The 57,671-nt window shown below is 39.3% G+C and carries 52 protein-coding genes and 1 other annotated feature (2 of these 53 running past the window's edge); of the genes, 11 read left to right on the top strand and 41 right to left on the bottom strand.

Features of this window, described 5'->3' with window-relative positions:
- The 9 genes from rsmI to dnaX all read right to left on the bottom strand — a co-directional run.
- Nucleotides 1-482, bottom strand: the 5' portion of a protein-coding gene (rsmI, locus tag IGI79_RS03845; RefSeq protein WP_065096084.1) for a 16S rRNA (cytidine(1402)-2'-O)-methyltransferase. Its footprint begins 388 nt before the window's first position; only the first 482 of its 870 coding nucleotides appear in the window; the start codon lies at nt 480-482; its stop codon lies off the left edge, out of view.
- 139 nt (nt 483-621) lie between these two features.
- Nucleotides 622-969: a DNA replication initiation control protein YabA gene (locus IGI79_RS03840; RefSeq protein ID WP_010736045.1), complete on the bottom strand. Its 348-nt coding sequence runs from the start codon at nt 967-969 to the stop codon at nt 622-624.
- Entirely contained in the window at nt 962-1,786 is an 825-nt protein-coding gene (locus IGI79_RS03835) for a PSP1 domain-containing protein (RefSeq protein WP_065096085.1), read from the bottom strand. Before IGI79_RS03835 ends, IGI79_RS03840 begins: the two co-directional genes overlap by 8 nt.
- A 39-nt stretch (nt 1,787-1,825) precedes the next feature.
- Entirely contained in the window at nt 1,826-2,764 is a 939-nt protein-coding gene (gene holB / locus IGI79_RS03830; protein WP_066026213.1) for a DNA polymerase III subunit delta', read from the bottom strand.
- 8 nt (nt 2,765-2,772) lie between these two features.
- Nucleotides 2,773-3,102 carry a cyclic-di-AMP receptor gene (locus IGI79_RS03825; protein WP_010736048.1) on the bottom strand — a complete coding sequence of 110 codons (330 nt, stop codon included), beginning with the start codon at nt 3,100-3,102 and terminating at the stop codon, nt 2,773-2,775.
- Nucleotides 3,099-3,761, bottom strand: a complete 663-nt coding sequence (gene tmk, locus IGI79_RS03820) for a dTMP kinase (protein WP_029594255.1) — start codon at nt 3,759-3,761, stop codon at nt 3,099-3,101. The genes IGI79_RS03825 and tmk overlap by 4 nt, the downstream gene beginning before the upstream one ends.
- Nucleotides 3,762-3,850: 89 nt before the next feature.
- Nucleotides 3,851-4,447, bottom strand: coding sequence for a recombination mediator RecR (gene recR / locus IGI79_RS03815; RefSeq protein ID WP_019722633.1), 597 nt, complete (start codon nt 4,445-4,447; stop codon nt 3,851-3,853).
- Between the two features lie 23 nt (nt 4,448-4,470).
- A complete protein-coding gene (locus IGI79_RS03810; RefSeq protein ID WP_010736051.1) occupies nt 4,471-4,782 on the bottom strand; it encodes a YbaB/EbfC family nucleoid-associated protein in 312 nt (103 codons plus the stop codon).
- Between the two features lie 18 nt (nt 4,783-4,800).
- Complete coding sequence (dnaX, locus tag IGI79_RS03805; protein WP_066026212.1) at nt 4,801-6,537, bottom strand: DNA polymerase III subunit gamma/tau; 1,737 nt, start codon at nt 6,535-6,537, stop codon at nt 4,801-4,803.
- Nucleotides 6,538-7,002: 465 nt separating this feature from the next.
- Here dnaX and IGI79_RS03800 point away from each other — a divergent pair, with 465 nt between their 5' ends.
- The 5 genes from IGI79_RS03800 (at nt 7,003) to IGI79_RS03780 (ending at nt 12,143) form a co-directional block, all read left to right on the top strand.
- Nucleotides 7,003-8,250, top strand: a complete 1,248-nt coding sequence (locus IGI79_RS03800) for an SPFH domain-containing protein (protein WP_010736053.1) — start codon at nt 7,003-7,005, stop codon at nt 8,248-8,250.
- A gap of 17 nt (nt 8,251-8,267) precedes the next feature.
- Nucleotides 8,268-9,461 (top strand): ATP-binding protein, encoded by a 1,194-nt coding sequence (locus IGI79_RS03795; RefSeq protein WP_104775783.1) that lies wholly within the window; start codon nt 8,268-8,270, stop codon nt 9,459-9,461.
- The gene (locus tag IGI79_RS03790) at nt 9,458-10,261 is read left to right on the top strand and encodes a TPM domain-containing protein (protein WP_104775782.1); all 804 of its coding nucleotides are present in this window, start codon (nt 9,458-9,460) and stop codon (nt 10,259-10,261) included. Before IGI79_RS03795 ends, IGI79_RS03790 begins: the two co-directional genes overlap by 4 nt.
- 225 nt (nt 10,262-10,486) lie before the next feature.
- Nucleotides 10,487-10,792, top strand: coding sequence for a hypothetical protein (locus tag IGI79_RS03785; protein WP_010736056.1), 306 nt, complete (start codon nt 10,487-10,489; stop codon nt 10,790-10,792).
- 28 nt (nt 10,793-10,820) lie between these two features.
- Nucleotides 10,821-12,143 (top strand): PTS sugar transporter subunit IIC, encoded by a 1,323-nt coding sequence (locus IGI79_RS03780; protein WP_104775781.1) that lies wholly within the window; start codon nt 10,821-10,823, stop codon nt 12,141-12,143.
- A 139-nt stretch (nt 12,144-12,282) separates the two neighbouring features.
- On the opposite strand, the gene IGI79_RS03775 is transcribed toward IGI79_RS03780, so the two are convergent.
- Together IGI79_RS03775 and IGI79_RS03770 are read right to left on the bottom strand one after the other, a co-directional pair.
- The gene (locus IGI79_RS03775; protein WP_104775780.1) at nt 12,283-14,502 is read right to left on the bottom strand and encodes a M60 family metallopeptidase; all 2,220 of its coding nucleotides are present in this window, start codon (nt 14,500-14,502) and stop codon (nt 12,283-12,285) included.
- Between the two features lie 414 nt (nt 14,503-14,916).
- The gene (locus tag IGI79_RS03770) at nt 14,917-16,107 is read right to left on the bottom strand and encodes an MFS transporter (RefSeq protein WP_104775779.1); all 1,191 of its coding nucleotides are present in this window, start codon (nt 16,105-16,107) and stop codon (nt 14,917-14,919) included.
- Nucleotides 16,108-16,363: 256 nt separating this feature from the next.
- On the opposite strand from IGI79_RS03770, the gene IGI79_RS03765 reads away from it, so the two are divergent.
- Together IGI79_RS03765 and IGI79_RS03760 are read left to right on the top strand one after the other, a co-directional pair.
- Entirely contained in the window at nt 16,364-17,086 is a 723-nt protein-coding gene (locus tag IGI79_RS03765) for a DUF6577 family protein (RefSeq protein WP_104775778.1), read from the top strand.
- 11 nt (nt 17,087-17,097) lie between these two features.
- Nucleotides 17,098-18,144, top strand: a complete 1,047-nt coding sequence (locus tag IGI79_RS03760; RefSeq protein ID WP_104775777.1) for a nucleotidyl transferase AbiEii/AbiGii toxin family protein — start codon at nt 17,098-17,100, stop codon at nt 18,142-18,144.
- Between the two features lie 179 nt (nt 18,145-18,323).
- On the opposite strand, the gene IGI79_RS03755 is transcribed toward IGI79_RS03760, so the two are convergent.
- The 12 genes from IGI79_RS03755 to IGI79_RS03700 all read right to left on the bottom strand — a co-directional run bounded on the left by IGI79_RS03755 (nt 18,324) and on the right by IGI79_RS03700 (nt 32,034).
- Nucleotides 18,324-18,587: a type B 50S ribosomal protein L31 gene (locus IGI79_RS03755; RefSeq protein WP_010736059.1), complete on the bottom strand. Its 264-nt coding sequence runs from the start codon at nt 18,585-18,587 to the stop codon at nt 18,324-18,326.
- Nucleotides 18,588-18,683: 96 nt separating this feature from the next.
- Nucleotides 18,684-19,979: a transcription termination factor Rho gene (gene rho / locus IGI79_RS03750; protein WP_438845717.1), complete on the bottom strand. Its 1,296-nt coding sequence runs from the start codon at nt 19,977-19,979 to the stop codon at nt 18,684-18,686.
- Complete coding sequence (locus tag IGI79_RS03745; protein WP_019722643.1) at nt 19,976-21,247, bottom strand: UDP-N-acetylglucosamine 1-carboxyvinyltransferase; 1,272 nt, start codon at nt 21,245-21,247, stop codon at nt 19,976-19,978. Before IGI79_RS03745 ends, rho begins: the two co-directional genes overlap by 4 nt.
- Nucleotides 21,248-21,420: 173 nt before the next feature.
- Nucleotides 21,421-22,290: a class II fructose-bisphosphate aldolase gene (locus IGI79_RS03740; RefSeq protein ID WP_010736062.1), complete on the bottom strand. Its 870-nt coding sequence runs from the start codon at nt 22,288-22,290 to the stop codon at nt 21,421-21,423.
- Nucleotides 22,291-22,552: 262 nt separating this feature from the next.
- Nucleotides 22,553-24,163 carry a CTP synthase gene (locus IGI79_RS03735; protein ID WP_010736063.1) on the bottom strand — a complete coding sequence of 537 codons (1,611 nt, stop codon included), beginning with the start codon at nt 24,161-24,163 and terminating at the stop codon, nt 22,553-22,555.
- A 656-nt stretch (nt 24,164-24,819) separates the two neighbouring features.
- Nucleotides 24,820-26,160, bottom strand: a complete 1,341-nt coding sequence (glnA, locus tag IGI79_RS03730; protein ID WP_010736064.1) for a type I glutamate--ammonia ligase — start codon at nt 26,158-26,160, stop codon at nt 24,820-24,822.
- 29 nt (nt 26,161-26,189) lie between these two features.
- Entirely contained in the window at nt 26,190-26,585 is a 396-nt protein-coding gene (locus IGI79_RS03725; protein WP_010736065.1) for a MerR family transcriptional regulator, read from the bottom strand.
- A 169-nt stretch (nt 26,586-26,754) separates the two neighbouring features.
- The gene (hflX, locus tag IGI79_RS03720) at nt 26,755-27,999 is read right to left on the bottom strand and encodes a GTPase HflX (RefSeq protein WP_108145667.1); all 1,245 of its coding nucleotides are present in this window, start codon (nt 27,997-27,999) and stop codon (nt 26,755-26,757) included.
- Between the two features lie 200 nt (nt 28,000-28,199).
- On the bottom strand, nt 28,200-29,336 hold the full coding sequence (locus IGI79_RS03715; RefSeq protein WP_065096106.1) for an RNA-guided endonuclease InsQ/TnpB family protein: 1,137 nt from the start codon (nt 29,334-29,336) through the stop codon (nt 28,200-28,202).
- A gap of 430 nt (nt 29,337-29,766) precedes the next feature.
- A complete protein-coding gene (miaA, locus tag IGI79_RS03710) occupies nt 29,767-30,693 on the bottom strand; it encodes a tRNA (adenosine(37)-N6)-dimethylallyltransferase MiaA (RefSeq protein WP_195475897.1) in 927 nt (308 codons plus the stop codon).
- A 7-nt stretch (nt 30,694-30,700) separates the two neighbouring features.
- Nucleotides 30,701-31,435, bottom strand: a complete 735-nt coding sequence (locus IGI79_RS03705; protein ID WP_034689101.1) for a glycerophosphodiester phosphodiesterase — start codon at nt 31,433-31,435, stop codon at nt 30,701-30,703.
- 134 nt (nt 31,436-31,569) lie between these two features.
- Entirely contained in the window at nt 31,570-32,034 is a 465-nt protein-coding gene (locus IGI79_RS03700) for a hypothetical protein (protein WP_371740687.1), read from the bottom strand.
- A gap of 243 nt (nt 32,035-32,277) precedes the next feature.
- Here IGI79_RS03700 and clpP point away from each other — a divergent pair, with 243 nt between their 5' ends.
- Complete coding sequence (gene clpP, locus IGI79_RS03695) at nt 32,278-32,871, top strand: ATP-dependent Clp endopeptidase proteolytic subunit ClpP (protein WP_010736070.1); 594 nt, start codon at nt 32,278-32,280, stop codon at nt 32,869-32,871.
- Nucleotides 32,872-32,947: 76 nt separating this feature from the next.
- Here the strand turns inward: clpP and IGI79_RS03690 are convergent, their stop codons facing one another.
- The 3 genes from IGI79_RS03690 to efrA form a co-directional block, all read right to left on the bottom strand.
- Nucleotides 32,948-33,442 carry a gamma carbonic anhydrase family protein gene (locus tag IGI79_RS03690; protein WP_019722962.1) on the bottom strand — a complete coding sequence of 165 codons (495 nt, stop codon included), beginning with the start codon at nt 33,440-33,442 and terminating at the stop codon, nt 32,948-32,950.
- A gap of 73 nt (nt 33,443-33,515) precedes the next feature.
- Nucleotides 33,516-35,276, bottom strand: coding sequence for a multidrug efflux ABC transporter subunit EfrB (gene efrB, locus IGI79_RS03685; RefSeq protein ID WP_195475899.1), 1,761 nt, complete (start codon nt 35,274-35,276; stop codon nt 33,516-33,518).
- Nucleotides 35,273-37,003, bottom strand: coding sequence for a multidrug efflux ABC transporter subunit EfrA (gene efrA, locus IGI79_RS03680; protein WP_029593997.1), 1,731 nt, complete (start codon nt 37,001-37,003; stop codon nt 35,273-35,275). The genes efrB and efrA overlap by 4 nt, the downstream gene beginning before the upstream one ends.
- 385 nt (nt 37,004-37,388) lie before the next feature.
- On the opposite strand from efrA, the gene IGI79_RS03675 reads away from it, so the two are divergent.
- Together IGI79_RS03675 and rnjA are read left to right on the top strand one after the other, a co-directional pair.
- The gene (locus tag IGI79_RS03675) at nt 37,389-37,601 is read left to right on the top strand and encodes a DNA-directed RNA polymerase subunit epsilon (protein ID WP_010736074.1); all 213 of its coding nucleotides are present in this window, start codon (nt 37,389-37,391) and stop codon (nt 37,599-37,601) included.
- 1 nt (nt 37,602) lies between these two features.
- Nucleotides 37,603-39,282, top strand: coding sequence for a ribonuclease J1 (rnjA, locus tag IGI79_RS03670; protein ID WP_010736075.1), 1,680 nt, complete (start codon nt 37,603-37,605; stop codon nt 39,280-39,282).
- A gap of 331 nt (nt 39,283-39,613) precedes the next feature.
- Here rnjA and IGI79_RS03665 read toward each other — a convergent pair whose 3' ends face one another.
- From IGI79_RS03665 to IGI79_RS03610, 12 genes are all read right to left on the bottom strand, one after another.
- Nucleotides 39,614-39,814 carry a cold-shock protein gene (locus IGI79_RS03665; RefSeq protein WP_010736076.1) on the bottom strand — a complete coding sequence of 67 codons (201 nt, stop codon included), beginning with the start codon at nt 39,812-39,814 and terminating at the stop codon, nt 39,614-39,616.
- A 149-nt stretch (nt 39,815-39,963) separates the two neighbouring features.
- Entirely contained in the window at nt 39,964-40,656 is a 693-nt protein-coding gene (gene radC / locus IGI79_RS03660) for a RadC family protein (protein WP_010736077.1), read from the bottom strand.
- Nucleotides 40,657-40,719: 63 nt separating this feature from the next.
- A complete protein-coding gene (locus IGI79_RS03655) occupies nt 40,720-41,373 on the bottom strand; it encodes an HAD family hydrolase (RefSeq protein ID WP_019722966.1) in 654 nt (217 codons plus the stop codon).
- Nucleotides 41,363-42,676: a bifunctional folylpolyglutamate synthase/dihydrofolate synthase gene (locus IGI79_RS03650; protein WP_195273367.1), complete on the bottom strand. Its 1,314-nt coding sequence runs from the start codon at nt 42,674-42,676 to the stop codon at nt 41,363-41,365. Before IGI79_RS03650 ends, IGI79_RS03655 begins: the two co-directional genes overlap by 11 nt.
- A 121-nt stretch (nt 42,677-42,797) precedes the next feature.
- Nucleotides 42,798-45,443: a valine--tRNA ligase gene (locus IGI79_RS03645; RefSeq protein ID WP_108145661.1), complete on the bottom strand. Its 2,646-nt coding sequence runs from the start codon at nt 45,441-45,443 to the stop codon at nt 42,798-42,800.
- A gap of 48 nt (nt 45,444-45,491) precedes the next feature.
- Nucleotides 45,492-45,704: a binding site (T-box leader), on the bottom strand.
- Nucleotides 45,705-45,807: 103 nt separating this feature from the next.
- Complete coding sequence (locus tag IGI79_RS03640) at nt 45,808-46,461, bottom strand: redox-sensing transcriptional repressor Rex (RefSeq protein ID WP_195273366.1); 654 nt, start codon at nt 46,459-46,461, stop codon at nt 45,808-45,810.
- Nucleotides 46,462-46,720: 259 nt separating this feature from the next.
- Nucleotides 46,721-47,932, bottom strand: coding sequence for a tRNA uracil 4-sulfurtransferase ThiI (gene thiI / locus IGI79_RS03635; RefSeq protein WP_065095655.1), 1,212 nt, complete (start codon nt 47,930-47,932; stop codon nt 46,721-46,723).
- Nucleotides 47,933-47,951: 19 nt separating this feature from the next.
- Nucleotides 47,952-49,094, bottom strand: a complete 1,143-nt coding sequence (locus IGI79_RS03630) for a cysteine desulfurase family protein (protein ID WP_019723566.1) — start codon at nt 49,092-49,094, stop codon at nt 47,952-47,954.
- A 199-nt stretch (nt 49,095-49,293) separates the two neighbouring features.
- Nucleotides 49,294-51,015, bottom strand: coding sequence for a septation ring formation regulator EzrA (locus tag IGI79_RS03625; RefSeq protein ID WP_019723567.1), 1,722 nt, complete (start codon nt 51,013-51,015; stop codon nt 49,294-49,296).
- A 203-nt stretch (nt 51,016-51,218) separates the two neighbouring features.
- Nucleotides 51,219-51,773, bottom strand: coding sequence for an HAD family hydrolase (locus IGI79_RS03620; RefSeq protein WP_195273365.1), 555 nt, complete (start codon nt 51,771-51,773; stop codon nt 51,219-51,221).
- 31 nt (nt 51,774-51,804) lie between these two features.
- Nucleotides 51,805-52,644 carry a Cof-type HAD-IIB family hydrolase gene (locus IGI79_RS03615; RefSeq protein WP_195273364.1) on the bottom strand — a complete coding sequence of 280 codons (840 nt, stop codon included), beginning with the start codon at nt 52,642-52,644 and terminating at the stop codon, nt 51,805-51,807.
- Between the two features lie 120 nt (nt 52,645-52,764).
- Nucleotides 52,765-53,598, bottom strand: coding sequence for a DUF72 domain-containing protein (locus tag IGI79_RS03610; RefSeq protein ID WP_195273363.1), 834 nt, complete (start codon nt 53,596-53,598; stop codon nt 52,765-52,767).
- A 143-nt stretch (nt 53,599-53,741) separates the two neighbouring features.
- Here IGI79_RS03610 and IGI79_RS03605 point away from each other — a divergent pair, with 143 nt between their 5' ends.
- The gene (locus IGI79_RS03605) at nt 53,742-54,710 is read left to right on the top strand and encodes an asparaginase (RefSeq protein WP_104872725.1); all 969 of its coding nucleotides are present in this window, start codon (nt 53,742-53,744) and stop codon (nt 54,708-54,710) included.
- A 194-nt stretch (nt 54,711-54,904) separates the two neighbouring features.
- Here the strand turns inward: IGI79_RS03605 and IGI79_RS03600 are convergent, their stop codons facing one another.
- The 3 genes from IGI79_RS03600 to IGI79_RS03590 all read right to left on the bottom strand — a co-directional run.
- Nucleotides 54,905-55,654 carry an acyl-ACP thioesterase domain-containing protein gene (locus IGI79_RS03600; RefSeq protein ID WP_104872724.1) on the bottom strand — a complete coding sequence of 250 codons (750 nt, stop codon included), beginning with the start codon at nt 55,652-55,654 and terminating at the stop codon, nt 54,905-54,907.
- A gap of 14 nt (nt 55,655-55,668) precedes the next feature.
- Nucleotides 55,669-56,502: a fructosamine kinase family protein gene (locus IGI79_RS03595; protein ID WP_195273362.1), complete on the bottom strand. Its 834-nt coding sequence runs from the start codon at nt 56,500-56,502 to the stop codon at nt 55,669-55,671.
- Nucleotides 56,503-56,678: 176 nt separating this feature from the next.
- A protein-coding gene (locus IGI79_RS03590; RefSeq protein WP_023519252.1) for an aminopeptidase C crosses the window boundary here: on the bottom strand, nt 56,679-57,671 show its 3' portion. 336 nt of this gene lie beyond the right edge of the window; 993 of the gene's 1,329 nt are visible here — the last part of the coding sequence; its start codon lies beyond the right edge, outside the window; its stop codon occupies nt 56,679-56,681.

Genomic DNA, 57,671 nt, shown 5'->3' with positions numbered 1-57,671 from the left:
AGAGAGGCTAATATGTCTTGTTGTTCCTTTTTCTTTCTAGGTAAGAAACCATAGAATAAAAATGGTTGCGGAACGAGCCCAGAGGCAATCAATGCGGTCATACCCGCTGTAGGACCTGGCAATGCTACAACTGGGATATCTTCTTTGATACAAGCAACGACAAGCTCATGTCCAGGATCACTGATAGATGGCATGCCCGCATCGCTTACTTGTGCTATCGTTTTTCCTTCTTTTAGCCAGTCGATCAATTGAGGAATACGTTCTTTATAATTATGTTCGTGCAAACTTTTTTGGGGAGTTTGGATCTCGAAATGATTCAATAGCTTTTGTGTATTACGGGTATCCTCACTCGCGATCAAATCCGCTTCTTGTAATGTCCGCACACTGCGAACAGTCATATCCTCCAAGTTTCCGATCGGTGTTGGAACGAGGTAAAGTGTACCAAACACGTGATTTCCTTTAAAGCTCTTTTGGTTATACATATGATTCTCCTTATCAAACAGAGTAAAGGAAGCTACTCTAATTAAAAAATTTATCCTGGTAGTTCAACGACGAATACCGCAAAACAAGAATGCTTTGCGGTATTCATTGACTGTGATAGAAGCCACTGGATCCTTTGATTTAGCGTCCACTTTCACGATAGATCACTTCTAAACAGAACGCACAAGGTTCATCATTTTCACGTCTTGAACCATACAAATCATAACAAACATGGAATCCTTCTTCATAAATCTTTTCAAGATTCATTCGGGATTTTGATAGTTCTTGTTTGGCATTTTCAGCTGGAGCTTGCGCCACTTGGTTCAATTCACGAAGATGTTCACGTAATCGTTGATTTTCCATCTCTAAGGTGGTATTTTTCTCAACGATTTCATGCAGTGCATGTTTCATCTCTACTAATTCAGTCAATGTATTTCGTAACTCTGACTCCAATTGGTTCAACCCATCATATAATGATCTCTTATCCATTCATCTCACCTACTTGGATGAAATTTTTTAGTTCATCCCATTCATATTCAACAGGATTCTCCCGTCCGTTCAGTCGCACACTAACTAAGCGACTAAGCAGGTTCAATCCTACGACTTTCCCTTTACCATCAGGAGTTTCAAGTGTTTTCCCAAAGTCAGGGAGTTCTTTTTTTGCGGCTTCATATGCTTCACTTTCATACTGTAGACAGCACATCAAGCGACCGCACAAGCCAGAAATTTTAGTTGGGTTCAGTGATAATCCTTGTTCTTTTGCCATTTTGATCGAAACAGGGACAAAATCTCCTAAGAAAGAAGAACAACAGAGTGGTCGCCCACAAGGCCCGATACTTCCGATCATCTTCGCCTCATCCCGAACACCGATTTGTTTCAATTCAATCCTTGTACGAAAAACGGCCGCCAAATCTTTCACTAATTCACGAAAATCAATACGTCCATCTGCCGCAAAATAAAAAGTCAATTTGCTTCGATCAAAAGTATATTCAACTTGGACGATCTTCATTTCTAGTTTTCTCTCTCTAATTTTTTCTTTCGCAATCAAAAAAGCTTTTTTTGCATCTTCTTCATTTTTGTTGCATTTTTTTAGCTCAGCAGTTGTTGCTTTATGCAAAATGGGATTGATGGTTTCAGGTAAATCTTCCAGATCAATATCTCTTTTGGGAATAGCAACCGTTGCGATATGTAAAGTTTGCTGAGACTCGACTAACACTTTATCATTGTATGCATATTCTGAATCTCCGGGTGTAAAATAATAGACATGACCAGCATCTCTATAACGGACACCTACTACTTCTACCATTTGTGGCCTCCTTGATTACGCAAAATATAAATTGACAAATCAAAAAATCGTTTGTAATACAAATTGCTCAGCGACGGCTTGAAAACTCACATTGCTACGCAGTTTTTGTTCTGCTAACAAAATACGTTCAATCGTTTGATTCAGCCGTTTGACTTTACCATACTCCCCAGATGTTATCGCCTGTTTTTGAGCTTCCTGATAATAATACATTAAAATTGAAAAACCAGTAAATTGTTGATTTTTTTCTTTAAATACTTTCACCAATCGTTTTTGGACATAGATAAAGGCTTGTGTATCTCTTTTATCTAAGTAGACAAACCATTGATAAATCAAGTCCTTAGCCTCATTAAACCATTCATCTTCTGAGATTTCAACTGCTTTTCCTAAACTGTTTGTCAAGAATGACAAAAGTTTTGCTTTTTCCGCAGAAATTTGCTGATCTTGTAATTTTTGAATCAATGAATCCTTTGACAATTCTTGGAAATGCAAGGTTTGACAACGAGATTGGATCGTAGGTAAGATCCGACCAACGGCTTCCGTTTCTAAAATCGCTAGAAAATCACCAGGTGGTTCTTCTAAAAATTTCAATAGACTATTGGCCGCACTCGCGTTCATTTTTTCTGCTTCCTGGATCAAGAATACTTTTTTCCTTGATTCATATCCACTACGACTAAACTCTGTCTGTAAGCGCCGGATCTGATCGACCTTGATCGACTGACCATCGGGTGCAAGAACGAGTACATCTGGATGTTCTTGATTTTTGATCCGTTGACAATTATTGCATCTGCCACAAGGTTGTTGGTTGTTCATATTCGTACAATATAAATGTTGTGCTAACCAAATGCCTACCTCATGCTTTCCTGTACCTTTTTCACCTTCAAAAAGATAAGCATGAGCGAGACGCCCATGCTCAAAACTTCGTTGAAGTTGTTGATACACGAGAGGTTGCATTTGCGCAAGTATGTTTTCTTGAGCCATAGTTCCTCCTAGAAATGGTGGAATCCTTCAACTGGTAAGACAAAGACTGTTGCTCCGCCCACTTCTACTTCTACAGGATAAGGAACGCCACCGTCCATTGAAATATCTAACGTTACTGGAGTAGAAACAAATTGTTTTCTTGACTCACATGTTTTTTTGATGATCTCTAATGCTTCTTCGACACGATCGTCCTCAATACCAACGATAAATGTGCTGTTTCCCGCTTTAAGGAAACCACCAGTAGAAGATAATTTAGTCGCACGAATGTTTGCATCGATCAATTCATTGGACAAACGGTTGCTATCTTTATCTTGAATGATTGCTAAAATGATTTTCATTTACGTTCACCTTCCTGACTTTCAAAATATTGTGGAAATTGGTTGATAATTGCGTGGTAACTCAATTGTAACACTTCTTCAAAACTATTTCTTGCATCGATCTTATGGATACGCTCTGGATGCTCCTCTACCAATTTCAAATAGGCATGACGGACACGCTGGTGGAACTCTAATCCTTCTGAATCTAAGCGATCGATTTGATTCTGGCGATTTTTAGCGATGCGACGTAATCCTGTGTCAGAATCCACATCAAGATAAAGAGTAAAATCAGGAGTCGTTCCTTCTGTAGCAAATTCATTCAGTTCAGCAATCTCGTTTACGCCGATCCGACGACCCGCACCTTGGTAGGCCAACGAACTATCGACAAAACGATCACACAAAACGATTTTCCCACTCGAAAGTGCAGGTAAAACTTTTTCGACCAAGTGTTGTCGTCGAGCAGCTGCGTATAATAAACTTTCTGTTCTCTCGTCCATGCGATCATTTTTGGGATCAAGAATCACTGCACGAATCTGTTCAGCAATTGGTATCCCCCCTGGCTCCCGAGTTTGAATGATCTCTGTTTTTGCTACTTGTTGTAAAAGAGGATATAGTTCTTTGATGATACTCGTTTTACCTGCACCATCAGGTCCCTCGATCGTAATAAATAAGCCGTTCACACTTGTTCCTCCATCTCTTCTCTTGCTTTTCTATTGTATCTGAAAATCTTTGTTGATCAAACTACCGCGATCTGACTCGTAGCAAAAAATCATAGTTCACGTCTGCCTTCGACCGCTTTCATTAAAGTCACTTCGTCTGCGTATTCGATATCGGAACCAACAGATAAGCCATGTGCTAACCGTGTGACTTTGATACCAGCAGGCTTGATCAATCGTGAAAGGTAGATTGCTGTTGCTTCTCCTTCAGTGGTCGCATTCGTTGCGATGATCACTTCTTGGACCTCTGCATCATGCAAACGTTGTAAGAGAGGAGGAATATTGATATCTTCTGGACCCGTACCTTCCATTGGTGACAATACACCATGTAGCACATGGTACAAGCCACGATACTCACGCATCTTCTCCATCGCCATGACATCTTTTGGTTCTTCAACGACTAAAATGATGCCACGATCTCTCGATGGATCTTTACAGATCTCACAAGGATCTTCTTCTGTGATATTTCCGCAAATACTACAAAAATGTAGATCGCGTTTGACGCTCAATAAAGCTTTAGCAAATTCATTGACCACTTCATCTTTCATATCGATCGTATAAAAAGCCAGTCTTGTCGCTGTTTTTTGACCAATACCTGGAAGTCTCATATAACTGTCGATCAGTTTGGCAATTGGTTCTGGATATTGCATGTTCATTTCCCCTTCAGGAAAATTTAAAAGGGTAAGCCCTTAGTGTATTTTCCCATTGTTTTTTCTGATTCTGTATCGATTTTTTCTAATACGTCATTGACAGCCATCACGATCAAATCTTGTAGCATTTCTGTATCTTCTGGGTCAACTACTTCATCATTGATCTGGATATCTTTCATTCGACGATTACCAGTAAAGACGACTTTGACTAGATCATTCGTAGAACTACCAGTAAATTCTGTTTCATTTAGTTTTTCTTGGGCTTCGCCCATTTCTTTTTGCATTTTTTGGACTTGTTTCATCATCCCTTGCATATTTCCCATTCCGCGCATCATTATTATCGCTCTCCTTTTCTAATCATCGATTACTGTGACTGCTGAACCGAAAAGTTCTTCAGCTTTCGTCACTACATTTTCTTGGTTTGTTTGTTCTTGAGGAAGCAATTCGATCTCGTCTGATTCATCATCAGACGCAAACGATTCTTCGGCTTCTCCATCCTTTGCTTGGACGAGATAATTTTTTCTTAGACCAGGCCAACTTTCCCGTGTGATATAGACAGGCTCTGGCGCATAATCTTTGATCATGCGACTAAGTTGGTTGTGGATCGCTAATTGAAGCTCTTCGTCATTAGCTGCGCGCTGACAGACGATTTCATAATCAAAAGCAATCACTAGTCCATTAGGTCCTGCCGCAACTGGTTCACTTGCTTTGAGCATCGCTCGCTGGGTCACTGACAAACTCATCAAAAGATCATCCCAGACTTCTTTTACTTCATTCAAGTGTTTCCTTGTCGCCTCTTTTAGTACATTATACACCCGTTCCGTAGGAATACGGTATGTACTTGGCTGTTTTTTCTGAACAGGTGATTGCGTCGTTTGCTGATTCGCAGTGACTTTCACCGTGCCATTTTTGATTTCTTTGATTTCCTTTTTCAGCTCTTGGATCTCTTGTTGCAATTGTTTTACTTGTTGCTGATCGATTTCACTAGGCACTTGCTGACTTTCATTTGCTGAAGATTGAGCTAGTTTCACTGTCGCAACCTCTAAATAAATAGTCGCACTATTTGTAAAACGCACCTCATTTTGTGTATCGCTCAAAATTTGGATCATTTGAAACAAACGTTGTGCCGGGATTTCTTTCGCCAATGTCGTGAATGTTTCTGTTTTGACATGTGAGGTTTCCTCTAATAGATTTGGTGCTTGCTGAAACATCAATAGATCACGGCAATAAGACAACAGATCTTCTAAAAAGCGCCGTGATTCTTTTCCTGCCGCTAAAATTTGATTCAACTCTTGTAAGGCTTGTGGGATCTCTTTGCTAAAACAAGCGGATAGATACGCATCCATCATCTCATTCGTCAAACTCCCCGTGACTTGCATTGCATCATCCAACGTGATCGTGCCATCACTGAAAGAAATCGCTTGGTCAAGAATACTTAACGCATCTCGCATCCCACCTTCTGCTGCTCGTGCGATGACTGTCAACGCAGGCGCTTCGTAAGCAATCTCTGTTTGATCCAAGATATATTCTAAATGTTCGGTAATATCTGCTGCATTGATCCGTTTGAAATCAAAACGTTGTGTTCGAGAGATGATCGTTGCAGGGATTTTGTGCGGTTCAGTGGTTGCTAAAATAAAAATAACACTTTCTTTTGGTTCTTCCAGTGTTTTCAGTAAAGCATTGAACGCTCCAGTCGAAAGCATGTGGACTTCATCAATGATATAAATTTTGTAAGCGGCTTTTGTTGGTGCATAATTTGCTCGATCTCTGATGAAACGGATCTCCTCGACACCATTGTTACTTGCCGCATCGATTTCAATGACATCTTCTTGTGTCCCAGTCGTGATCGACTGACACATCTCACAATGATTACAAGGTTCACCATCTTTGCTGTTTGGGCAATTGATCGCCTTGGCAAATATTTTTGCCGCACTTGTTTTCCCTGTCCCTCTTGGTCCTGTAAACAAATAGGCATGTGAGGTTTTATGGGAAACAATCGCATTTTTCAATGTTTGTGTCACAGCTTTTTGTCCAACGATATCCTCAAATCGCTGTGAACGCCACACACGATAAAGTGCTTGATATGCCATAAGGATCCCCCTTCTTTTGAAAAATTCACTAACTTTTATTATACGTGATTTAGCCAAAAAAAACTACTATACTTTATTCGGTTGTAACAGAAGTGAGCAACACTTAGAAATAAGCCTTAACATTCAAAAAAGCTGCTCGTATTTTGGGATGTTTCGGCTAAATACCAATTTCGAACATCGTTTGTCTAGGTTGCGAAAGAAACCTTAAACTCTAGACTATTAGACAGAAACAGTCAAAATAGCTATTTCATCGTTGATTTTTTTGAGCTGTGTCCAAAGAGTTGCGCCTTGAACAGTATTTATCCAGATTCTGAAAAAAAGTTCAGTTCTAAAACGTATGGCTGAACGTGGAAAATAGTTGCTCTGGTTTTCTACATCTTTCGACTGAGAGCATTTTCAGTCTCCTATGGTATAATACAAACATATACGTAGTAAAAAAATACTTGCTCACAGGGAGGACTTTTTATGGGACTTATTAAAGCAGCAACTAGCATGATCGGCGGCGGATTAGCAGATCAATGGATCGAAGTCATTGAACCAGACAATATGAGCGACACCACAGTCATGACAAAAGGTGTCAAGGTACGTAAAGACGATAAAAGAGGATCCAATCGAAAAGGTACAGAAGATGTATTGACAGATGGCACAGTCGTTCATGTCTATCCGAACATGATGATGCTTTTGGTAGATGGTGGAAAAATCATCGATTACACAGCTGAAGAAGGCTATTATACGATCAAAAACGATGCTGCCCCTTCCATGTTCAATGGTTCATTGAAAGGTGCAATCGCTGAAACCTTTGACCGCTTTAAATTTGGTGGCGTAACTCCACAAAAACAACAAGTATTCTATATCAATCTACAAGAGATCAAAGGAATCAAATTTGGCACAAGCGCGCCATTAAATTACTTTGATAATTTCTATAATGCAGAATTATTCTTACGTGCACATGGAACGTACTCGATCCATATCACCGATCCAATCTTATTCTATACAAATGCAATTCCTAAAAATAAGACGCAAGTTGAAATTGCAGATATCAATGAACAATATTTAGCAGAATTCTTGACTGCTTTACAATCAGCGATCAACCAAATGTCTGCTGATGGGCAACGTATTTCCTATGTCCCATCAAAAAGTTTAGAACTAAGCAAATATATGGGCACAGCGTTAGACGATTCTTGGCGTGAGCTTCGTGGGATGGAGATTGTTTCTGTCGCAGTTGCTAGCATCTCTTACACAGATGATTCGGTCAAACTCATCAACATGCGTAATGAAGGTGCCATGTTAGGTGATCCTAGTGTCCGTGAGGGCTATGTGCAAGGTTCGATTGCTCGTGGGATGGAAGCTGCAGGTAAAAATGATGCCGGTGCGATGACTGGCTTTATGGGTATGGGAATGGGCATGAATGCCAATGGCTCCTACTTAGCTCAGTCCGCACAAAATAATCAAGAACAAATCAAGCAACAACAAGAAAAACAAAACCAACAAACAGCTCAAGGTACTAACGATACATGGACTTGCCCTGTCTGTGGTACCGAAAACACCGGGAAATTCTGTTCAAACTGTGGTGCTGCAAAACCAGTGGCAAATAGCCAACCAAAGCTTGAAATGAAATGTAGCGAATGTCATGAAGTAGTGGATCTTTCAAATGGAATTCCTAAGTTTTGTCCAAATTGTGGAAAACCATTCAAAGGTATCCCACTCGACTAGTTGAAAGGGGTGCCTGAATGGATGCTTTAACACATAAATGCCCCAATTGTGGCGGACCATTGACCTTCGATCCAAAAGATCAAAAATTTCATTGCGACTATTGCCTAAATATTTATACAGAAGCAGAAGTCAGCCAATATGAAGAGGAACAAAAAGCGGCCCGCGACATCAATGGGACTCAAGATCAACCAGTTGCAAAGGATGAGTTCACCTTTACAGCAGAAGAACAGCTCGATCAAATGGATGAAACAGAACGTCAAGCATTTGCCGATGCTGGTGGAATGACTGATACAGAGGCAACAGCTGAACAGACGGCTACTGACGAACAAAGCAACATGGAACTATTTTTATGTCCAAACTGCGGTGCAGAAATCGTCACAGAAGCCACTACAGCTGCTACCTATTGTTACTACTGTCATAATCCAGTCGTGCTATCCGGACGACTAAGTGGTGACTTCTTACCAAATAAAGTTCTGCCTTTTGCTGTAGAAAAAGAAGAAGCAATTAAACAGTTTCTCGCATGGACGAAGAAAAAATGGTTTGTACCAAAAGCATTTTTCAATCAGGAGCAAATCGACAAATTAACTGGCGTTTATTTCCCATATTGGGCAACCGACGCTGAACTAGATGGTTCTTTACAAGCCAACGGGACAGTTGTCAGAATCTGGCGTATCGGTGATATCGAGTATACCGAAACAAAACAATATGCCGTACACCGTGAAGGAAAGCTTTCCTTCAAAGAATTAGTAAAAAATGCTTTGTCAAAAAATACTCAACAAAAAATGGTGGAAGCTGTCCAACCATTTCCTTTAGCTAAAGCTATCGGATTCAAGAGTCAATATCTCGCTGGATTCCAAGCAGAGAAACGTGACATTGAGTACCAAGCAATCAAAGCAGATATCCAAAATGAGTTACGTGACTATTCCGAAAAATTGTTGCGAGATACAGCCAATGGCTATACTACTTTGACCGGAGTACGTGCTTCTGCAGAAATCACTGGCGAAAAAAATGAATATGTCTTGTTACCGGTCTGGCTTGTTACTTACCGTAGCAACGATTCTAACAAGAAAGTCTATTATTATGCAATGAATGGCCAAACGGGTAAAGTTAGCGGTGTATTACCGATCAGTCATAAAAAACTCGCTTTGACCTCTTTCGGGATATTCACTGTTTTAGCGATCCTCTTTATGATTGGAGGCTATTTGATATGATGAGTAAAAAAAGTCTCTCCATTTTCTTTTTATTAGCCATTAGTTTACTGTGGACACCGATCGTAGGAGCTGCTACCCCAACAATCAATGATGAGGCGAATTTATTTACAAGCGAACAAGTCAACACACTGAGCCAACAAGCGAAAGAAATCAATGACAAGATCAAAGGACAAGTATTTATCGTCACGACTACCTCAAATAGTGCAGAACCTAGAGACTTCGCTGACAACTATTTAAGAACCGCAATAGGAAATGATCAAAATGGTTCTGTTTTACTTTTAGATATGGGGCAACGAGAAATCTATATCTCCACTTCTGGAAATATGATTGACTATTTGACGGATCGCCGGATCGATTCGATTTTAGATGATGTCTATGATCAGATGACGAATGCAAACTATTATGCAGCAGCCCAAGCCTATTTGACCAAAGCTTCTACTTATGTAGATGAAGGAGTGCCTGGCGGTCATTATCGTATAGATGAAGCCACAGGTAAAATCACTCGGTATAAAGTTTTGACTACCGTCGAAATAGTGATTGCGGTGGCTTTGGCAGCTATCTTAAGCATCGCTTTTTATATGATCACCGCCTCACGATACCAATTGAAATCCGGGACATATAAATACCCATTTCGTGAAAAGGCAAGTATCAAATTGACGGACAAAACAGATCGTTTAACGAACTCCTTTGTCACGACTCGTCGTATCCCTAAAGCGCCACCCCCAGGAAACGGTGGTGGTGGCAGCACGACTCATTCGAGTGGTGGCGGTACCTTTGGCGGCGGCGGCCGAAGCTTTTAATTAAACGAAAACAGAACACAAACCAAAACATGGATCAGATTATGAGGGACTCCCTCTATCTGATCCATATTTTTTGATTCTTTCATCAAATACTTACAAACTTGTCCATACATCATAGGTATAGAAATAAAATTACGTTAGATAGATAAATATATTGATTTTTAATTTCATAAATGTATACTTGATTTATGAAAGCGTTTCAAATAAACAAAAGGAGGTCTCACCATGAATAACAAAGAAACCGTTCCATCAATCATTCATTTTGGGATGAAATCGGCTTGTTACTTGCTTCTTGCTTGTATCGTCAGTGGTATCTTCATTCCCTATTTATTCTATTTATTGCACTGGGAAGTTCGACTGGGTGTCTTTCTCTTTCTTCCTCCCTCTTTAGCTGCTGTCATCACTGGCAATTATTATTTTATTTCAACTAATACAGGTTTTACTAAAGGATGTATCCGAACATTTCTTATCGCTACAGTCTGTCTGATGTTCGTCGCTTATCTATGGTTGTATCAAGGCATCATCTTCTAAATTCTATCGATAAAAAAGGAGTGTCAATATGTTAACAAAGTTTACAGAAATCATTGAGTGTTATTTGGCAGGTCCAATGGCTACAATTGCCAACCAAAGACATTTACGTGCCATTCGTGATGGGATCATCGCTACATTGCCACTAATTATCGTCGGTTCGTTTTTCTTGATCATTGCTTTTCCGCCCTTACCGCCCAATTGGGGGATCTATCAGTTCTTGTCCGAAAATGCAGCAACTATTTTATTACCTTATCGCATGACCATGTATATCATGTCTCTATATGCGACATTTGGCATCGGTGCCAGTTTAGCCAAAACCTATAAACTAGATGTTGTTTCTGGTGGGTTACTCGCTACGATTGCTTTTTTGTTGACCTTTATCCCTGTCAATATTCCTCTTGAGGCTGCGGAAGCTGCTGGTACTTCTGGTTTTGTTTTGCCTATGGCCAATCTTGGCGGTGGTGGGATGTTTGTCGGAATCATTACTTCAATTTTTGCAGTCGAAGTGTATCGTTTGACGGATAAATCGAAATTTAAAATCACAATGCCTGAGCAAGTACCTCCTGCGGTCGCTCGTTCTTTCGAAGCATTAACGCCAACCTTGATCGTGATTTTAGTCATGGCATCGATCAGCTATTACATCGGCTTTGATTGGCACACTGCCGTTTCAAAAATTGTCAGCCCTTTGATCAGCGCAACCGATACGTTGCCGAGTGTCTTGTTGCTGATTTTTCTAATCACTTTTTTCTGGGCATTCGGTATCCATGGCGTATCCATCATTGGTTCACTTGCTCGCCCCTTATGGTTGCAGATCTTAGAATCCAATACAACTGCAGCAGCAGCTGGTGAGGCTTTACCCAACATTGCAGCTGAACCTTTTTATCAATGGTTTGTTTGGATCGGTGGCGCAGGTTGTACGATCGGTTTAGCGATTCTGCTTGCCTTCACAGCCAAATCAAAATATGCTTCAAAATTAGGTAAAGCAATCATCACTCCTTCTATTTTCAATATCAATGAGCCAGTTATCTTTGGCGTACCGATCGTATTGAATCCAACACTAATCATTCCGTTTATCTTTGCTCCAATGGTTTGCGCAACCATCGCTTGGTTTGCGACTAAACTAGGTTTAGTCAGTGCTGTTACCATCACCGCACCATGGACGCTCCCTGGTCCTATTGGTGCTTACTTAGCTACAGGTGGTGACTGGCGGGCAGCCGTATTGAACATTTTATTGATCATTCTTTCCATTTTCATGTATTATCCATTTGTTAAGATTTATGATAAAAATGAATTAGCAAAAGAACAGGCTTTAGAAACTGGAACACCAAGAGAGACACCACTATCTAACTAATTTGAGAAATACTTAAAGTAAGTTTGAGTCAACTTCTTTTATTTCATAAAAACAGCACCTACTTTCCTTAAAGAAAGAAGTAGGTGCTGTTTTTCATTACTGTTTTTTTATTCTAGTAAAACTGATTTGTTGCAACTTATTATTTCAATACCCAGACACTGCTTGTTTCGGGATTGCTATTAGTATTCCACCATTTTGCTTCATAAGACTTTCCTTTGTAGACGACTTGATCCCCACCAGAATATGCTTTGTTCGCTACCCAATCTTGTGTTTGTGTTTTATCTACTTTTTCCCATGCTTGAGATGTATCAGGACGTTCACCTCTGACCCACCATTTAGCACGGTATTGGATGCCGTTATAAATCACTAAGTCTCCTGCTGTGTAAATTTGGTCACTGCGCCAAGTATCTTGAATAACATTTTGCTCGTTGGTCTTGATTGTCACTGCCTGACTTTTTCCTGACTCATTACCTGCTCCATCATAAGCACTGACTTGATAAGTATAGCTAGTATTGCTTGCTAGATTTGTATCAGTGAAATTCAAACCTGTTACTGAATTGATTTTCACCCCATCACGATAGATATTGTAGCCAGCTACACGTAAATTATCTGTCGCAGCAGTCCAAAGGATCTGTGCGCTATTAGTCGTTACACTTCCCTGTGTCAAACCTGTAGGGATGCTTGGTGCTTCGTCATCTTTTTCTTCTTGTCTTGTAACAACAGTCAAGAAACTCGTTCTTGCTGATTCGTTCCCTGCTTCATCATAAGCGCTTACCTGATACACATATACTTCGTTGCTCTTTAGATTTCCATCTAAATATTCTGGCTTATCCGTTGTACCCACTTTTACGTTGTTCCTATAGATATTGTACCCTTTGACTTTCGTGTTATCTGAAGATGAGTTCCATGCTAATTTGACAGAATGACTTGTTACCTCATTCGCCGCAAGACCTGTTGGGATCGTCGGTGCTTCTTTGTCATTATTGTTCGTACCACCATCGATATCCCCTACTTCACCTGTCATCTCATCTCGGTATTCCCAGATTTTTTTAGTCAAGCTTGGTAGTTTTTCCATTTCGATTCGACTTTCAGCAGTCACTTGGATGCCCCATTTTTCAAAGAAAGGTTGCAAGTTTTGACCACTGATTTTTGAAGCTGCAACAACAAAATACTGACGTTTTTCTTGTTCCGTCGGCAGTGATCGTTGTTCGTTTCGATACATTTTATGTAAGTTTGGATAGAAATCTTCACCAAATGCTAATTCCAATTGCCAGAACATTCCTAATTTTGTCCAAACGTTTTGGCTATCAAATTGTTTTTGTCCGGTTCCATTCAAATAGTTGAAAATAATTGGATAACGATTATCTCTTTCTAGACGACTACGCTCGCCCAGTCCTTTTTCTGCACGCATAGAATAGATGTTTACTGTGACCTCCGTCAAGTCTTTCCAATTCATTCGTGATAATTGATAGGTATGACCAAGTTCATGCCAAATCCCCCATTGTCCCATAGTCGTAGGATTCAGTACTACTCTCATTGCATCTGAGGTGCTGCTATAAGCTGTATGTTGGTAAAAAGCGTACATATAATAGCCAGACTGAATAGTTTCTCGCAAATGTTGGAACAACCCAACTGGCTTACGATGGACAGTAGAACTACCATCTAAACCAGATGTTTGATTATGGAACGTAATGACTTTCTCATGTGCATTAAGAATCGTCTCAGGATCCTTTGCATCTTGGAGTGTTCGATTCGATCCTGTCACTAACACACGGTCACTGACTAGTTCATAGCCTACTGCTGTCGGATTATCGGCAATCATTTTTGTCCATTCTTGCTGAGTTGTTTCGCCAAGAATAAATCGAGGAATCGTTACCCCGCCTTTGATTTCAATACTTAGTTTTCCTTGCGCTGTTTGACCAGATTCATTACGAATGTGGATCAGACCGACTTGCGAACCAGAAATCACATTACGTCCCTTAACAAGTTGTGTTCCATTTGCCGAGCCTTCCGAAAAATTCGTTAAAGCAGGTGTAGTAACTGTATATGTCGGTAGTTGTGTTTGATCAGTTGATTCATCTACGTATATCTCGATCACATCATTCGCACGTTTATATATTCCGGTCGATTGATTAGTACTCGGACCATATGGATTATCTAAAATAGTTGATCTATATGTATTTAGATTCTCACTCTGTTTGAGTTCTAGTTTAGTAGAAATATTTTGATTGTTTTGTACGATTGCAGATGTGGTAGCTTTTTCATTATCCCCCGAATGAATAACTTCCTCTGCGGTAGTTACATCAGAAAACATAACCATCCCTAACAGTGCAGCGCTAAATAATAAACTTTTCTTCATTTTTAAAATAACTCCCCTAAAATCATTTTTTATTACAAAATAACTATAACATCCACAATAATGTGTTATTTACCAATTTTTCTTCACATCTAAAAAAAATGGAAGAAAATTTATTTTATTTGTGCATCTATCTAAAAAAGCCCATAAAATTGCTGTTTATATCACTATCCTTATCAAATAATGAGGTAAAAAAAATAAACAACAGCACGTTTGTCATATTTTCTCACAGTAATAAAAAAACGTGTTCGGGCTATCCATCCTCTCCCACCATCTGAAATCAAATAAGCGGTAGGAACAGAAGTAACCCTTTTAGAAATAAGGCACCATCCACAAAAATCGTTCTCCGAATTTTTGTGGATGACGCCTTATTTAATGAGACTTCCCGATCTCGTGTTAGAAACAATATTAGGCTTTTCAAGCAAATAGATTTTTCTTATATTGACCAATGAGCGCCACAAGTATAAGAAGTAATCCTGAACAAAGATAAACGAGTTTCACGCCAAAAAGATCAGCAATTTTCCCCATAACTAGCATCGCAGTCGAAAAAGTGCCCATATGGATAACTCCTGATATCGCATACACAGAAAGTAACTTTTCTTCTGAAATCTTTTGCTGAATGATCGTTGCTTGCGGAATATTTTTTATCTGGAAAAAGATTCCGATCATCAACGTACAGAGCAAAACAAATGACGCATAAGGGAGCAACACGACTAGCAAAGTTGCTACACCACCCAAAAAAGAGCCTCCTACGATTGCTTTTCCTTTACTTTTATCAAAAAATTCCGGACTTTTCATCACGATCAAACTTCCGAGTAACGCGCCAATAAAATAAGCAGTATTGATATAGCCCCACCAGTTAGCTGGTTGTTCCAATAATACCGATACAAAAACCAGCACAATAGAAGAGGCCCATGCGGTATTGGCAATTCCTTCTATTGTATCCATGATCACGACTATCCGTATCAAAGGCTCTCGCCAAACGTATTGCCAACCTTTTTTCAACTCTTGCCATTTTGAGTGATTTGCTGCTTTTTCAACAGCTTTAGGTAGAAATAAAAATAAAACAGAACAAACTAAAAATAGTCCAACATCTATCCAAACTAACTCAGAAACAGAAAACCAAATAAGTAGAGAAGCACCTACCGCCCAACTGCCGATATTAACGACTTGAAGCATCGTGCTAAATAAACTATTTGCCCGAATCAACTGATCTTTTTTGATATATCGAGGAATAAGTGCCATACTGACTGGTTCCGCACATCCGTCTAAAAATGCAATACAAGCTATCAAAAGATAAATCACGCCTAGGTTACTTGGTTTAGGCAAATAAGAGAGATAGACTGCTAGAACGGTCAAAATAATGGTCTTCATTATTTGACTCCATTTCAACATGCTATCAAGCGATATTTTCATGGATAATAAGGGTGTCAAAAAGCTAGCCAACATCATTGCTCCTGTTACAACGACTGGTACAACGGCTGAAGCAAATGCTGAATTTGTCCAAGAAAAAACTGCACTGATGATTGCTACTGTATAAATCGTATCACCGATATTCGCTACTGCTTGACCGAACATCAAACACAAAAAAGCTTTTTTATCCTTCATTTTTTCTCCTTTTTCTGCGCCTCTTCTCTTACATGTTTTTGTTGCATGAGATTATTAATTACCAAATAATCAATGTGAGGTCTTGCCATCTCTTTTGTAATCTATATTATCACAAGTCAGACTTTAAAAATTAGAGATTAGAATAATAAAAATATTCGGGTCATAATTTGATTTACACCCAATTATTTGGTAGAATTAAACAAACATTCGGGTTGAAAATTCGTTTAAACCCAATTATTTGCCCAGGAGAATTATTATGTCTAGTAATTTATACAAAAATGAGCTAATTGATTATTTAAAAAACAAATCAGAAGTTTCCACGCAAGAACTCTTGGTATTTTATCGGCAATTCACTCCCGAATTACCATTAAATACATTACGTTGGCGAATTTATGCGCTCAAGCAACAAGGAATCATATATAGTCCCAAAAGAGGTGTCTATGCACTCAATGAAAAGGAGACATTTGCTTTAGTACCTAATGATAAAATTTTACGCATAGCCAACCTTTTACAAACTAAGTTTCCGTATATGAATTTCAGTATATATTCTACAGGATGGATTGGGAATTTATCCAATCACATGTATCAGACAAATAATTTAATCATCGAGATTGAGATTGATACCTTAAATGCTGCCTTTCATTATTTGAAGGAACGGTTTCCAAATACTTTTGTATCCCCAGATCAAAAGATGTATGACTACTATATTAACCCCTCAGAAGAAAATATTATTGTCAATAGGTTATATGTTGATGCTCCTTTAAATAGGTTTGATGGGAGCTTTTATACTCCTAAAATAGAAAAATTAATTGTCGATTTGCTTGTAAACAATCCGATTATTCTTCCAATCAGTTCTTCAGAAATCCAGACAATTATCTCTACTGCTCTAGATACGTACAATATTAATTATTCAACACTTACCCGTTACGCAAACAAGAGAAATGTACACCAAGAACTAAAAAAAATATTGCCTATATAAGGAGAAGAAGAATGATTCAAGAATCAAGTTTTACTACTGACTGGTATGCCTCTGTAGAAAATAACTATCAAAACTTAGATCATAACTTATTGGACAAAGTAACTCACGCTTTATATTTACTAGAAAAGCTTACAGATACTCAATTAGAGTTTATTTTCAAGGGTGGAACTTGTTTGCTTTTATTACTGGAAAAAATCAAACGATTCTCTATTGATATTGATATTGTTATTACTGAAATAATCTCCAAAGAAAAACTTGCTAATACGTTGCAAACAGTTATTGACTGTTCTATTTTTACCCGATTTGAAGAACAATCACGCTATCAAACTGAGATTCCAAAGGCCCATTTCAAGTTTTTCTATCCATCGCCATTAGATGGTACAGAATCCTATGTGTTACTTGATATTTTATTTGAACCCTCTCCCTACAATCATTTAATAGAACTTCCAATCAAAAGTCCTTTTATTATTACTTTACCACCAAACAAAACAGTTTCCGTCCCAGATATCGAAAACATTCTAGGCGATAAGTTAACTGCATTTGCCCCAAATACTACTGGTATTCCTTACAATAAAGGAAAAGAAATGGAAATTATTAAGCAGTTATTTGATATTGAAAGTTTATTTGATCAAGCAATTGATTTAGGTAAAATAAGAGCTGCATTCAACAAATGTGCTAAACAAGAACTTATATATCGTGAATTGAGTAGCTTGAATCCTGAAGATGTTTTAGACGATATCTTAAAGACCGCATGTATCATTGGAGGGCGTGGTAGTAGCTATAAAGAAACATTCTTAAAATTAGAAGATGGAATACGTAGAATCAAGTCTCATATCATTAGTAGAAACTATATTTTAGAAGAAGCTGTGGTCAGTGCTTCTAAAGCTGCATATTTAGCTTGTCTGTTAAAATCTAATCATACTAATATTGACCATTACAATTCCTCTAAACCTTTATCTGAACTAACTGGCGTTCCACTCTTTAAAAAAATGGGAAAGATTAAAAAATTTAGTCCAGAAGCATATTATTATTTTGTGAAGGCTCAAGAAATTATTTAGATATAACAAACGAATAAACTTAACATTTATGATTATTCGTAAACACATAACCAGTAATCAGAAGAAACAGCAAATCGTTTTGCAGTTTTTATGAGCTCTACATAAGAATTACAAAAGATCAAAAAAACAGACTATCCTGATAGGATAGTCTGTTAAACCTTGACTTAACAATGGTTTGATTATTCTGCAGCGTTTTCGTCTTTGAGACCGTATTTTTTGTTGAAACGGTCCACACGTCCGTCTGCTTGTGTGAATTTTTGACGTCCAGTGTAGAATGGATGTGAGTCAGAAGTTACTTCGACACGGATGACTGGGTATGTATTACCGTCTTCCCATTCAACTGTTTCTTGTGAAGTTTTTGTTGAACCTGACAAGAATTTGAAACCAGTTGTAGAATCCAAAAATACGACTGGATGGTAATCTGGATGGATATTTTCTTTCATGCTATTCGCTCCTTTGCCCTGCTTCATTTGCTGAACCAGAGTTGATTTGTCGATTTACAACATTTACATCTTACCATGTTTCCTATAAGCTTGCAATTATCTTTTTAAATTTCTTGTGGGATTTTTTTTGCCAAAAGAAACATCTTGGAAATCTTCAAAAAATTGTTGGTTATTTTTAGTTTTTCGCAAGAAACGGATCAATTGTTCCGTATATTCTAATGAGTCGCCAATCATATGCTTACGGAGTTTCCAGATTTCTTCTAGCTGATCACTATCCATCAATAACTCTTCTTTACGAGTACCTGATTTTTTGATGTCGATGGCAGGGAAAATACGGCGTTCTGATAATTCACGAGATAGTTGTAATTCTAAGTTCCCTGTTCCTTTGAATTCTTCATAGATGACATCATCCATCCGACTACCAGTATCAACTAATGCTGTTGCCAAAATCGTCAAGCTACCGCCTTCTTCGATATTTCTAGCAGCACCAAAGAATTTCTTCGGTTTGTACAATGCCGCCGGGTCGATTCCTCCACTCAATGTACGACCACTTGGCGGTACAACTAAGTTATATGCGCGCGCTAATCTTGTGATACTGTCCATCAAGATAACTACATCTCGTTTGTCTTCGACTAAACGCATGGCACGCTCTAAAACCAATTCAGAAACCCGCGTGTGGTTTTGTGGTTGCAGATCAAATGTGGAAGAAACCACATCGCCTTTGACACTACGCTCAAGATCGGTTACTTCTTCAGGTCTTTCGTCGATCAATAGGACGATCAATTCCACTTCTGGATGATTTTCAGTGATTCCATTAGCGATTTCTTTCAAGATGGATGTTTTTCCTGCTTTCGGCGGTGCAACGATCAATCCACGTTGTCCAAAGCCAATCGGCGAGAAAATATCGATCATGCGTGTTGCAATTTGTTGCGGTGTCGTTTCTAAACGAAGTTGCTTCTCCGGATAAAGCGGCGTCAATGCTGGGAAATGCGGGCGCTCTTTCGCATCTTCCGGATCTCTCCCATTGACACTTTCAACGTGCATCAATCCGTAATATCGTTCTGATTCTTTAGGCGGTCTTGCTTTACCAGCTACTTTGTCACCGTTTCTTAAACTGAAGCGACGAATTTGGGAGGCAGAGATATAAATATCTTCGACACTTGGACCATAGTTGATCGGACGCAAAAAACCATAGCCGTCTTGTCCAACGATATCTAAAATCCCCTCCATATAGTAAAAGCCTTGTTTTTCAGCCTGAGCTCGAATAACAGCTAGGGATAATTCCTTTTTGTTCATCTTACTGTAATAAGGAATCTTAAATTCTTTTGCATAACTGTAAACATCTTTTAGTGTTTTGTTTTCCAGTTCGGCCATTGTCAAATAATCGCTCATTCGGCTTCCACTTCCTCCACCATTTTGATACTTGCTCCGATTGCTGTTAATTTCTCGATGATATGATCATAACCACGCAAAATATATTCGACATTATAAATCGTTGTCGTGCCTTCTGCCATCAATCCTGCGATCACTAAACAAGCCCCTGCGCGTAGATCTGAAGCAACAACTTCAGCGCCATGGAGTTTATTCGGCCCATTCAGGATGATCATATTACCTTCTACTGAGATATCAGCACCCATTCGTGCTAATTCAGGAACATGATTCACTCGCTTCGAATAGATCGTATCCACGATCTCAGCAGTACCAGTTGTCATCAATAATAACGGTGTCAACGGTTGTTGTAAGTCTGTGGCAAAACCTGGATACGGATAAGTCATCACATTCGCGGCTTTTAAATTCTTTGAAGGATAGACTTCGATCTCGTCTTCACTGATTTTCATGCTCACACCGATTTCTTGAAGTTTAGCAATAAAACTTTCAAGATGCTCATAGATCACATTCTTGATTTTCACGCCATTCCCTGCGGCAGCAGCTACAGCCAAATAAGTCCCTGCTTCGATACGGTCAGGAATCATGAAATGACGGCAGCCATGCAGTTCTTCTACTCCTTCAATACGGATAACATCAGTACCTGCTCCACGGATCTTGGCACCCATATTGTTCAATAATGTCGCAACATCAATGATTTCAGGTTCACGCGCCGCATTTTCGATCGTCGTCTGTCCTTTTGCTTTCACTGCTGCTAACATGATATTGATCGTTGCACCAACAGAAATCACATCCATAAACACACGATTTCCGTGAAGCGTTTTGTTTTCTGTTCGTAGGTACATCGCACCATGTTCATTGGTTACCTTTGCTCCTAACGCTTCAAATCCTTTGATATGAAGGTCGATTGGACGCGGACCAAGATAACAGCCGCCTGGTAGACCAACAACTGCTTCGCCAAATTTAGCTAATAAGGTGCCCATAAAATAGTAAGAAGCACGCAAGCTATTGATCTTCCCACTTGGCATCGGTACTGAAACGACACCACGTGGATCGATTTCTAATACATTGTTTTCAAAACGGACAGTTGCGCCCATGATTTCTAAAATTTCTATCAATGAATGAACATCTTGAATGTCAGGTACACCTTCCAAGATCACAGGAGAATCTGCTAAAATCGCTGCTGGTATCAAGGCAACTGCACTATTTTTAGCACCACTGATCGTTACTTCACCAGTCAATGGACGATTTCCTTCGATGATTATTTTTTTCATTTGTTCCCCACCTTGTTTATTCCTCAAATTTTATACATATGCTTGTATTTTATCATAGATGAAACGAAGAAACGAGTATCGTTCCTTTTATTTAAATAAAAAAAGAGAACAATCGCCGGATCGGCACATTGTTCTCTTCTATCAGTTATCTCGTTCGATCTAACTTTTATCGATTATGCTTTGTTAGCAGAACCGAACCAGTCGATATGAGATTCAGCATCTTTAACGATTGCTGCTTTACCTGGTGCTAATAATTTACGAGGGTCAAATCCTTTACCTTCGCGGTCTTTACCAGCTTCGATATATTCACGAGTTGCTGCAGCAAATGATAATTGGAATTCAGTGTTCACATTTACTTTAGAAATACCCATTGAGATAGCTTTTTCGATTTGATCTTGAGGAATACCAGATCCGCCGTGTAATACTAAAGGTACATCTGAACCTACAGCATCAGCAATTGCTTGTAAGTGATCAAATGCTAATCCGCTCCAGTTTTCTGGATATTGACCGTGGATGTTACCAATACCACATGCTAAGTAGTCAATACCTGTTGCTACCATTTGTTTACATTCTTCGATGTCTGCTAATTCGCCTGTTCCGATGATTCCATCTTCTTCTCCACCGATTGAACCAACTTCACACTCAACTGAGATTCCTTTAGCGTGAGCTTTTTCAACAACGTCTCTAGCTAATTTCAAGTTTTCTTCGAATGGTAAATGAGAACCATCGAACATAACTGAAGTATAGCCAACTTCGATACATTCTAATGCAGCATCGTAGTCACCGTGGTCTAAATGGATTGCCACTGGAACAGTGATGTTCATTGATTCAACTAAATTAGTGATCATGTCTTTACATACTTTGTAACCACCCATGTATTTAGCTGCACCCATTGAAGTTTGGATAAGTACTGGTGCTTTTTTAGCTTCAGCTGCTTCTAAGATCGCTTGAGTCCATTCTAAGTTGTTTGTGTTGAACCCGCCGACAGCATAACCGCCTTTACGAGCAGCTTGTAAAAATTCAGCTCCTGATACTACTGGCATAATAAATTCCTCCTAAATTTTGTGAAAACTAAATTTGTTAAGATGATCCTTAACCAACGAACCTATTTTACCAAACATTTCACTAGTTTTCTACTAAAATCAATAAAAATGAAAATTTTCAAGACGCTTTTTTCATTAAATAAATAAAATCCACCGAAATATCGTAGGTAAAAGGTTCTCTATAAACATTTAAAATATTTATTAATAACAATTCTAATAATTTGACACCCGCTGATTTTGACGGATCAATTTCTAGTATTTTTTATTTTGATTCGCGTTCCGTTAACGAAGCACCAACAAATGCTTTGATCAATTTTTGCGGACGGTTCGGACGTGAAATCAATTCTGGATGGAATTGACAACCAACAAAGAATTTCTTATCTGTGATCTCAACGATCTCAACTAAACGATTGTCTGGAGAGACACCTGAGAAGACTAAGCCATGTTCTTCAAATTGTTGACGGTATTTATTGTTGAATTCATAGCGATGACGATGACGTTCTTGAACCACTTCTGCCCCATCATAAGCTGTAGCAGTAGTCGTGCCTTTTTTGACTTTACATGGGTAAAGCCCTAAACGTAATGTTCCACCAAGATTTTCAATGTTTTCTTGATCTGCCATCAAGTCGATGATGTTGTTTGCAGTTTCTGGAATCGTTTCTGCTGAAGCAGCGTCTTCTAGACCTACAACGTTACGTGCAAATTCAACACAAGCCATTTGCATCCCTAAACAAATTCCTAAGAATGGGACATCATTTTCACGCGCATAACGAATGGCTTCGATTTTGCCTTCGATTCCTCGATCACCAAACCCACCTGGTACTAAGATCCCATCGGCCTCTTTCAATCGTTCATCCACATTTTCACTCGTTAACTCATGGGCTTTTACCCAATCCAATTCGATATCCGCATCAAACGCAAAACCTGAGTGTTTCAATGCTTCAACAACTGAGATATACGCATCAGGTAATTCAACATATTTCCCTACTAAAGCAATGCGAACTTTTTTCTTCAAGTTCAAGACACGATTTTCTAATGCTTTCCATTCGGTCATATCTGCTTCTGGTGTTGAAAGCTTCAAATGATCACAAACGATCCGATCCATTCCTTGTGATTGCAATAATAACGGGATTGAATATAGTGTATCTACGTCTGGTGATTCGATTACTGCTTCTGGTTCAACATCACAAAATTGTGCCAATTTATTTTTGACATCTTGAGATACTGGTTGCTCTGTACGCACGACTAAGATGTTTGGTTGGATACCTAATCCACGTAATTCTTTTACGCTGTGTTGTGTTGGTTTAGTTTTCATTTCACCAGCCGCTTTTAAATAAGGAATCAACGTTGTATGGATATACATCACATTGTCAGAGCCAACATCAGCTTTCATTTGACGCAACGCTTCTAAGAATGGCAGTGATTCGATATCCCCAACTGTGCCGCCGACCTCTGTGATAATGATATCTGAGTCAGTCATTTTAGCTGCACGCATGATTTTTTCTTTGATTTCATTCGTAATATGCGGAATCACTTGGACAGTTGCACCTAAGTACTCCCCTTTACGTTCTTTACGTAAGACTTCTGAATAAATTTTTCCTGTCGTCACATTGGAGTATTTGTTCAAGTTGATGTCAATAAAACGTTCGTAGTGGCCTAAGTCCAAATCCGTTTCTGCTCCATCATCTGTAACGAAAACTTCTCCGTGTTGGTATGGACTCATTGTTCCTGGGTCCACGTTGATGTATGGATCAAATTTTTGGATCGTTACTTTCAATCCACGATTTTTCAACAAACGGCCTAAAGATGCTGCTACGATCCCTTTACCAATCGATGAAACCACGCCGCCTGTCACAAAAATGTATTTTGTCATATGTTCAAAAACTCCTTCTTGTTTTATCTGCAGGAAAAGTCTAAGAAAATAAATAAGGCTCCCTATCCTTCTAAAGAATAGGGAGCGTTGATTTCTGTAAACTTCTGACCCTCTAAAAGGGTGCCCAAGGTGTATATTACAAGCTATCTAAACGAAAGTCAAGTATTCAATTACGTTTATACCTACTTGATGGATAAAAGCACTTTCACTGACGTCAATACATTAAGTCCTATGAAACGGAATAAAAATAGTGAAAAAAATATTACTATATATATCGAAATAGTTGGAACAAAAAATCTCATAAACGATCAAATAATCGCTTTATAGGAAAATTTTATTTGGATGTCACCTTTTTTACTCCTTTCCATACTCTATCAAAGCAGGTAATGGGAAAGTTTTCTCAGGATCCACTACAAACGAGCCACAAGGCCAAAAATTCACACTCCAGTGATGAAGAAAAAAAGCGTCTGAGACATTAATCCTCTTGTACCACCTAAAACCGAATAAACGGCAGAAACAGAAGTAACCTCTTTGGAAATAAGGCGCCATCCACAAAAATTTGAAGAACAATTTTCGTGGATGGCGCCTTATTTCTCGAGGCTGAACACTTCTGTCACGACCTCTTCTATACTTTTCTTTGATTTAACGGGATTTTATTAGTAAAGCTCTAAATATTGTTCTCTTTCCCATTCAGAAACGGTTTGTCTAAAGGCTGCCCATTCCAGACGTTTGGCTTCCACAAAGTTTGCAAAGATATGATTGCCTAACGCATCGATCATCACTTTGTCTTTGCGCAATTCTTTGATGGCATTGTGGATCGTTGATGGAAGATCTTGGATTTGCGCTTCTTCACGTTCTTCTTCGTTCATCACGTAGATGTTACGATCAACAGCCGGTGGGGGTGTCAATTCATTACGGATACCATCTAAACCTGCTTGTAATAAAACAGCCATTGCTAGGTATGGGTTCGCTGCTGGATCGACAGAACGTAATTCTAAACGAGTGGATAAACCACGAGATTCCGGTACACGTACCAATGGCGAACGATTACGTCCACTCCATGCCACGTAAACAGGTGCTTCGTAGCCTGGAACTAAACGTTTATAAGAGTTGACCGTCGGATTGCAGACCGCCGTATACGCGCGCGCATGTTTCAGTAAGCCACCTAAGAAATGATACGCAGTTTGACTTAATTCTAGATCTCCGTCTTTATCGTAAAAGGCATTTCCATCTTCATTGAATAAAGACATATTGCAGTGCATTCCAGAACCGTTGATCCCGAATAATGGTTTTGGCATGAAAGTCGCATGCAAGCCATGTTTACGAGCGATGGTTTTCACGACTAATTTAAACGTTTGGATATTGTCACAAGCATCAACGACATCCGCATATTTGAAGTCGATCTCGTGTTGTCCAGGAGCCACTTCATGGTGAGAAGCCTCCACTTCAAAGCCTAAGCTTTCTAATTCCAATACGATATCTCGACGGCAATTTTCGCCTAGATCCGTTGGTGCAAAATCGAAGTAACCACCTTTGTCATTCAACGTCGTAGTGATGCCACCATCTTCATCTAATTTGAACAAGAAGAATTCTGGTTCAGGCCCTAAATTAAATGAGGTAAAGCCAAGTTTTTTCATATCGTTTAATGAACGTTTCAGATTGCCACGAGGGTCACCAGCAAATGGAGTACCATCTGGATTATAAATGTCACAAATCAGGCGCGCCACTTTGCCGTGGTCGCTTTCCCATGGGAAAATCATCCAAGTAGAAAGATCAGGATACAAGTACATATCACTTTCTTCGATTCTGACAAATCCTTCAATCGAAGAACCATCAAACATCATTTTATTCTCAAGTACTTTGTCGATTTGACTCACTGGAACTTCAACATTTTTGATTGTTCCTAATATATCTGTAAACATCAAACGTAAAAAGCGTACGTTCTCATCCTCAATGATTCGTTTAATTTCTTCGCCTGTGATTTGTTTCTTTACCATGGTATCCCTCTTTCTTTTTTTTATTTCATTCAGTCAAAGTATTGACGTTGTTGCAAGCCTTGTGACTGATAATGTCCTGTTTTGGCTAACCCGCCTTGAGCTAATATCTCATCACGGAAAATTTGACGAACGTCGTGATCGGTCAGCGGTTTTTTACTTTTTTCTTCTTGTTTTTTCGCCTGTGCCATTTCATAGACCCGTTTGATTCCAGCCATATTCAATCCTTCTGAAAGATAATCCTTGATTTCTAATAGAATATCGATATCATTCAATGAATACATGCGTCGATTTCCTTCACTTCGCTCGGGATGAACAAATTCCTGTTCTTCATAATACCTGATTTGTCGAGCAGTCAAGTCTGTTAGTTTCATAACTGTACCAATTGGAAATACTGACATTGAACGACGTAATTCCTTTTCTCCCATCTGACGTCTCCTTTCGTCCTATCAATTGAATAAAGTATACCAATCACAAAAAAGACTGTCAACCTCTCATGTTAGGTTTTCTTACATAGGGAGCAGTTTTTTTTATAAAAAAACTTGATCCACTTCTATATGAAGTCGATCAAGCTCGTTTTTTCTTATTATTTCATTTTTAAAATAACTCATCTTTTTTTAGCCATTTTGAATTTTTATTCGCAAACCCACGTACTTCATAGCTATTTTGTTCTTCAATGAAGTGTTCATCTAATACAAGTGTCTGCCGTCTCAACTCACTTAATGTTTGTCCTTGATCACTCGGCACAATTTTCGTATAAGGAAGCATCAACTCCATCAATTGCCGTTTGATGGCCTCGATCAAGCGTTCTTTCCCCTCTTGTGTCTGAGCAGAAATCAAGACATTCGGAAATAAAGTCGGTGTAAATCCTGCTGTGTCGATCTGGTCTGATTTATTATAGACAGTCAATACAGGCATTTCTTTCATATCTAACTCGTCCATCAACTTTAAAACTGTTTGTTCTTGCAAGATTCGATCAGAAGAACTTGCATCGACAACATGAAGCAAGAGATCCATCCCTTGACTTTCTTCAAGGGTTGAATGGAACGCATCAATCAACTGGGTGGGCAGATCTTGGATAAAACCAACGGTATCCGTTACAGTCAATTCGAATCCTTCCGCAAAACGCCATTTTTTCGTCAGCGGATCAAGGGTGGCAAATAGTTGATCTTTCGCATATGATTCAGCTTGCGTCAATAAATTAAGGATTGTTGATTTACCCGCATTTGTGTAACCGATCAAACCAATTTGAAACACTTCGCTACTTTGTCTTTTTTGCCGATTACGTTCTCGATGGGCCTCCACTGCTTTTAGCTCTCTTTTTACGCCTAAGATCTTGTTGCGGATATGCCGACGATCCGTTTCCAGTTTCGTTTCTCCTGGTCCCCTTGTACCGATCCCACCACCAAGACGAGAAAGCGACTCACCTTGTCCAGCGAGACGAGGTAGTAGGTATTGCAATTGCGCCAATTCGACTTGCAGTTTCCCTTCTTTAGATCGCGCACGCATCGCAAAGATATCCAAGATCAATTGGACTCGATCAATGACCGGCGCCCCTACCGCATCGGTAATCAGCTGACTTTGACGCGGAGTCAATTCGTGGTTGAATATGACAAGATCTGCCTCGTAAGCATCTGCTAATTGGGTCAATTCTTGAAGCTTTCCTTTACCGATCAGCGTTTGCCGATCTACTTGAGGGCGCTTTTGCGTGAGTCTATATACGACTTCACCAGCTGCTGTATCGATCAATTGTTCCAATTCTTTCATTGATTCAGCAAAATATCGCTGATTTTCTTCCGTTTCTACACCAACAATGATTACTTTTTCTTTTGCTTCTTTCACGCGCTCACCGTTGCCAAAAATCTATAAATATTTCTAACCAACTATCAAAGTTGTCAGATTGATGTTTATTTCCTGTTTCTACGTGTCCGATTTTGCCACTTCCTCGCTACTCTCGTTTGTTCTAACACTCCACAGGCGTCAATTCGGATACAACGAATCCTACCTACTCTATGTTTTTCGTTTCAGTAGAAGCTCGTAGATCAAGCAATATAACTAGCTAAATTTAAACTTGCATGATAATCTCTATCCGCTGTATATCCGCATTCTTCACAATGATAGGTGCGGTCAGACAATTTCAAGTCTACTTTCTTATGCCCACATTCATGGCATAGTTTGGAGCTTGGATAGAATCGATCTGCTTCTACTAATTCAATTCCATACCCTTCACATTTATATTGAAGTTGGCGTTTGAACTCATAGAATTTTTGTTGTGCAACTGATTTCGCTAGATGCTTATTCTTCATCATTCCTCTTACATTCAATGTTTCGATAACGATTTTTGATGGTTTGGTTTTCACGATCTCTGTCGTTGTTTGATGGATGTAGTTCTGACGAATATTTGCTAGTTTTCGATGTGTATACCGAATTTCCTTTTCTAATTTATAGATGTTACACGTTTTGACAAATCGGTTTCCCTCCTTATTCATCTCGTATTTTCGAGAAACTGTACGCTGTAACCGACGTAGTCGTTTCTCAATTTTTTTCACTTTTTTTGTTTTATTAATATTTTGGTAGACTCTTCCATTGGAAACAGTCGCTAAGTCTTTGATACCCAGGTCAATTCCCAGTATCTCACCTGTTAAGTTCTGTTCTAACTTCTCTTTTTCAATCCCCACTGAAAGATACCAGTACTTGCCATCAAAACTAATTCGTGGATTAAAATACTTTGTATTCCTTGGGAGTTGTTCGCTGGTTTTCACCCAACCAATTTTTTCAAGTAAAACTGATTTTGCTTTCACTTTCAGCTTGAAGTTGTCATTGTAAAAAGCTGGTTTCGTCTTCTTCCTTGACTTCAACCTTGGCTTTTCAGCCTTTAAACGACTTTTGCCTGTCCTACCACCAAACCATTTTTTGTAGGCATCGCAAGCATCTTTTACTGCCTGTTTCGCAATGTTGTTGGAAACATCGTTCAGCCAACCATACTTAGGACGTTTTTTGATTTTAGTAATATGCTTTCGTAAATGATTGTTGGCGATAAATTTCCCGCCAAATCGATGGTTCATTTCTTGCATCTTTAGTGTCCAGTTAAATATCCAGCGAGCTGTTCCGCTTGATTGCCACAATTGTTTTTCTTGCTCTTTCGTCGGGCGTAGCCTTATTTTCCTGGCCCGTATCATCTTCCATCAACTCCTAAATCATTTTCTTCGCTATTTCTCCGTTGGTCATTCGATCTATCAACTGATTTAACACTTGGGATATCCTCATGCAATCATGTAAGTTTTTACATTCTCAATCTGACGTTCTAAGTCATCTTTTTGTTTGAACTGCCTCTACAATAGCCAATAGTTCTTCGCTTAGGTTGCTTTCTTTCAGCGATTCCTAAAATTGATTTCGTTGTTCTTCAGAATAATAACGAGTACCACCTTGCAAAACATGAGCAGGTGTCAATCCACCTTTTTTATCCTAGTTTCTTAAGGTTTGTGGTGTTACGCCTCTTTGTTTTCCTAATTCTCCTATTGAATACATAGTCATCGTTTTCACCCCAATATGAGCATCCTACATATCGATAATAAAGACTATATATTTATAGATTTTTATAGATACTAGTTAACTGTTGTTAGCCTCTTTTAACCAACCTTCGATGGCACTTTCGATGTTTGCAAGATCTGTCGGTTCTTTTAATAGATCAAACCAATTCGCCGTCAAACGATTACGAAACCAAGTCAGTTGTCGTTTGGCATAGCGCCGAGAGTTCAATTTGATTTGTTCGACTGCCTCATCTAGAGTGATGTTTTCTTCAAAATAAGGAAAGAATTCTTTATAGCCGATCCCTTGACTGGCTTGAACCGCCCCTAATTCATAGACCTTTCTTGCTTCTGCAATCAATCCCTCTGTGAGCATTTGATCCACTCGTTGGTTGATTCTACTATAAAGGAACTCACGCTCCGTATCCAGACCGACCATATAATAATCATACAAGCACTCAGGTCTATCTTTCGGTGCCATGATACTATAGCCTGTTGTCTCAAATACTTCTAATGCGCGAATCACTTTTCGCTGATTATTCCAATGGATTTTCCCCGCTGCAAGCGGATCGCGTTCATTCAAATAAGCCCAAAGTTTTTCTTTTCCTAGTTCTTCAGCCATTTTTTCATATTTCTCTCGAACAGTAGCATCCGTTTCTTCATTTGCTCCTAATTGAAAATCGTACAATAACGATTGAATATATAAACCGGTGCCACCAACGATGATCGGCAAATGTCCTCTTTCGGTGATTTCCTTGATCAACTTGCGACCTGCCTGTTGAAAATCCGCTGCCGAATACTGCTGGTCTGGCTCGATCACATCAATCAAATGATGAGGAATCCCCATCATTTCAGTTGGCTTGATTTTTGCCGTACCGATATCCAGATGTTTATAAATTTGTAAGGAATCTCCACTGATGATCTCGCCGTTGAATTTTTGGGCAAGTGTCACACTTAACGCTGTTTTACCAACTGCTGTGGGTCCTACGATCACTAATACTTTTTCCATATGGCTCCTACTTTTTCATTAATTGTTTAACATACCAAGCACGTTCAGGAAAGTCTGTGATGAGTGCATCCACAGGTTCCTTTAATCCTCTTTCAAGCTCTTCTGTCGTATTGACTGTCCAAAGACGAATACGCTTAGGAAACTCCTGTATTTCCTGAGGATGCGCAAATGCCCAAGTTGCTTTAGGGTGAAGACCTTCAATAAAAGGTAAGGTCTTAGCTAGATCTAATTTTTTCATTGAATCACTCATTAAAAGATCCAGTTGTGCGTCTGGTTCGATGACGGATAAACGTTCTAAGGAACGAAGGTTGAAACTACAATAAGCATGACGAAACGGCCACTCATTTTTTGTCATAAGTTCAGATACTTGTGCTTCGATCCCTTCATACTCATACTTGTCCGTTTTGATTTCGATCATCAATGTTCCTCGATAATTTTTTTGGAGAAGTAGCGAGAGTACTTCTTTTAGCGCAGGGATTTTCGCTGCTGGGAAATCTTTACTAAACCAACTGCCTGCATTCAATTTTTTCAGCTCTTCGAGAGTCTTTTCTCGAACAAGGCCTTTGCCATTGGTTGTTCGATCAACGGTTTCATCATGGATAACAATCAGTTGACCGTCCTTACTAAGATGGACATCTAGCTCGATCCCATCCGCCCCCACTCTTACTGCTTCAGAAAAGGCGGGCAATGTATTTTCCGGATGGGTTCCTTTACTTCCTCGATGTGCATAAATCTGTACCATAGTCCTCACTCCGATCATCCCTATTTTACCACAGGAACAAAAAAGAAAAAGCTTGGACTCGTTGTAAGTGCCCAAACTTTTACTTTATCAAAATGTTTAGTTTCTCTTATCCTTGAGTAAACAATATGTTTTGTTTAGCTCCACACATCATCTTTTGAGAAAAAGCCGATTGGTTGTCTCGTTGTATTTTTCAACTGGGATTTTTTCTCATTGATCATTGCGGTCAAATTATCTGTGAAATTTTCCAAAATGACACGCCCACCTTTGTAAGCATAGCCGCCGATCTTCATCGTTTCATCCGGTGAAAGAATCACTTTACGATGAGCGATATTTTGGAATAATTCATCTAAAATATAATTTGGTAAATAAAAATTATTTTGTGCAGAAAATGATTGCAAATACGCAAAGTCATCGATTGTGATATAACAATCGTCAAAAGCATCAAAGCTGACATATTCTTCCAACAAGCTCGCACGCTTTTGGAGAATCTCATTGATTTTTTTATTTAATTGATTCAGTGTTTCGATTTCTTTGACTTTCAGTTCCAATTCGCGTCTACGTTGCTCTTTATTCTCAAGATGACGCATTTGGATCGCCATCCCTAAGTAGACTAAGATCGCTCCTACTAATACACCGATAAAACCTGTGATAGCAATTACCAATTACGGTTCCTCCTTCTTATTGATTTCTTTTTTATCATAACATAAACTCACTTTATGAGACTAGCTCTCGGAAAGTTTTTTCATTTGACCTTTATTGACCAAAAATGTATACTACTTTGTAGGTAATCAAAATCAATTTATGTTACACTATTTCTAAACAAATCAAGGAGGAACCTTATTATGAATTTAATTCCTACAGTTATTGAACAATCCTCACGTGGGGAAAGAGCCTACGATATTTACTCACGTTTATTGAAAGACCGCATCATCATGTTGAGTGGACAAGTAACAGATGATCTAGCAAACTCAATCATCGCACAATTGCTATTTCTAGATGCACAAGATTCTGAAAAAGACATTTACATCTATATCAACTCACCTGGTGGTTCTGTGACTGCTGGAATGGCCATCTATGACACAATGAATTTTGTCAAAGCAGATGTCCAAACAATCGTTATGGGGATGGCTGCTTCAATGGGAAGTTTCTTATTGACTGCCGGAACAAAAGGAAAACGATTTGCTTTACCAAATGCTGAAATCATGATCCACCAACCACTTGGTGGCGCACAAGGACAAGCAACAGAAATCGAGATCGCTGCACGTCATATCTTACAAACCCGCGAACGTTTGAATAAAATCTTAGCGGAACGTACTGGTCAACCAATCGAAGTGATTGAAAAAGACACAGATCGTGACAACTATATGACTGCTGAACAAGCCAAAGCATATGGCTTGATCGATGAAGTCATGGAAAACAGTGCTTCATTAAGCTAATCAACCTATCAAGATCAAAAAAGAAGGCCTTCATCCTTGGATGACAGACCTTCTTTTTTTGCTGTAAAAACATGTGTTAAAACGATTGTTGCCATTCTTTGAAGAATCCATCTGCATGTTTTTGTCCCATTTCGATATAATGCGTGATATTCTGTTTATTTTTTTGGATTTCTTCTTCTGTTAACGGACGGATTACCTTGGCTGGTCGACCAAAAGCTAAAACATTCGGTGGGATGATTTTTCCTTCTGTCACAAGTGAGCCTGCTCCGATCAAACTATTCTCACCGATGACTGCATGGTTCAAAACAGTTGCTCCCATACCGATCAACGCACCCTTTTCGATTTTACAACCATGCAGCATACATTGGTGTCCGACTGTGACATTTTCAGCAATTTCTACTGGGGCATCATGATCAACGTGTATGACTGTTCCGTCTTGTATATTGGTTCCTTTACCGATCTTGATCCAATTGCTGTCGCCACGAACCACTGCTTGGTACCAAACTGTGACATCTTCTCCTAATTCTACATCACCGATAACCGTTGCATTATCTGCTATAAACCTTGCCATCTTTTTCCCTCTTTTCATTTATTGAAGAAAAAAGGTCCTAGAAGGCTGTTCGCCCCTAGAAACCCGCTTTTCATTATTCCGCTGCTTCAGCAAATTGGCTGTTATAAAGTTTCTCATAGAAACCGCCTTTTGCTAATAAACTTTCATGTGTTCCTTTTTCAATGATTTGACCTTGATCCATCACTAAGATCAGATCGGCTTCACGGATCGTTGATAGACGGTGAGCGATCACAAAACTCGTTCGTCCTTCCATCACTTTATCCATTGCTTTTTGGATCAACGCTTCAAGTCTCGTATCAACGGAACTAGTCGCCTCATCCAGAATCAATATCTTCGGATCGGAAACAACCGCACGAGCAATCGTCAGCAATTGTTTTTGTCCCAACGAGACATTATCTCCTTCTGAATTGATCTCCATTTCATAACCATCAGGCATCGTTCGGATAAAATGATCGACATTCGCTGTTTTCGCTGCATCAACGATCTCATAATCCGTTGCATCTAATTTACCAAAACGAATGTTGTCGGCAATCGTTCCTTCGTACAACCAAGCATCTTGCAGTACCATCCCAAACATGGAACGAACATCACTTCGGCTCATCGCTTTCGTATCAATACCATCAATTTTGATCGCGCCATGCGTCACATCATAAAAACGCATCAATAAGTTGATCAATGTTGTTTTCCCAGCGCCCGTCGGTCCGACAACTGCCACCATTTGTCCAGCTTTCACCTCAAAGTTCAAGTCTTGGATCAAAGGTTTCTTCGGATCATAAGCAAAATCGACATGTTCAAACGAAACATTTCCATGGATCGTTTCTGGCAAAGGAACATCGGTCTTGTTTTCTTTTTCCTCAGGTTCATCTAAAATCTCAAATACCCGTTTCGTGGCTGCGGATGCACTTTGCAATACGGAAGATAATTGCGTCACATTACCCATTGGTTGGCTGATTTGCCAAATATATTGGATAAAGGCTTGTAATTGCCCAACCACAATGACTCCAGAAATTACATAAAAGCTTCCCAAAACTGCCATACCGATATACGTAGCGTAGGCAGTTAATTGTACTAACGGCATCATCAATCCAGAAATAAAGGCTGCTCGAAACCCAAAATGTTTCAAGCTATGGTTGACCTTATGAAATCCTTCAAATGTTTCTTTCTCACGACCGTATACTTTTAACACACTGAATCCAGTCATGTTTTCCTGAACATAGCCATTTAATTCACCTAAAGAATTTTGCATTTCTTGGAAATATTTTTGAGAAGCATTGATCACTCGTTTAGATATCCAAATTGACGCCGGAATCATGATCATTGAAATCAACGCCATGACCGGTTGGATATAAAACATCATCGCTGCTGCCATCGTGATGCCCAAAATAGCATTGACAATACCGATAAAGGCTTGTTGCAAGGCGCCACTAACTGCATCTACGTCATTCGTCACACGAGATAAAATATTCCCTTGTTGATTTTTATCGAAATAAGAAACCGGCAAACGATTGATTTTTTCTTCAATATCTCTACGCAAGTCTTTCATGGCGCTTTGAACAACATTTGTCATCAATACACCAGAAAGTAATTGAGAGATACAATAACCTGTACCCACCACCGCGATCCAAATCAAACAGTTGATGATATAAGAAAAATTGATTGCCTCATTATTCACTAGATTTTTGCTGATTTCTGTTGTTGGAAGCCCGACGACATAAGGCAATGCCGCATTGAAAGCCACCGTTAACACTGTAAATAGCAGTACTAAGGTAAACGTCAAACGATAAGGACGGATATAGCGAGCTAAACGTTTAAAAGAAGCGAAGGTTTTTTTCATGCTAGTTCCTCCTTCGATAATTGAGAAGCGGCAATGTCGTAATAAATCGGACAATTTTCTAGTAGTTCACGATGTGTGCCCATACCTACTACTTCTCCTTCATTTAATACGATGATCTTATCGGCGTGCATGATCGTACCCACACGTTGGGCAACAATCAATACGGTTGATTCAGTTGTTTCTTTTTTCAATCTTGCACGAAGTTTTGCATCCGTTTGATAATCAAGTGCTGAAAAACTATCATCGAAAATATAGATTTCTGGTCGGCGGATGATTGCCCGAGCAATGGCTAACCTTTGTTTCTGCCCACCTGAGAAGTTTGCGCCCCCTTCAGAAAGATGTTCATCATAACCGTCCGCTTTTTTAGAAATAAAATCAGTCGCCTGCGCAATATCAGCCGCACGTTCCATTTCCTCTTGCGTTGCATCTTCTTTTCCGTATCTCAAGTTTTCAGCGATCGTCCCAGTAAACAATAGTGCTTTCTGTGGAATAAACCCGATTTTTTGTCTTAGTTTACTCAACTTGTACTTACGCACATCTACACCGTCAATTAGGATCTCACCATGCGTAACATCATAAAAACGTGGAATCAATTGGATCAATGTAGACTTCCCACTACCTGTACTACCAATAAATGCCACTGTTTCACCAGGTGAAGCAGTAAAGCTGACGTTACGGATCACTGGTTCTTGCGAGTGTCCAGGGTACGCGAAGGTCACATTTTTAAATTCAATGTAGCCTTTCGTTTTTGTTTCCGATATGCCATTTGGATCTTCAACAATAGCAGGAGTAGCATTTAAAGCTTCTTGGATACGACTAGCAGAGACTGCTGCTCGTGGATACATCATAAACACACTCGCAAACAACATAAATGAAAACAACGCGTGGAAAATATATTCAATAAAAGCAATTAGATTCCCTACTTGCAACTGTCCATCTGCAATTTGTAGCGTACCACTCCAAATAATCAAAATCATCACGATATTGAATAAAAAGAAAAAGCCAGGTTGGGCAACTGCCATTAAGCGAAAGAGACTTTTAGAACTTGAAGCATAGTTTTCGTTGACTTTTTCAAATCTTTTTTCTTCGAATTTTTCATTTACAAACGCGCGGATAACGCGTAGACCTGATAGGTTTTCACGTAAGATACTATTGATTCTGTCTAAATTCTTTTGTTGGATTTTTGATAAAGGTTCAGAAAATTTAGCAATCCCAACAACAGCTAATAATAAGAATGGCAATGCACCAATCACGTATAAACCAAGAGATGGACTTGTTCGCATAACCATATACAAACTAACAACAAACATCATCGGTGCCATAAAACCGATTCTTAAAATATTTTGTAGAAACAACATGATTTGATACGCATCATTGGTCGTACGAGTGATCAATGATGATACGCCTAGTGTTTCATATTCTTGATGTGAATACGTTTGGATATGTTTGAACAGATCATCACGAATGTCTGCAACGATATTCGTCGTGATCCTTGACCCAAAATAACCTAAAAATATATTCATTATGATCCCGATCACAGTGATCACGATCATCAATAGTCCTTGTTGTTTCACATAGTCAAAATCATCGTTGAGGATTCCAACATCGATCATGCGTGCTAAAATAGTTGGTAGACCTAGTTCGATCAGAATAAAACCGAACACACAAATAAAATTCAACACCAAATATTTTTTGTAGCGCATGGTGTAATGCCACATTAACTTCACTTTATCATCTCCTTTAAATATTCTATCTTGCCATTACTTTCAATAGTAGCACAATCTACTACTTTATAGAACACTACATTTTTTAAAAAGAAATTTTTCTGAAAAATATTTTCTCTTCGTACGTTTTTTTCATTTTACAGTGACCGTTTTCTATACTTATCTCTTGATTTATGCTAGAATAGCAATTAACTATTGTATGTTTCATACAGAGGATCCGAGTAAAAAATATTCCAATTGGATAAGCAAATGCGAGGCTTGTCTCTTTAAGGAGAATCAAGTATTTTTCTTAAAGTATAAAAAAACACAGGTGGCTTGTCCCCTCGTTTTGTGTTGTCCAAAAAATACGCTAAATTACTGCTTTAAGCAGATAAAGGAGACATAAACCATGATTTACAAAGTTTATTATCAAGAGTCAAAAATCCGTAACCCAAAACGTGAAGAAACACAATCGCTATACATCGAAGCAAACAGCGATGTTGAAGCACGCCAACGAGTGGAAGAAAATACCCCATACAATATCGAATTCGTACAACTTCTAGAAGGTAACCATCTAGAATACGAAAAAGAAAACCCAGCATTCACATTAGTGGAGTTTTAAGATGAAACTTTCCATCAAAAATAATGAGACAGGCGTCTTTGCGATTGGTGGATTAGGTGAAATCGGGAAAAATACGTATGGGGTACAATTCCAAGATGAAATCATTATCATCGACGCTGGAATCAAGTTTCCAGAAGATGAACTGCTTGGCATTGACTACGTCATTCCTGATTACAACTATATCGTACAAAACATACACAAAATCAAAGCATTAGTAATCACTCATGGACACGAAGACCATATTGGTGGGATACCTTATTTATTAAAGCAAGCAAATATCCCGATCTACGCTGGCCCTCTAGCTTTAGCTTTGATCACAAATAAACTGGACGAACATGGCTTACTTCGTGACGCTGTGCTAAATGAAATCAATGAAGACACTGTGATCCGTTTCAGAAAAACATCCGTCAGCTTTTTCCGAACGACCCATAGTATTCCGGATGCTTTAGGTGTGGTTGTCAAAACACCTTCTGGTAACATCGTGGCTACTGGAGATTTCAAATTCGATTTTACACCTGTAGGAGAACCAGCAAATTTGCATAAAATGGCTCGTATCGGAGAAGAAGGCGTTCTTTGCCTCCTTTCAGATAGTACCAATGCAGAGATTCCAACGTTTACGAAATCAGAAAAAACGATTGGCCTTTCTATTTTGAAAATATTTGAGAAAATCGAAGGTCGGATCATTTTTGCTAGCTTTGCTTCCAATATCTTCCGTCTACAACAAGCAGCGGAAGCCGCTGTAGCAACGGGTAGAAAAATTGCTGTTTTCGGGCGTAGTATGGAAAATGCGATCGTCAACGGACAACGTCTCGGCTACATCAAAGTGCCTGACGGTACCTTTGTCGATGCGCATGAAATCAATCGTTTGCCTGCAAATGAAACAATGATCCTATGTACAGGTTCGCAAGGTGAACCAATGGCTGCATTGAGCCGCATTGCGAATGGTACCCATCGTCAAATCCAAATCCAACCAGATGATACGGTGATTTTTTCTAGCTCACCGATCCCAGGTAATACAACAAGTGTGAACCACTTGATCAACTTATTGTCTGAAGCTGGTGCTGAAGTAATTCATGGAAAAATCAATAATATCCACACATCTGGTCATGGTGGTCAAGAAGAACAAAAATTGATGCTTCGTTTGATGAAGCCAAAATATTTTGTACCGGTGCATGGTGAGTTTCGGATGTTGAAGATCCATGCCTCTCTTGCACAAGACACAGGTGTACCAGCTGAGAATTGTTTTATCATGGAAAACGGTGATGTATTAGCATTGACAAGTGATTCTGCTCGTTTAGCTGGAAAATTCGTCGCTGGCGATGTGTATATCGATGGCAGTGGAATCGGTGATATCGGTAATGTTGTTTTACGAGATCGTCATTTACTTTCAGAAGAAGGACTCGTTCTTGCAGTGACAACTGTCGATATCAAGAAAAAAGAGATTCTAGCTGGACCAGATATCCTTTCTCGTGGCTTCGTCTATATGCGTGAATCAGGGGATATGATCAATGAAGCACAACGTATTTTGTTCCACGCATTGCGTGATGTGCTAAATGCCCCCGACTGTTCGGAGCATAAATTAAAAGAAGCGATGGTCGGTGCATTACAACCTTACTTGTTCGATCGTACAGAAAGACATCCAATGATCATCCCTATGGTGATGACACCGGATCAAAACTAACTTAAAACCGAGGTTGCGACATAAGTGTTCAACCTCGATAAACAAGGCGCCAGCCACGAAATTTGTTCTTCAAATTTTTGTAGCTGGCGCCTTGTTTATCGAAGCGGTTCTTCTGTTCCCGCCGTTTATTCGGTTTTAGGTGGTGAGAACTAATGTCCTACTCCCAGATTTTTATAGAAAAAAAAGCGAGACCCACAAAAATGTGAAAGAACAATTTTTGTGGGTCTCATCTTATTTTTCGAGGGAAACACGTTGGTTTCAACCTCTGTCATCAATTATTTGGTTCGCTCCATGACGAAGCAAGCCTCATAACAGTATATTTTCGTATAGATTACGCTTTTTCAACGTTTGTAGCTTGTGGGCCACGATCTGAATCTTCTACGTCAAAAGTAACTGCTTGACCTTCTTCTAATGTTTTGAATCCGTCACCTTGGATTGCTGAAAAATGTACGAATACGTCGCTTCCATCTTCACGTGAGATAAAACCAAATCCTTTTTCAGCGTTGAACCATTTAACTGTTCCGTTTTCCATTAATAATACCCTCCTCGTGCCAAAGCACTTATTTGATTGTAACATTGCTCGTGTACGATAGAGGTGCAACAGATGTTTCAACTTCTATTCCCAAACAAAATTACATTATAATTGTACACTTGGTTGTTTTTTTTTGCAAGAAAGCTACATCATTCTTTTTCCATTAATCCTTCTTCACGCAAACTAAAGTATTGTTTGCTGCCAATAATCAGATGGTCAAGAACTTCGATCCCCATCATCTCTCCACATTCCTGAATGCGTCGTGTCAATCGCATGTCTTGCTTGGATGGAAGAACGTTGCCGCTGGGATGATTGTGAGCAAGTACCAGCCGTGCTGCCGAATAGCGGACTGCGTAATGGAACACTTCACGAGGATGCGCGATCGTCTGATCCAATGACCCGATGAACAAGGTTTTCTTTAGTAAGATTTGATTTTTTGTATCAAGATAGATGCAAACTAAATGTTCTTGTTTTTGATCTTTTAGTTCTAGGATCAATTCTTTTGCCAATTCATAACTCGCATGGACAGTCGTTGTTTGACGCAACTGATCGACTTGTATCCGTCGACCAAGCTCGATCAATGCTTTGATCTCTAAGGCTTTGACCCGACCAATCCCACGAACCGCTTCTAATTCTGCTAGTGTTGCTTGTCTCAAGAGCGCTAAACCACCAAATTTCTTCAATAACGTACCCGCAACTTCTAATACGTTATATGGATGCTGACCAGTCCGAAGCAAAATGGCTAAAAGCTCTTGATCTGATAACGCATCCTCTCCATAAGTCTCCATCCTCTCCCTTGGTAGAGACGTGGCGGGTACTGTTTGAAGCAAATTTTTTTCCATAAAAAACCTCCTTTCCCGTGCGCTCAAAATAAGATACGAAAAAGGAGGATATTTATTTTATTTTTATTTGATCAATGCCGGAACTTCATGAAGTGAAGAAACAATCGCTGTTGTCTTAGCGGCTAATTCATCAGAAGGCGCTAGTAAATCTGGCACCATGATTACTGGGATTCCTGCACCATACGCTGCTAGTACCCCATTTTGTGAATCTTCTAATATCAATGTCTCCGCTTTTTCAGTACCTAAAAACGCCTGGGCATGTAAAAAGATTTCTGGATCTGGTTTTGCACGTTTGACATTTTCAGCTGAGACGATCGTATCAAAACGATGACGTAGATTATTTTTTTCTAGCAACAGTTCAATGACCTGTCGCTGATTACTTGATGCGACTACTTTTGGGATATCTTTTTCTTCCAAAAAGTTCAAGAATTCTAAAACACCTGGTTTTAATTCAACTTGACCTAAAGCAAAACGATCAAGCGTTTCTTGATAGGAATCGTCGATAAATTTTTGGACAGTTTCTCGACCAAAGTTTGCAAAAATAGTATGGTAGTTCGCCCAAACTTCTTCATCAGAAACGCCTAAAAATCGCAAGTAAAGATCTTTGTCATAGGGAAACCCCATCCGATCGGCTACTGTTTGTGATGCCTCATAATAAACGATCTCTGTATCAAATAATAAGCCATCCATATCAAAAATCACTGCATTAACTTTCATTTTTTCCTCCCAACTGTACAAGCAAACGTCGCACTTCCGAAATAAAATAGAGTGAACCTGTCACTACAAGAACATCCTCAGCCGTCATCTTCTCCAAGATCTCTGCAAGCCCAAATTGCCACATTGAAACAATCGTAACTTTCTCATCAGTCGTTGCTTGGATATCCGACAGCTCAATGGCTTTAGGATAATCAAAAGTAGTGACGTAGATTGTTGCATCTGGTACTTCTTGTAATTGGTGTAACATTTTATCAACCTCTTTTGTTCGTAAAGCAGAGAACAAAAGATGGATATGATACCCTTTGAATTCTTCTTTTAGATTTTGGACTAAACGTGCCATGGCATGCGTATTATGTGCCCCATCTAAAATCACTAATGGTTCTTCACTTAATCGTTCCATTCGTCCAGGCCATTGCGCCTTTTTCAAGCCATTCATCACGTCTTTTTCGCGGAATGGGAGATTCATCATTCCACAATAGATTTGATACATTTCAATCGCCATACCAGCATTTTCAACTTGATGTTTCCCAATCATATGGATCGTCAACTTAGGGATTTTACCAAATTCATTTTGGAATGAAAAAATTTCGCCCCATTCTTCTGCCGGATGTTTGTAGGTAACCGTATAATCCTCTCCACATGCGTGATGTGGCGCATTTTTTAATTTTGCTTGCTTTTCGATCACTGCCATCGCTTCTGGTACGATCTTCCCAGTGACTAGTGGCACATTTTGCTTGATGATCCCTGCTTTTTGAGCAGCGATTTCTTCGATCGTGTCGCCCAAAATATCTGTATGATCCATACCGATCGTTGTGATGCCCGTTAACAAAGGTTTCGCTACGTTTGTTGAGTCGAGTAAACCACCCAATCCCACTTCAATGATCGCGACGTCCACTTGTTCTTCCAAGAAATAATCAAATGCCATAGCAGTCAACGTTTCAAATTCGGTAATGCCAGCTACTGCTTCAAATTGATCCATTTGCTCAACTAGCGGTTGATATTTCTTTACGAATCGAATCAATGATTCATCAGGAATGCCTTGTCCATTGATCGAAATGCGCTCATTGAAGGATTCGATATATGGGGATGTAAATGTCCCGACTGTCAAGCCGGCTTCTTCTAATAAATATCTTAAATAAGTCACTGTAGAACCTTTGCCATTCGTCCCTGCAATATGGATCGTTTTGACTTTTTCTTCTGGGTGTCCGACTACCTCTAATAAGGCCTCTACTCTGTCTAATCCAGGACGTGAGCCAAATGGTAATCGGCTATGGATCCAATTGATTGCTTCTTCGATTTTCACGTTACTATCCCCCCATTCCTCTTCATTATAACAAAAAAGCTTACGTAGGAAACAATGAAATCCAGAAGAGCTCTTTTTACTTAAAAAAGAGAGGCAACTTCCGTCACCTCTCTCTTTCGTCTTACTTGATTGATTTTAATTGCGCAATACGTTCATTGACAGCTGCTTGTTTTTCTAAATAATCTTTTTCTTTTGCACGCTCTGCTTCAACTACATCATCCGGTGCATTCGATACAAAACGCTCATTACTTAATTTTCCTTGTACACGTTTTACTTCGCCTGTCCATTTTGCTAGTTCTTTTTCTAGACGTTGGATTTCTTCTTCAATGTTGATCAGCCCTGCTAAAGGTAAGAAGATTTCCGCGCCAGTCAAGACCGCAGACATTGCTAGATCCGGGGCAGTTACGTCACTTGAGATCGTCAACTCTTCTGGATTACAGAAGCGCTCGATATAGCTAGTGTTTTCATTTAAGAATTGATCGATCTTCGGATCATTTGTTTTGATCAGTAACGTGATTGGTTTTGATAATGGTGTATTCACTTCAGAACGGATATTACGTACAGAACGAATCAATTCTTTCAGTACTTCCATCCCTTTTGAAGCAGCTTCATCATCGTATTCCGGTTGCACGACTGGATAATCAGCCACTACTAAAGATGTTCCTTTATGAGGGATGTGTTGCCAGATTTCTTCTGTAACAAATGGCATGATCGGATGCAATAAGCGTAAGATCTGATCCAACGTATGGACAAGAATACTACGGTTCGTTTGTTTCGCTACTTCGTCCTCACCGTAAAGTGTTTCTTTACTCATCTCGATGTACCAGTCACAGAAATCATCCCAGATAAAGTTATACAATTGGCGACCAGCCTCACCAAATTCAAATTGTTCAAATAAGTCAGTCACTTTAGCGATTGTTTCATTCAAACGTGTCAAAATCCAACGATCGGCTACAGTTTTCTCCCCTGAAAGATCAATATCTTCTACGGTCATCCCTTCAACATTCATGATAACGAAACGAGAAGCGTTCCAGATTTTATTGATGAAGTTCCAAGAAGCATCCATTTTTTCGTAACTAAAACGTACGTCTTGTCCTGGTGCTGAACCATTAGATAAGAACCAGCGTAACGCATCAGCACCGTATTTTTCAATGACTTCCATTGGGTCGATCCCATTTCCAAGAGATTTACTCATCTTGCGTCCTTGTTCATCACGAATCAATCCATGAATTAGTACATTCTCAAATGGACGACGTTCTGTAAATTCCAAGCTTTGGAAAATCATTCGGCTTACCCAGAAAAAGATGATATCATAGCCTGTTACTAATGTACTTGTTGGGAAGTAACGTTGGTAATCTTCATTGTCTTCGTCAGGCCAGCCCATTGTTGAAAAAGGCCAAAGCGCTGAACTGAACCAAGTATCCAACACATCGGGATCTTGTAACCAGTTTTCACTGTCTGCTGGTGCTTCCATGCCCACGTACATTTCACCAGTTTCCTTATGATACCACGCAGGGATCTGATGTCCCCACCATAGTTGACGTGAGATTACCCAGTCATGAACATTCTCCATCCAGCGTAAGAAGGTTTGGTTGAAACGTGGTGGGAAAAACTCAACTGCATCATCAGTTTCTTGATTTTGGATCGCCTTTTCAGCTAAAGGTGCCATTTTTACAAACCATTGTGTTGATAAACGAGGTTCAACAACTACTCCTGTACGCTCAGAATGGCCTACATTGTGGATCATCGTTTCGATCTTGATCAGACGACCAAGTTCTTTTAGATCCGCAACGATCGCTTTACGTGCTGCAAAACGGTCCATTCCTTGATACTTACCTGCTAATTCATTCATCGTGCCATCTTCATTCATGACATTCACTCGTGGGAGGTCATGACGGTTACCGACTTCAAAGTCATTTGGGTCATGTGCGGGCGTGATTTTTACAACCCCTGTTCCAAATTCCATGTCGACATATTCATCTGCTATGATCGGTATTTCTTTATTCACTAGTGGTAAAATGACTTTCTTACCAATCAATGCTTGGTAACGCTCGTCTTCTGGATGAACAGCGATTGCCGTATCACCAAGCATCGTTTCTGGACGGGTCGTTGCGATTTCCACCACACCTGAACCATCAGCCAATTCATAGCTCATATGATAAAAGGCACCTTCGATTTCTTTGTGGATCACTTCGATATCAGAAAGAGCTGTGCGTGCTTGTGGGTCCCAATTGATGATGTATTCGCCACGATAGATCAACTCTTTTTCGTATAGGCTAACGAATACTTTACGAACAGCTTCAGACAAGCCATCATCTAAGGTGAAGCGTTCACGGCTATAATCCAAAGATAAACCCATTTTTGCCCATTGTTCACGTATATGACCGGCATATTCTTCTTTCCATTCCCATACTTGATCAATAAATTTTTCGCGACCTAGATCATAACGAGAAACACCTTGCTCACGTAATTTTTCTTCTACTTTTGCTTGTGTTGCGATCCCTGCATGATCCATCCCTGGTAACCATAACGTATCATAGCCTTGCATTCTTTTTTGACGAATCAACATATCTTGCAATGTTGTATCCCAAGCATGACCTAAATGGAGTTTACCAGTCACGTTGGGAGGTGGGATAACGATTGAATAAGGTTTTGCTTTCTTGTCACCACTTGGTTTGAACAAATCTTCGTCTAACCAGCTTTGATAACGACCCGCTTCTACTTCTTGCGGATTGTACTTTGTGGATAGATTCTTTTCTTCCGTCATACTGTTTTCCTCCTTTAAAATAAAAAAAAACGCCCTAAATACTTTCGTATTTAGGACGTATAAATTACGCGGTACCACCTAATTTGTAATAGTTGCCTATTACCTCTCAAAGTGAGTTAACGATCACTACTCGTTCATCTCTACTCGATTCAAGACAAAAACTCCCAAGCTACCTTCACTAGCTTTCGTTAAGAACGTTCCACCATTCGTTCTCTCTCTCTAAACGTCGGACTAGTTACTCCTCTTGATCAACATCTTGACTCATTTTACAATGGTTAGTAGCCAAAGTCAATAAAAGCTCTTAACGAATCGCTGTTCGATTCACATAAAGACTCCCTTTTTGTGCGATCTTCCCACTTAGTTTTTACTTGGAAGGAAAGACTTGCGAATAATTTTCATCAAAATAGATCAACGTCTGTAGCTCAGTTGTCAGATCGATGTATTGCATATGGACATGTGGCGGAACATTGACACGATCTGGCGCAAAGTTCAAGATCGCAGTAATGCCTCCTTTGACGATTTCATCGATAGCTGCTTGTGAATACTTACTTGGTACAGTCGATATCGCCACTTTGATTCCTTCTTTTTCAACGATTTCACTAAAACGATCCATAGGATAAACCATCACACCTTCGATTTCTTTTTCAACGATGGCTGGATCATTGTCAAATACACAAACAATATTCAAATTTGCATTTCTTCTGAAATTATTGTGTTTCAATGCTTTTCCTAAATTCCCAAAACCAACTAAAGCGATTCTTTTTTCTTCTTCTGTGTTCAAAATTCGATCAAATACTTCAATCAAATAGGGAACATCGTACCCATAACCGCTTCGTCCTAATTCCCCTAAATGAGAAAAATCTCTACGGATCGTGGCAGAAGGTACTTGTGTGATCTCACTAAATTCATTTGATTTGATTCGTTGAACACCAGAATCATTCAACATATTTAAATAGCGCAAATATAAAGGCAACCGTTTCGCTGTTGCTTTGGGTAACGTTTCTGATTTTTCTCGCATATCGTTTCTCCTTGTTAATCATTTCACATAATTTTAGTTTAGCATGGAACAAGGAACCTCGCAATAGGAGGAAGCTTAACTCCATGAAAAACAAGAAAAATAAGGTACCACCCACAAAATTTGACATACAATTTTTGTGGATGGCGCCTTATTTCTCGAGGCTAAACCATTGTCTCGTCCTCTTTCACGTGTCTACTTCTTGAGACTGGATCTTTTATTTCGAATGATCGACTCGTACAAGAAGTACAAGTTCCTTCGTTTAAAGTAAATCAGAAAATTCTTCTACTTGTTCTTTTGCTGTTTCTGTGTGGATCGTTTCGATCTTTAAGCCTGCCAAAGCACGTTCGATCATCCCATCGATATCCAAACGTTCTTCGTATTGATGCACTTTTTCTAGTCGTGGACGAGTCTTAGGCTGTGGCGGTGCAAAAATCGTGCAGCAGTCTTCAAATGGTTGAATGGACAAATCAAACGTATCGATTTGTTCAGCCACTTCGATGATCTCTAATTTATCCATCGTCGCTACAGGACGAATGATCGGTGTATTCGTAACCTCATTGATTGCCACCATACTTTGGAGTGTTTGGGAAGCCACCTGTCCTAATGATTCACCATTTAAAATCACTAGTCCATGACGAATACGGCGGATCTCATCTGTCAAACGAAGCATCATCCGACGTGTGATCGTCATCCAGTAGCCTTGGGGCACCACTCGTTTGATCTCTTCTTGCACTTCTGTAAACGGTACTTCGATAAATTCGATTTTACCAACATAGGGTGTCAGCTTCACTGTTAAGTCTTTCGCTTTTTGCAAGGCTTGTTCACTCGTGTAAGGTGGACTAGCAAAGTGGACAGCTTCAATTTCTACCCCACGTTTCATGGCATAATAACCGGCAACTGGAGAATCGATCCCTCCAGAAAGCATCAACATACCTTTTCCGCTTGTACCGACAGGCAGACCGCCAGCTCCTTTGATCGTTTCATAGGAAAGATACGCACCATCTCGGCGGATTTCCACACGCAACGCAATATCTGGCTTTCTCATTTGTACTTGGATATCCGGAAAAACATCGATGACTGCATTTCCTAATGTTTGGTTTAGTTCATTGCTGTCCAATTCAAAGCTATGATCACTACGTTTTGCAATGATCTTGAATGTTTCTTTTCCTGTATAGATTTCTTGCATGATTTCCTGAACCGCTTGTTTTAAACTTTGTACTTCTTTTTCTACTCGCACGCTAGGTGAAAAGTTTTGGATCCCAAATATCTTCGCTAACTTAGGGATAACTAAGTCTCCGTCTACACCATTCAACAGTAGATGCATCCGATCACGCTCTGCGTGGATCTTGATTTCAGGAAAATCGCTCAATGCCTGTCTGACATTTTGTGCCAACTGCATAATAAAACTTCGACGATTTTTTCCTTTTGTTGAAAGTTCACCATAGCGAACCATGATTTCACTGTACTTCACAAAAACACTCCTCTGTTTCTTAATTGATGACTGAAAACTTCTTGTACAACTGTTTAAAGATGATCATGAATTGTTCGACTTCTGCCATCGTATTGCTTTCATCTAAGCTGACGCGAATCGCTGAAGTAGCTAAATCATTGGGTACTTGCATCGCATGCAGCGTACTACTTGCCATGTGCTTTCTAGAAGAACAAGCGCTTGTCGTAGAGACAAATATTTGTTTTTCTTCTAATGCATGGACCAATACCTCACCACGAATACCTTTTAATGAAAAACACAAAATATGGGGTGCGTAATCTTCACCTTCAGAAAAAATCGTTACTTTATCATACGTATGTAAAGCTTCAATCAATGCTTGTTTAAGATAGGCAGTTTGGTTTGGTTTTTGTGCTTTGATATCTAGAGCTAAACGCAACGCTTTTGCCATCGCGACGATCCCCGGCACATTCTCTGTTCCACTCCGTTGATTTTTCTCTTGTCCGCCTCCAGTGAACAGCGGTGCTAAACGTCGGCCTTTTTTCCAATAAACAAAACCAACACCACGAGGCCCGTGGAATTTATGGGCAGAAAAAGTGGCAAAATCCACACGTTCAGTCAACCATTCCTCTAAAGGAACTTTACCAATCGCTTGTACCGCATCCACATGGAAATGGATTTTAGGAAAATCATTTAAAAAACTACTGATTTCTTTGATTGGTTGAATCGCACCTACTTCATTATTCACTGCCATAACGGAAACCAAAATCGTTTCTTTACGTACTAATTTTTTCAACTCATCTACGCGGACGATCCCTCTTTTATCGACAGGAGCAATACTCACTTCGATACCGAGTTTTTTTAACTGCTCAGCTGTTTCACTGACAGCAGGATGTTCAACGCCTGATATGATCATGTGGTTACCGTAACCTAGTTTTTCAAGCATCGTTCCTTTAAGCACCCAGTTATTTCCTTCTGTTCCACCTGACGTGAAATACACTTCTTCAGGAGACACAGCAATCAGTTCAGCGATTTGTTTTCTCGCTTGTTGTAGCAGACGGTTCGCCTGATTGCCTAAATCGTGTAGACTTGATGGATTCCCGATGATCCGTTGACTTGTTTTGACATACGCATCCAAACTTTGCGGATAGATCGGTGTTGTCGCACTATTATCGAAATATATCATATTTAAACCTTCTTTTTTTGAAATTCTTACCTATTATAACGGTTGTCCCTTGTGCTTTCAAGTGGCGTTTTCTCCGAGTTGGACTCTATAAAAAAATCGATCGAATCAATGTATTCCCTGCCCAACAGTTACGCATCAATGACTTCCAAAAAAAGACAACACTCGGCACTTGCCTGTGTTGTCTTTTTTGATCGCAGGATTATACTAAATCAGGATGATTGAAGTAAAAATCTTCGATTCGTTTGAATGCACCTGGTTCTGTGCGCTCTAATGCTGTGCCGATCTCATCCAAAGCCTCTTGATAGTGATATTCTTTATTGAATAAGTAATAACTCTTTTCAATGGCTTCCTTCACTTCTTCATGTGTGTGACGGTAACGGTTCGCATATTGCAACATTTGCTCGGTTAATGCTGCTGCATCCACTAGATCGTGGGTTTTCTTATCGAGTAACTCTAGATCTTCTTCACATAATGCTACAAGACGTTCGACCTCATCCATGTTGACTCTGATTTTATTCAACACAGTACTCAATTCTTCGATACGTTCTGTTGCCACAAAGAAAAACTCTAGATAATCATTTGGCAAACCTGGTAAACGTTGTTTTTCAACAAACCGTTTAAGACTGCGCAATTTAAATTCGAATGTGTCGATTTTTTCTTGCGCTTCTTTTTCACCTTTTCTTAGTTCGTGTAAAGAATCGCTGATTTCAACCTGTTGGTTTTCAATATCTTCTAATACTTTGAAGACTTTCTTATAGAACGTTCTTACTTCTGAGTAAGGCACTTCATGTTGTTGTAACTGTGGTTTGATTTGTTCGTTTTGACGTTCGATTTCTTCCACTTCTGTTTGGAAACCACGTACACGCCCGATTTCGTTATGGTTCAATGTATAACTTTGAGCGGTATGATCTAATTCGATCAACAATTGACGATTGTTTTTCGTCGCATGTTTGATATATTGTTCGATCGTTGCTTGATTTTTAGTCACAAATACTTGTGCTTCCATCTCACGTTCTAAAATATCGTATAATGCATCGATCAGATTAGCCGTTTCACGATTTTCAAATTCAACAGTTTCAACTTCCGTTTTCTCAATATTGATCAACGAACGTTCGATTCGACGATTGATCGTTTCGATATCGCCAGACAGGTTTTCTTCTGGAAAAACATACTCCTCTTTGATTAAGCGGTCATAGGTCTCTTGGATCTCTTCCACTTGCGCCGGGAAAGTCGTATTCAAATCTTCAAATAATGGCGGGATTTTTTTCATTAACGCATCCACTTCATACGTGTGTTTTTCCGCTTTATCCAGCACTTCACGAGCTTCAACTGGATCACCTGAAGTATTTAACGTAACAAATTGTGTAAACTCATTTTCAATCGTTTTCACTTGCTTTTGTAACTCAGGTAAAGCTGGACCGTATTGCTGTTCTTCTTCTCGGATCGTTGCTTTTAGTTCCTCATAAACGTCTAAAGCTTGTTGAACAGCTAAGGAATTACGTTCTTCTGTTTCACGCAATTCTTTTAAGCCGTCACGAATCTCCGCAACTTCTTTTTCCATTTGGTTCATGGTTGCTTCGGCTTCTTCTACTGCTTTTTTCCCTTTTAGGAATCTAAAGCTCTCGTTGAGATTTTCAACTTCAAAGATCTGACTTTCTAACTCGGCAAATGATGAGGTAGAGATGTCATTCCATTTTTGACTCCATTCACGAAAGGTATTTTGGCTTTGCCCCACTAGATGCATTTTTTTGACATCGTCAACTTCTTCAATCACAGGCAAGTCGAATAATTCTTCCTTGCGTTTTTCTAAGACGTCCAATCGATCTTGGTTTTTTTTCTTCATTACGTAACTAACCAAAAAAGCCAGAATGGCGACTATAATGATTGCAATGACGATCCCGATGATAACATTATTTCCCATTTAAGGTTCCTCCGTTTTCAATATGCATCTACTGTCTCTATTTGTTTATGATCAGACGAATCTGATTTGCATAACATTGTAAATACGTCTTTCGTGCAAAAAGACATCTATTTTATATTATAACATACTATGTTCAGTCATACACTACCTACATAAAAAATCTTTTTTGCTATCTTTCTACCAACTAAAATGAGAAGACCTTATCAAAGACTCGTTGAAGCATTTTCTTCGGCAAACTTTAGTCGCTCTGCCTTCTTCATTTGTTCCTTGATTTCCTTTGCGATCCTTTCTTCAGGTGCATAATCCTTTTGCCAATTGTCTGGCTTCAATACTTTGTTTGTAACAGGATCGTAGTGAGGTTTTCCATCTGGAAACAGTTTTCCCATATTCGCTTGATGGACAATATCAAAAATCCTCGTAGGATCAACGCCCAGCAAAGAAAAAGAGCCATACGTAAAATAAAGCAAATCAGTCAGCGCATCCACTTGCTCGACGAGACTTTCCTCTCCCCAATTTTGTTTTGTGAGAATCTTTTTTTCTGCTTGATCAAGTGCGTGATGCAAGTATTGGACGGAATCATGCAATTTTTCAGCATCACCGTCACTGGCTGCCGCCACAAATTCAACTAATTCTTCGATTTTAAAACCCGCTCGGTCATCTGCATGTTTTTTTGTAAACGCAGTGGGTCTCTCTGGTATTCTTGGATCGAACGTCCGATGGAATTGTTCTACTTTTTGATAAGGTGTTTCTGGTTCCATATTGAATGTATTCCTCCTAACTGACACATATTCAATCGACTACCCCAAAATGCTTCAATCCTCTATAAATACCATCCGCTTCATTTGATGCCGTGACAAAATCCGCTTGCTGCTTCACACCAGTTGGCGCATTGCCCATTGCAACACCGATTCCTACTCCTTTTAGCATTTCAACATCATTGTAATGATCGCCAAACGCCATGATTTCGGACAATGCAATTCCTTTACTTGTCGCAAATTGTTGGATTCCTAACAATTTGGACCCCCCTTTAGGAATAATATCGACCGTATAAGGATTTGAGCGTTGGAACGAACATTCAGGGAATCGTTGGATAAGTTTTTCTTGCTCAGATGTTTGGCTTAATAAAATGCATTGATAAATCGGCTCATTCAAGATCGCTAATGTTTCATACCGTTTTCGTTGTCGGTGAGGACTGAACACTTGTAAGATTTTTTTCAATAGACGTACAGGGAATTTTTTTGGTAAGTGGTTGACTATTTTTTTGATGATGATCGATTGACCTAACATCATCGTCGTTGAACCATCTAATTGATCTCGCCCACCAAAAATGATTTGTCGGTGATGGGCATCCGAAAAGTGGACGATATCCGCTAATACTGTTTTATCAAAAGGATGGTCGACGATCGTTTGATCACGGTCAAAGACTAATTGACCATTGTAGACGACGAACATATCTAGTTCAAGTTCATCGATCACTTCTTTGATTCTTACAGGGCTGCGCCCAGTGGCAACACCGCATAATATGCCCTTTTTTTGTAGTTGATCAATCGCATCTTTAGTTGAAGCCAACGCTTTTGCTTGGTTGTTGACTAATGTGCCATCGATATCAAAAAAAACTGCTTTGATCATGTCGTTCCATCACCTCTTCCGATTATTATTTAGTAAAAATTTCTAGTTGAACAGTTTCATTTCTTATTGGTAAGGCGTGCTTGCTACTTTTTATATAGAGTGGTTACAACAGCCAGGTCTTCAAAACAAATCGATTTGTTTTGGATTTAGCTCATCTGGTTCGATCCCTAAGATTTTTTGTAATGCCAAAGCATTTTCAGCCGCATCTCCACCAGAGTTATTATTGAAGATCACCCCAATATGTTTCGTTGACCCTTCTACTTTTTTGATGGCTGCTGCTAATTCCTGTAACTCTTCTTCAGAATACCGATACAACGTTCTTTTTTTTCGCCAATCCTGATCATTTGCTTGCCAACCTTGCTCATTTCTTCCATGAAACCGGAAAAGGGTAAAATCCGAATTTGTCACGTAAGGATCAAATGGGATCGTCGTGTTCAGTAATTGTGGTTCATCGATGATTGCTAAGGAAAACATTGCGCGAGTCATAAACTGTCTCGTGCGTGATAGAAATTGATCGCTATACCAAGAATAATCACGTAACTCAATAGCTACCGGATAGCCATTGAACCATTTTCTTAGTTTTCTTAAATAGGCAACATTTTCTTTGGTGCATTTAAATGAAGCAGGGAATTGAACTAAAAAACAAAAGAGTTTTCCTGACTCGCTCATTGGTGCCATCACATCTAAAAAGCGTTCAATCATCTCTTCTTCGGATTGATAATACTTCTGCCAGTCACCTTGACCACTGATTCCTTGATAGGCTTTTATCACAAAACGAAAAGCTGCCGGCACCTCATTCACCCACTTTTCCACAGATGATTTTCTGGGGATGCCATAGTAGGCGGTATCTAATTCGACTAATGAAAGGACACTCGCATAATCGTAAAGAGTATTATTCTTTTTTCCTGTTAATTTGTCATGTTCTTTAAATGAAGTCAAGCCAACTTTGATCACGGCGAATCACTTCCATTCGTTTAAATTCATTTTATCTTTTTGTTCAAGTTATTCCGTTTGATTCATTCATAGCAAAACTCTTTTATATAGTATACAATAAGCTAGAAACCCTATGCAAAATTATTCGTGAGGAAGTTCTGAAAATGAAAAAAATTCTTATCTTACACACAGGCGGTACGATCGCCATGAAAGAAAATTCTTTAACAGGTGGCGTAAGTCCAGATGTGGCGAACCCACTATTAGATGCAGAAGTAACGATTCCAGAAAATGTTGATTTGATCATGGAAGATATCTTTAATCTTCCTTCCCCACACATCATGCCTAAACATATGTTACAACTTAAAGAAAGAATCAACCAAGCCGTTCTTTCTGACATCCAAGGGGTCGTGATCACTCATGGGACAGATACGTTGGAAGAAACAGCCTTTTTTCTAGACTCAACGATTGGCGATAAGTTACCGATCGTCTTGACAGGAGCGATGCGTTCAAGTAATGAGCTAGGTAGCGATGGTCTATATAATTTTGAAAGTGCCATTCGTGTAGCAAGTTGTGATGAAGCAAAAGACAAAGGCGTTTTGGTCGTGATGAACGATGAGATCCACTCAGCACGTTATGTCACTAAAACCCATACAACTAATGTCGCTACTTTTCGTACCCCTACATTAGGGCCAATCGGTTTGATCACTAAAAATCGTATATTGTTTATGCAAGAATTACTTGAAACGCAAAGACTAGATATCACTTCAGTCAAAGGTACGATCCCGATCGTCAAAGCCTATGCGGGTATGCAAGGTGATTTATTAGAAGCACTTGCCCATTCGAAAGTCGACGGTCTGGTCATTGAAGCTTTAGGCGCTGGGAACCTCCCTCCGCAAGCATTAACAGCATTAAAGAAACTCTTGATCCAAAAAATACCAGTAGTCTTGGTTTCTCGTTGCTTCAACGGAATCGCTGAACCCGTTTATGATTATGAAGGTGGCGGAAAAGAACTCGCAAATATGGGCGTTATTTTTTGTAATAGTATCAATAGTCAAAAAGCTAGACTAAAACTTTTGATTGCCATCAACGGTGGCTTATCTGAAGAAAATCTGATCAAATTTATGACACAATAAAAAAGCGAGTAAGATGGGGCGTCTTATCATGTCGAAAACTGAATACACGCTTCAACCACATCCTCGATAAACGGAGTTCCGAATGTAACTCCTTCAAAAATAAGCGCGAAAAACCCAAAAATTGAAAGAACAATTTTCGGTTTTTCGCGCTTATTTATCAAAGCAAAACATGTCACAATCTTGTCTCACTCGATTTATTTTGTTTCCTCATTTTTCTCCCATAAGATATTCGCTGCACAATAAAGTTGCTCTTGCATTCTGATCTCATGTCTCGTTTTTACCTCTGTTCCAGAAACTGTTTGTTCATAATGACTCTCGATCTCATTGCCATATTCAACCTCTTTATCAAAGCGGATCAACACATGTTTAGGTGTATGTGTTGTCAGAAAATCATAACCTAACACATCAATGATCCAGTTGAAATACATCGCATTGTTCACATGTTGATTGCTGTCAATATCATAAAATCGAACACGATATGGCAACATCAAGCCAGATTCGATTGGCTCGATTTTTTCTTGTCGTTTGATTTTCTTGATTTTTTCGCTTTCAAAAGGTGCAATGATTTCTTCGTTCACGCTACTCATCTTACGGTTCACTAGATCCATCAAAACAAATACAGATTCGATTTCAACTAATTCATTTCCTTCTTCATCGTGGATCCAAAAATTACGATAGCAAAAGAATTTATTATACTGCATCGCTTGTGTAGTAATAGCGATTTTTTCACCAACATGAGGCAAGCGATTGATTTTCATCGAATAGTTCGTGATTACCCAAGTTAAGCCAAAGCTACTGACAAAGTCGGTTCCTCGGCCCAAATGATCACTTTGTTCTTCCGAAGTCTTGATGACCACACCTAGCATGGACGGAAAAGTCATTGTTTTATTGATATCACATTCATAATAAGATACTTCATGTTTTTTTGTATATTTTTGTGCCAAAAGAAAACCTCCAATTACTTCTTCATTAATATATGATCGACCTGTGTCCCATAACTCTCTCCAAACATATTGAGATGCGCCAACAAGTAATAGAGTTGATAAAGTGGTAAACGACTCTCCCAGCCCTCTTCCAATGGCCAGCTTTCTTGGTAAGCTTCCAGGAATTCAGGACGAAAGCCACCGAACAACTGACTCATCGCAATATCTTGTTCACGATTCCCATAAGAAACTGCTGGATCGATAAACACTGGTCTTCCTTGTTTATCATAGAAAACATTACCACTCCACAAATCTCCATGCAAGAGGCTAGGCGCAATCTTTCGATGATCGTCACGATTTAGTAGTTCTTTTTTTAACCGCTGATACTCTTTTTCACGTGTTTCATTCCATCGATTGTTTTTCTCCGCAATGTCGATTTGAGCCTCCAAGCGATTTTTGAAAAAGAAGGTCCACCAATCTTCTTCAAATGTATTGAGCTGTGGTAAACTGCCTAGATAATTGTCCTTGCGAAAACCAAACTGGGGAGCAGTCGAACGATGGATCTTTACTAGGTCTTTTGCCAGTTCTCGAGGATCACCTTTCCCTGGTTCGATCCATTCCATCAATAGATAGGCACCTTCATTTGTTTCGCCTAACATATAAGTTTCAGGTACACGTACATGTGGTGCAAGTTCTTTCAGACCATCCACTTCTGCTTCAAAAAAGCGTTTGGTCACATGAGGATGGATTTTTAGAAAATAGGATTTTTGCTGTTCTTCAATTCGATAGTTTTGATTCACATCTCCCCCAGTAATCGGTATCACCTTACCACTTAAACGAATCTCTGTTAACACTTCTTGGATATCCATTTTCACTCCTCCTTGCTATTTCACAAGATCGATCATTCATCGATCAAGTACACCCGCAACAACTCCTATATCATTTTAAAGTATAACACAGGTATTTATAAAATCCTGAAATCAAGAGATAAACAAAAAAAGACACAGAAAACTACAAAGTTTTCTGCATCTATTTTGATTTGTTCTTAAGCTAATGCCCCCATTGGGTCCCAAGGAGCTAATAAAATTGGTTCAGCATTAAATGCGGCCAGTTGTTCTTCCGTCAATAAATCTTTGCGGACAACAATTTGATACGTATATTCATCCATCCACTCATCACTCATCACAAAGAACCCTTTATCTCCTACTTTTTCTCCCCAGCTGTTTTCGACTTTCCATTTCGTTGATTTCCCATCAACTAAATCGACACCAGTCAGGACCATCGCGTGAGTCATCAAGCTTTCGCCATGATCTAAACGTTCTGCTTTCGTCATAGAAAAATCTAAATCGAATAATTCATCCATCTCATAAACATCTGTTGCCATGATGCCACTATCTCTTGTAGAAGATTGACCAACGTCACAACCAAACCACACAGATTCTCCTTGTTCCAGTTGAGCGATTGCTAAATTTTTAAAAGTAGTCATATCGACATTAAGGTATTTGACTTCTTTTCCTCCGACAACATTCCCTAACATTTCAACTGTATAAGAGCGATCATACGGTTTGTCTGCGGTCGGTGCATTGATGATACTTACATAATCATCTAAATTCACACCAATATATTTATCGTAAAACATTTGTGGAGTCAATTGTTGATCGATATGGTAATTTTTTTCTTCATCTCGGTATTCAAAATCAAATTCAGTTGGCGGAGTGCCTAAAGAGGTTGTTAGAAATTGATAGATCCCAGCTAACATCTTTTCTTTTTCTACTTGGATCTCTTCATTTGTTTTTCCTTCAGCCACTAATTGACGTAATTTGACAGCATCTTTACGCAATAATTTATTCAAGTAGTTATTCAAATCACGAGAATTTGAACTATTCGCGCTTTCTGGCATCACTGATTTTGGTACGACACCATATTTTTGGAATAATGATACGATCATATCCCATTGTCCACCATCTTGTTGGGGAACAGCCAGTAAAAAAGCGACTTTACGACTGTCTAATGCTTCATTGCCAGTTGCAAGAATATT

It is taken from the genome of Enterococcus sp. AZ084 (assembly GCF_051714905.1).
In the GTDB taxonomy this organism is placed as follows: domain Bacteria; phylum Bacillota; class Bacilli; order Lactobacillales; family Enterococcaceae; genus Enterococcus_B; species Enterococcus_B pernyi.
The sequence above is the reverse complement of the archived record's forward strand: the minus strand, read 5'-3'. Positions and strand labels throughout refer to the sequence as shown.

What these genes read in the sequence shown, in the direction of transcription:
- IGI79_RS03840 (WP_010736045.1), bottom strand. Translation starts at nt 969, where the DNA reads ATGGATAAGAGATCATTATATGATGGGTTGAACCAATTGGAGTCAGAG.
- IGI79_RS03835 (WP_065096085.1), bottom strand. Translation starts at nt 1,786, where the DNA reads ATGGTAGAAGTAGTAGGTGTCCGTTATAGAGATGCTGGTCATGTCTAT.
- holB (WP_066026213.1), bottom strand. Translation starts at nt 2,764, where the DNA reads ATGGCTCAAGAAAACATACTTGCGCAAATGCAACCTCTCGTGTATCAA.
- IGI79_RS03825 (WP_010736048.1), bottom strand. Translation starts at nt 3,102, where the DNA reads ATGAAAATCATTTTAGCAATCATTCAAGATAAAGATAGCAACCGTTTG.
- recR (WP_019722633.1), bottom strand. Translation starts at nt 4,447, where the DNA reads ATGCAATATCCAGAACCAATTGCCAAACTGATCGACAGTTATATGAGA.
- IGI79_RS03810 (WP_010736051.1), bottom strand. Translation starts at nt 4,782, where the DNA reads ATGATGCGCGGAATGGGAAATATGCAAGGGATGATGAAACAAGTCCAA.
- dnaX (WP_066026212.1), bottom strand. Translation starts at nt 6,537, where the DNA reads ATGGCATATCAAGCACTTTATCGTGTGTGGCGTTCACAGCGATTTGAG.
- IGI79_RS03800 (WP_010736053.1), top strand. Translation starts at nt 7,003, where the DNA reads ATGGGACTTATTAAAGCAGCAACTAGCATGATCGGCGGCGGATTAGCA.
- IGI79_RS03795 (WP_104775783.1), top strand. Translation starts at nt 8,268, where the DNA reads ATGGATGCTTTAACACATAAATGCCCCAATTGTGGCGGACCATTGACC.
- IGI79_RS03790 (WP_104775782.1), top strand. Translation starts at nt 9,458, where the DNA reads ATGATGAGTAAAAAAAGTCTCTCCATTTTCTTTTTATTAGCCATTAGT.
- IGI79_RS03785 (WP_010736056.1), top strand. Translation starts at nt 10,487, where the DNA reads ATGAATAACAAAGAAACCGTTCCATCAATCATTCATTTTGGGATGAAA.
- IGI79_RS03780 (WP_104775781.1), top strand. Translation starts at nt 10,821, where the DNA reads ATGTTAACAAAGTTTACAGAAATCATTGAGTGTTATTTGGCAGGTCCA.
- IGI79_RS03775 (WP_104775780.1), bottom strand. Translation starts at nt 14,502, where the DNA reads ATGAAGAAAAGTTTATTATTTAGCGCTGCACTGTTAGGGATGGTTATG.
- IGI79_RS03770 (WP_104775779.1), bottom strand. Translation starts at nt 16,107, where the DNA reads ATGAAGGATAAAAAAGCTTTTTTGTGTTTGATGTTCGGTCAAGCAGTA.
- IGI79_RS03765 (WP_104775778.1), top strand. Translation starts at nt 16,364, where the DNA reads ATGTCTAGTAATTTATACAAAAATGAGCTAATTGATTATTTAAAAAAC.
- IGI79_RS03760 (WP_104775777.1), top strand. Translation starts at nt 17,098, where the DNA reads ATGATTCAAGAATCAAGTTTTACTACTGACTGGTATGCCTCTGTAGAA.
- IGI79_RS03755 (WP_010736059.1), bottom strand. Translation starts at nt 18,587, where the DNA reads ATGAAAGAAAATATCCATCCAGATTACCATCCAGTCGTATTTTTGGAT.
- rho (WP_438845717.1), bottom strand. Translation starts at nt 19,979, where the DNA reads ATGAGCGATTATTTGACAATGGCCGAACTGGAAAACAAAACACTAAAA.
- IGI79_RS03745 (WP_019722643.1), bottom strand. Translation starts at nt 21,247, where the DNA reads ATGAAAAAAATAATCATCGAAGGAAATCGTCCATTGACTGGTGAAGTA.
- IGI79_RS03740 (WP_010736062.1), bottom strand. Translation starts at nt 22,290, where the DNA reads ATGCCAGTAGTATCAGGAGCTGAATTTTTACAAGCTGCTCGTAAAGGC.
- IGI79_RS03735 (WP_010736063.1), bottom strand. Translation starts at nt 24,163, where the DNA reads ATGACAAAATACATTTTTGTGACAGGCGGCGTGGTTTCATCGATTGGT.
- glnA (WP_010736064.1), bottom strand. Translation starts at nt 26,160, where the DNA reads ATGGTAAAGAAACAAATCACAGGCGAAGAAATTAAACGAATCATTGAG.
- IGI79_RS03725 (WP_010736065.1), bottom strand. Translation starts at nt 26,585, where the DNA reads ATGGGAGAAAAGGAATTACGTCGTTCAATGTCAGTATTTCCAATTGGT.
- IGI79_RS03715 (WP_065096106.1), bottom strand. Translation starts at nt 29,336, where the DNA reads ATGATACGGGCCAGGAAAATAAGGCTACGCCCGACGAAAGAGCAAGAA.
- miaA (WP_195475897.1), bottom strand. Translation starts at nt 30,693, where the DNA reads ATGGAAAAAGTATTAGTGATCGTAGGACCCACAGCAGTTGGTAAAACA.
- IGI79_RS03705 (WP_034689101.1), bottom strand. Translation starts at nt 31,435, where the DNA reads ATGGTACAGATTTATGCACATCGAGGAAGTAAAGGAACCCATCCGGAA.
- IGI79_RS03700 (WP_371740687.1), bottom strand. Translation starts at nt 32,034, where the DNA reads ATGGCGATCCAAATGCGTCATCTTGAGAATAAAGAGCAACGTAGACGC.
- clpP (WP_010736070.1), top strand. Translation starts at nt 32,278, where the DNA reads ATGAATTTAATTCCTACAGTTATTGAACAATCCTCACGTGGGGAAAGA.
- IGI79_RS03690 (WP_019722962.1), bottom strand. Translation starts at nt 33,442, where the DNA reads ATGGCAAGGTTTATAGCAGATAATGCAACGGTTATCGGTGATGTAGAA.
- efrB (WP_195475899.1), bottom strand. Translation starts at nt 35,276, where the DNA reads ATGAAAAAAACCTTCGCTTCTTTTAAACGTTTAGCTCGCTATATCCGT.
- IGI79_RS03675 (WP_010736074.1), top strand. Translation starts at nt 37,389, where the DNA reads ATGATTTACAAAGTTTATTATCAAGAGTCAAAAATCCGTAACCCAAAA.
- rnjA (WP_010736075.1), top strand. Translation starts at nt 37,603, where the DNA reads ATGAAACTTTCCATCAAAAATAATGAGACAGGCGTCTTTGCGATTGGT.
- IGI79_RS03665 (WP_010736076.1), bottom strand. Translation starts at nt 39,814, where the DNA reads ATGGAAAACGGAACAGTTAAATGGTTCAACGCTGAAAAAGGATTTGGT.
- radC (WP_010736077.1), bottom strand. Translation starts at nt 40,656, where the DNA reads ATGGAAAAAAATTTGCTTCAAACAGTACCCGCCACGTCTCTACCAAGG.
- IGI79_RS03655 (WP_019722966.1), bottom strand. Translation starts at nt 41,373, where the DNA reads ATGAAAGTTAATGCAGTGATTTTTGATATGGATGGCTTATTATTTGAT.
- IGI79_RS03645 (WP_108145661.1), bottom strand. Translation starts at nt 45,443, where the DNA reads ATGACGGAAGAAAAGAATCTATCCACAAAGTACAATCCGCAAGAAGTA.
- IGI79_RS03640 (WP_195273366.1), bottom strand. Translation starts at nt 46,461, where the DNA reads ATGCGAGAAAAATCAGAAACGTTACCCAAAGCAACAGCGAAACGGTTG.
- IGI79_RS03630 (WP_019723566.1), bottom strand. Translation starts at nt 49,094, where the DNA reads ATGATATATTTCGATAATAGTGCGACAACACCGATCTATCCGCAAAGT.
- IGI79_RS03625 (WP_019723567.1), bottom strand. Translation starts at nt 51,015, where the DNA reads ATGGGAAATAATGTTATCATCGGGATCGTCATTGCAATCATTATAGTC.
- IGI79_RS03620 (WP_195273365.1), bottom strand. Translation starts at nt 51,773, where the DNA reads ATGGAACCAGAAACACCTTATCAAAAAGTAGAACAATTCCATCGGACG.
- IGI79_RS03615 (WP_195273364.1), bottom strand. Translation starts at nt 52,644, where the DNA reads ATGATCAAAGCAGTTTTTTTTGATATCGATGGCACATTAGTCAACAAC.
- IGI79_RS03605 (WP_104872725.1), top strand. Translation starts at nt 53,742, where the DNA reads ATGAAAAAAATTCTTATCTTACACACAGGCGGTACGATCGCCATGAAA.
- IGI79_RS03595 (WP_195273362.1), bottom strand. Translation starts at nt 56,502, where the DNA reads ATGGATATCCAAGAAGTGTTAACAGAGATTCGTTTAAGTGGTAAGGTG.